The 56089-nt window shown below is 67.4% G+C and carries 61 protein-coding genes and 1 pseudogene (1 of these 62 cut by a window edge); 39 read left to right on the plus strand and 23 right to left on the minus strand.

The genetic code is table 11. From position 1 onward, the window contains the following. Positions 1-34: 34 nt before the first annotated feature. Together A5650_RS27195 and A5650_RS21440 are read left to right on the plus strand one after the other, a co-directional pair. A complete protein-coding gene (locus A5650_RS27195) occupies positions 35-394 on the plus strand; it encodes a hypothetical protein (protein ID WP_082950889.1) in 360 nt (119 codons plus the stop codon). A gap of 90 nt (positions 395-484) precedes the next feature. Continuing rightward, on the plus strand, positions 485-895 hold the full coding sequence (locus A5650_RS21440) for a hypothetical protein (RefSeq protein ID WP_082950880.1): 411 nt from the start codon (positions 485-487) through the stop codon (positions 893-895). Between the two features lie 3 nt (positions 896-898). Here the strand turns inward: A5650_RS21440 and coaA are convergent, their stop codons facing one another. Then, positions 899-1852 (minus strand): type I pantothenate kinase, encoded by a 954-nt coding sequence (gene coaA, locus A5650_RS21445; protein ID WP_067089131.1) that lies wholly within the window; start codon positions 1850-1852, stop codon positions 899-901. Positions 1853-1882: 30 nt separating this feature from the next. Between coaA and A5650_RS21450 the strand changes: the two genes are divergently transcribed. From A5650_RS21450 to phoH2, 4 genes are all read left to right on the plus strand, one after another. Continuing rightward, complete coding sequence (locus A5650_RS21450; protein WP_067296709.1) at positions 1883-3094, plus strand: DUF885 domain-containing protein; 1212 nt, start codon at positions 1883-1885, stop codon at positions 3092-3094. 23 nt (positions 3095-3117) lie between these two features. Next, positions 3118-4596: a glycine hydroxymethyltransferase gene (locus tag A5650_RS21455; protein WP_067296417.1), complete on the plus strand. Its 1479-nt coding sequence runs from the start codon at positions 3118-3120 to the stop codon at positions 4594-4596. A gap of 60 nt (positions 4597-4656) precedes the next feature. Next, positions 4657-5484: an acyl-ACP desaturase gene (locus A5650_RS21460; protein ID WP_067296420.1), complete on the plus strand. Its 828-nt coding sequence runs from the start codon at positions 4657-4659 to the stop codon at positions 5482-5484. Between the two features lie 219 nt (positions 5485-5703). Beyond that, positions 5704-7017 (plus strand): RNA 5'-3' helicase PhoH2, encoded by a 1314-nt coding sequence (phoH2, locus tag A5650_RS21465; protein WP_067296423.1) that lies wholly within the window; start codon positions 5704-5706, stop codon positions 7015-7017. Here phoH2 and A5650_RS26545 read toward each other — a convergent pair. The 6 genes from A5650_RS26545 to glpX all read right to left on the minus strand — a co-directional run bounded on the left by A5650_RS26545 (position 6955) and on the right by glpX (position 15395). Beyond that, positions 6955-7233, minus strand: a complete 279-nt coding sequence (locus tag A5650_RS26545) for a hypothetical protein (RefSeq protein ID WP_353615194.1) — start codon at positions 7231-7233, stop codon at positions 6955-6957. The genes phoH2 and A5650_RS26545 overlap by 63 nt on opposite strands. 83 nt (positions 7234-7316) lie before the next feature. Next, positions 7317-10109, minus strand: coding sequence for a helix-turn-helix transcriptional regulator (locus A5650_RS21470; RefSeq protein ID WP_067296434.1), 2793 nt, complete (start codon positions 10107-10109; stop codon positions 7317-7319). Positions 10110-10149: 40 nt separating this feature from the next. Further along, a complete protein-coding gene (locus A5650_RS21475) occupies positions 10150-12327 on the minus strand; it encodes a helix-turn-helix transcriptional regulator (RefSeq protein ID WP_231992708.1) in 2178 nt (725 codons plus the stop codon). Next, entirely contained in the window at positions 12324-12884 is a 561-nt protein-coding gene (locus A5650_RS27425) for an ATP-binding protein (RefSeq protein WP_231992710.1), read from the minus strand. Before A5650_RS27425 ends, A5650_RS21475 begins: the two co-directional genes overlap by 4 nt. Positions 12885-12918: 34 nt before the next feature. After that, positions 12919-14343, minus strand: coding sequence for a class II fumarate hydratase (locus tag A5650_RS21480; protein WP_067296435.1), 1425 nt, complete (start codon positions 14341-14343; stop codon positions 12919-12921). A 23-nt stretch (positions 14344-14366) separates the two neighbouring features. Further along, on the minus strand, positions 14367-15395 hold the full coding sequence (gene glpX, locus A5650_RS21485) for a class II fructose-bisphosphatase (protein ID WP_067089111.1): 1029 nt from the start codon (positions 15393-15395) through the stop codon (positions 14367-14369). 54 nt (positions 15396-15449) lie between these two features. Here glpX and A5650_RS21490 point away from each other — a divergent pair, with 54 nt between their 5' ends. Beyond that, complete coding sequence (locus A5650_RS21490; RefSeq protein ID WP_067296436.1) at positions 15450-16121, plus strand: DUF4245 domain-containing protein; 672 nt, start codon at positions 15450-15452, stop codon at positions 16119-16121. A gap of 14 nt (positions 16122-16135) precedes the next feature. After that, a complete protein-coding gene (locus A5650_RS21495; RefSeq protein WP_067296438.1) occupies positions 16136-16945 on the plus strand; it encodes a dienelactone hydrolase family protein in 810 nt (269 codons plus the stop codon). Here the strand turns inward: A5650_RS21495 and A5650_RS21500 are convergent. The 3 genes from A5650_RS21500 to A5650_RS21510 are packed head-to-tail and all read right to left on the minus strand — an operon-like array spanning position 16926 to position 19725. Then, complete coding sequence (locus tag A5650_RS21500; protein WP_067296442.1) at positions 16926-18113, minus strand: AI-2E family transporter; 1188 nt, start codon at positions 18111-18113, stop codon at positions 16926-16928. The genes A5650_RS21495 and A5650_RS21500 overlap by 20 nt on opposite strands. Positions 18114-18124: 11 nt before the next feature. Continuing rightward, a complete protein-coding gene (locus A5650_RS21505; RefSeq protein WP_067296446.1) occupies positions 18125-18952 on the minus strand; it encodes an SDR family oxidoreductase in 828 nt (275 codons plus the stop codon). Further along, on the minus strand, positions 18949-19725 hold the full coding sequence (locus A5650_RS21510; protein WP_067296450.1) for an SDR family NAD(P)-dependent oxidoreductase: 777 nt from the start codon (positions 19723-19725) through the stop codon (positions 18949-18951). The genes A5650_RS21505 and A5650_RS21510 overlap by 4 nt, the downstream gene beginning before the upstream one ends. Before the next feature lie 76 nt (positions 19726-19801). Here A5650_RS21510 and A5650_RS21515 point away from each other — a divergent pair, with 76 nt between their 5' ends. Next, positions 19802-20251 carry an SRPBCC family protein gene (locus A5650_RS21515; protein WP_197501949.1) on the plus strand — a complete coding sequence of 150 codons (450 nt, stop codon included), beginning with the start codon at positions 19802-19804 and terminating at the stop codon, positions 20249-20251. Between the two features lie 148 nt (positions 20252-20399). Continuing rightward, a complete protein-coding gene (locus tag A5650_RS21520) occupies positions 20400-20924 on the plus strand; it encodes a 2'-5' RNA ligase family protein (protein WP_067296454.1) in 525 nt (174 codons plus the stop codon). Here A5650_RS21520 and A5650_RS21525 read toward each other — a convergent pair. Beyond that, positions 20921-21637 carry an alpha/beta fold hydrolase gene (locus A5650_RS21525; RefSeq protein ID WP_067296713.1) on the minus strand — a complete coding sequence of 239 codons (717 nt, stop codon included), beginning with the start codon at positions 21635-21637 and terminating at the stop codon, positions 20921-20923. The genes A5650_RS21520 and A5650_RS21525 overlap by 4 nt on opposite strands. A gap of 94 nt (positions 21638-21731) precedes the next feature. On the opposite strand from A5650_RS21525, the gene A5650_RS21530 reads away from it, so the two are divergent. Then, positions 21732-22010: a DUF1876 domain-containing protein gene (locus A5650_RS21530; protein ID WP_067296456.1), complete on the plus strand. Its 279-nt coding sequence runs from the start codon at positions 21732-21734 to the stop codon at positions 22008-22010. Positions 22011-22019: 9 nt separating this feature from the next. Here A5650_RS21530 and A5650_RS21535 read toward each other — a convergent pair whose 3' ends face one another. From A5650_RS21535 to A5650_RS21550, 4 genes are all read right to left on the minus strand, one after another. Then, complete coding sequence (locus A5650_RS21535) at positions 22020-23132, minus strand: 3-beta-hydroxysteroid dehydrogenase (protein ID WP_067296462.1); 1113 nt, start codon at positions 23130-23132, stop codon at positions 22020-22022. Positions 23133-23195: 63 nt separating this feature from the next. Further along, positions 23196-23408, minus strand: coding sequence for an exodeoxyribonuclease VII small subunit (locus A5650_RS21540; protein ID WP_067296464.1), 213 nt, complete (start codon positions 23406-23408; stop codon positions 23196-23198). A 1-nt stretch (position 23409) separates the two neighbouring features. Then, positions 23410-24642 carry an exodeoxyribonuclease VII large subunit gene (gene xseA, locus A5650_RS21545; protein ID WP_067296466.1) on the minus strand — a complete coding sequence of 411 codons (1233 nt, stop codon included), beginning with the start codon at positions 24640-24642 and terminating at the stop codon, positions 23410-23412. A 22-nt stretch (positions 24643-24664) separates the two neighbouring features. Further along, the gene (locus tag A5650_RS21550) at positions 24665-25231 is read right to left on the minus strand and encodes a lipid droplet-associated protein (protein WP_067296469.1); all 567 of its coding nucleotides are present in this window, start codon (positions 25229-25231) and stop codon (positions 24665-24667) included. 73 nt (positions 25232-25304) lie between these two features. Between A5650_RS21550 and A5650_RS21555 the strand changes: the two genes are divergently transcribed. Together A5650_RS21555 and A5650_RS21560 are read left to right on the plus strand one after the other, a co-directional pair. Continuing rightward, on the plus strand, positions 25305-26306 hold the full coding sequence (locus A5650_RS21555) for a 4-hydroxy-3-methylbut-2-enyl diphosphate reductase (protein WP_067296472.1): 1002 nt from the start codon (positions 25305-25307) through the stop codon (positions 26304-26306). A gap of 11 nt (positions 26307-26317) precedes the next feature. Then, on the plus strand, positions 26318-28111 hold the full coding sequence (locus tag A5650_RS21560) for a penicillin-binding transpeptidase domain-containing protein (protein ID WP_231992714.1): 1794 nt from the start codon (positions 26318-26320) through the stop codon (positions 28109-28111). On the opposite strand, the gene A5650_RS21565 is transcribed toward A5650_RS21560, so the two are convergent. Continuing rightward, positions 28108-29223, minus strand: coding sequence for a DUF6542 domain-containing protein (locus A5650_RS21565; protein WP_067296475.1), 1116 nt, complete (start codon positions 29221-29223; stop codon positions 28108-28110). The genes A5650_RS21560 and A5650_RS21565 overlap by 4 nt on opposite strands. 84 nt (positions 29224-29307) lie before the next feature. On the opposite strand from A5650_RS21565, the gene ychF reads away from it, so the two are divergent. Continuing rightward, positions 29308-30381, plus strand: a complete 1074-nt coding sequence (gene ychF, locus A5650_RS21570) for a redox-regulated ATPase YchF (protein ID WP_067296479.1) — start codon at positions 29308-29310, stop codon at positions 30379-30381. 10 nt (positions 30382-30391) lie between these two features. Here ychF and arr read toward each other — a convergent pair whose 3' ends face one another. Further along, positions 30392-30802 (minus strand): NAD(+)--rifampin ADP-ribosyltransferase, encoded by a 411-nt coding sequence (gene arr, locus A5650_RS21575; RefSeq protein WP_067296482.1) that lies wholly within the window; start codon positions 30800-30802, stop codon positions 30392-30394. Positions 30803-30830: 28 nt separating this feature from the next. On the opposite strand from arr, the pseudogene A5650_RS26960 reads away from it, so the two are divergent. The 5 genes and pseudogenes from A5650_RS26960 to A5650_RS21595 form a co-directional block, all read left to right on the plus strand. After that, positions 30831-31037 (plus strand): annotated as a pseudogene (locus A5650_RS26960) (VOC family protein); the annotation flags it as partial. Between the two features lie 65 nt (positions 31038-31102). Continuing rightward, positions 31103-31465: a hypothetical protein gene (locus A5650_RS26550; protein WP_082950882.1), complete on the plus strand. Its 363-nt coding sequence runs from the start codon at positions 31103-31105 to the stop codon at positions 31463-31465. Positions 31466-31816: 351 nt separating this feature from the next. Further along, the gene (locus A5650_RS21585; RefSeq protein ID WP_231992718.1) at positions 31817-31996 is read left to right on the plus strand and encodes a hypothetical protein; all 180 of its coding nucleotides are present in this window, start codon (positions 31817-31819) and stop codon (positions 31994-31996) included. 183 nt (positions 31997-32179) lie between these two features. Beyond that, complete coding sequence (locus A5650_RS21590) at positions 32180-32926, plus strand: class I SAM-dependent methyltransferase (protein ID WP_067296492.1); 747 nt, start codon at positions 32180-32182, stop codon at positions 32924-32926. Between the two features lie 232 nt (positions 32927-33158). Further along, entirely contained in the window at positions 33159-33524 is a 366-nt protein-coding gene (locus A5650_RS21595) for a DUF1801 domain-containing protein (protein WP_067296495.1), read from the plus strand. 97 nt (positions 33525-33621) lie between these two features. Here the strand turns inward: A5650_RS21595 and A5650_RS26965 are convergent, their stop codons facing one another. Continuing rightward, positions 33622-33861, minus strand: coding sequence for a hypothetical protein (locus A5650_RS26965; protein WP_156744255.1), 240 nt, complete (start codon positions 33859-33861; stop codon positions 33622-33624). Positions 33862-34014: 153 nt separating this feature from the next. Here A5650_RS26965 and A5650_RS21600 point away from each other — a divergent pair, with 153 nt between their 5' ends. The 3 genes from A5650_RS21600 (at position 34015) to A5650_RS21610 (ending at position 36040) form a co-directional block, all read left to right on the plus strand. Next, positions 34015-34500 carry an SRPBCC domain-containing protein gene (locus tag A5650_RS21600; protein ID WP_067296499.1) on the plus strand — a complete coding sequence of 162 codons (486 nt, stop codon included), beginning with the start codon at positions 34015-34017 and terminating at the stop codon, positions 34498-34500. A gap of 151 nt (positions 34501-34651) precedes the next feature. Next, positions 34652-34924: a WGxxGxxG family protein gene (locus A5650_RS21605; RefSeq protein ID WP_067296502.1), complete on the plus strand. Its 273-nt coding sequence runs from the start codon at positions 34652-34654 to the stop codon at positions 34922-34924. Between the two features lie 411 nt (positions 34925-35335). After that, positions 35336-36040 carry an LmeA family phospholipid-binding protein gene (locus A5650_RS21610; RefSeq protein WP_082950890.1) on the plus strand — a complete coding sequence of 235 codons (705 nt, stop codon included), beginning with the start codon at positions 35336-35338 and terminating at the stop codon, positions 36038-36040. Here the strand turns inward: A5650_RS21610 and A5650_RS21615 are convergent. Both A5650_RS21615 and A5650_RS21620 read right to left on the minus strand, forming a co-directional pair. Continuing rightward, positions 36037-36282, minus strand: coding sequence for a hypothetical protein (locus A5650_RS21615; RefSeq protein ID WP_067296508.1), 246 nt, complete (start codon positions 36280-36282; stop codon positions 36037-36039). The genes A5650_RS21610 and A5650_RS21615 overlap by 4 nt on opposite strands. 66 nt (positions 36283-36348) lie before the next feature. Then, positions 36349-37026, minus strand: a complete 678-nt coding sequence (locus tag A5650_RS21620) for a guanylate cyclase (RefSeq protein ID WP_067296719.1) — start codon at positions 37024-37026, stop codon at positions 36349-36351. Positions 37027-37068: 42 nt separating this feature from the next. On the opposite strand from A5650_RS21620, the gene A5650_RS26970 reads away from it, so the two are divergent. Then, positions 37069-37245, plus strand: a complete 177-nt coding sequence (locus tag A5650_RS26970; protein ID WP_156614019.1) for a hypothetical protein — start codon at positions 37069-37071, stop codon at positions 37243-37245. On the opposite strand, the gene A5650_RS21625 is transcribed toward A5650_RS26970, so the two are convergent. Continuing rightward, positions 37227-38012, minus strand: coding sequence for an adenylate/guanylate cyclase domain-containing protein (locus A5650_RS21625; RefSeq protein WP_067296511.1), 786 nt, complete (start codon positions 38010-38012; stop codon positions 37227-37229). The genes A5650_RS26970 and A5650_RS21625 overlap by 19 nt on opposite strands. 25 nt (positions 38013-38037) lie before the next feature. Here A5650_RS21625 and A5650_RS21630 point away from each other — a divergent pair, with 25 nt between their 5' ends. After that, a complete protein-coding gene (locus A5650_RS21630; protein ID WP_067296515.1) occupies positions 38038-39006 on the plus strand; it encodes a hypothetical protein in 969 nt (322 codons plus the stop codon). A gap of 98 nt (positions 39007-39104) precedes the next feature. Here the strand turns inward: A5650_RS21630 and A5650_RS21635 are convergent, their stop codons facing one another. Continuing rightward, on the minus strand, positions 39105-39962 hold the full coding sequence (locus A5650_RS21635; RefSeq protein WP_067296724.1) for an alpha/beta fold hydrolase: 858 nt from the start codon (positions 39960-39962) through the stop codon (positions 39105-39107). A gap of 93 nt (positions 39963-40055) precedes the next feature. On the opposite strand from A5650_RS21635, the gene A5650_RS21640 reads away from it, so the two are divergent. The 13 genes from A5650_RS21640 (at position 40056) to A5650_RS21700 (ending at position 53536) form a co-directional block, all read left to right on the plus strand. After that, entirely contained in the window at positions 40056-40670 is a 615-nt protein-coding gene (locus A5650_RS21640; protein ID WP_231992720.1) for a TetR/AcrR family transcriptional regulator, read from the plus strand. A gap of 238 nt (positions 40671-40908) precedes the next feature. Next, positions 40909-41676: an MlaE family ABC transporter permease gene (locus A5650_RS21645; protein WP_067089035.1), complete on the plus strand. Its 768-nt coding sequence runs from the start codon at positions 40909-40911 to the stop codon at positions 41674-41676. Beyond that, positions 41673-42527 (plus strand): ABC transporter permease, encoded by an 855-nt coding sequence (locus A5650_RS21650; protein WP_067296520.1) that lies wholly within the window; start codon positions 41673-41675, stop codon positions 42525-42527. Before A5650_RS21645 ends, A5650_RS21650 begins: the two co-directional genes overlap by 4 nt. 2 nt (positions 42528-42529) lie before the next feature. After that, a complete protein-coding gene (locus A5650_RS21655) occupies positions 42530-43987 on the plus strand; it encodes an MCE family protein (RefSeq protein ID WP_067296523.1) in 1458 nt (485 codons plus the stop codon). Positions 43988-44015: 28 nt separating this feature from the next. Then, complete coding sequence (locus A5650_RS21660) at positions 44016-45056, plus strand: virulence factor Mce family protein (protein ID WP_067296527.1); 1041 nt, start codon at positions 44016-44018, stop codon at positions 45054-45056. Then, positions 45053-46402, plus strand: coding sequence for an MCE family protein (locus A5650_RS21665; protein WP_067296733.1), 1350 nt, complete (start codon positions 45053-45055; stop codon positions 46400-46402). Before A5650_RS21660 ends, A5650_RS21665 begins: the two co-directional genes overlap by 4 nt. Further along, entirely contained in the window at positions 46399-47727 is a 1329-nt protein-coding gene (locus A5650_RS21670) for an MCE family protein (protein WP_067296530.1), read from the plus strand. Before A5650_RS21665 ends, A5650_RS21670 begins: the two co-directional genes overlap by 4 nt. Beyond that, positions 47724-48878 (plus strand): virulence factor Mce family protein, encoded by a 1155-nt coding sequence (locus tag A5650_RS21675; protein WP_067296534.1) that lies wholly within the window; start codon positions 47724-47726, stop codon positions 48876-48878. The genes A5650_RS21670 and A5650_RS21675 overlap by 4 nt, the downstream gene beginning before the upstream one ends. A gap of 1 nt (position 48879) precedes the next feature. Continuing rightward, complete coding sequence (locus A5650_RS21680; RefSeq protein ID WP_067296538.1) at positions 48880-50382, plus strand: MCE family protein; 1503 nt, start codon at positions 48880-48882, stop codon at positions 50380-50382. A 133-nt stretch (positions 50383-50515) separates the two neighbouring features. Next, positions 50516-51187 carry an Rv1363c family protein gene (locus A5650_RS21685; RefSeq protein ID WP_067296541.1) on the plus strand — a complete coding sequence of 224 codons (672 nt, stop codon included), beginning with the start codon at positions 50516-50518 and terminating at the stop codon, positions 51185-51187. Continuing rightward, a complete protein-coding gene (locus tag A5650_RS21690; RefSeq protein ID WP_231992724.1) occupies positions 51184-51960 on the plus strand; it encodes an Rv1363c family protein in 777 nt (258 codons plus the stop codon). The genes A5650_RS21685 and A5650_RS21690 overlap by 4 nt, the downstream gene beginning before the upstream one ends. 6 nt (positions 51961-51966) lie before the next feature. Beyond that, on the plus strand, positions 51967-52260 hold the full coding sequence (locus A5650_RS21695; RefSeq protein ID WP_067296544.1) for an alpha/beta fold hydrolase: 294 nt from the start codon (positions 51967-51969) through the stop codon (positions 52258-52260). Positions 52261-52270: 10 nt separating this feature from the next. Beyond that, positions 52271-53536, plus strand: a complete 1266-nt coding sequence (locus tag A5650_RS21700) for a DUF1298 domain-containing protein (protein ID WP_067296547.1) — start codon at positions 52271-52273, stop codon at positions 53534-53536. Positions 53537-53545: 9 nt separating this feature from the next. Here the strand turns inward: A5650_RS21700 and A5650_RS21705 are convergent, their stop codons facing one another. Continuing rightward, entirely contained in the window at positions 53546-55066 is a 1521-nt protein-coding gene (locus A5650_RS21705) for an HNH endonuclease signature motif containing protein (protein WP_067296549.1), read from the minus strand. Positions 55067-55294: 228 nt separating this feature from the next. On the opposite strand from A5650_RS21705, the gene A5650_RS21710 reads away from it, so the two are divergent. Together A5650_RS21710 and A5650_RS21715 are read left to right on the plus strand one after the other, a co-directional pair. Further along, on the plus strand, positions 55295-55816 hold the full coding sequence (locus A5650_RS21710) for a DoxX family protein (protein ID WP_067296562.1): 522 nt from the start codon (positions 55295-55297) through the stop codon (positions 55814-55816). Positions 55817-55946: 130 nt separating this feature from the next. Continuing rightward, positions 55947-56089: the beginning of a DUF3556 domain-containing protein gene (locus A5650_RS21715; RefSeq protein ID WP_067296565.1), read on the plus strand. 1600 nt of this gene lie beyond the right edge of the window; only the first 143 of its 1743 coding nucleotides appear in the window; the start codon lies at positions 55947-55949; its stop codon lies off the right edge, out of view.

A 56089-nucleotide genomic window follows, 5' to 3' on the forward strand; every position in this document is an offset into this window, starting at 1 on the left:
CGCCGACGACGGCGATCTCGGGGCCGACTCCCTACTGCGTTTCGCGTTGCGCGCCGACGCGACCCTGTGCGGCGGCCTCGGGCTGATCATCGTGATGGCCGCCGACCCGCTCTCCCGAGTGAGCGGTCTGTCGGCCACCAGCGAGTGGATCGCCGGCGCCGCGCTCGTCGGCTACGGTCTCGCGCTCTTCTTGGCCGCCGGGGTGCCCGATGTCCGGCGCGTCGGCGTCGGCGTGCTCGCGGGCAACATCGCGTTCGCGGTCGTCGTGAGCGCGGTACTGGTGGCCGGCCTGCTGCCGCTGACCGAATTCGGCGTCGTTTGCATCGCCGCGTTCACCGTCGCGACCGTCGCGTTCGCATGGGCCCAGTACCTCGGGATCCGTCGCCTGACGTGATCCCCATATGACTGGTCCGGAGCCGCCGTCGTCAGAGGTTGCGGCGTCGGCTCCGGAACGGTCCCTTCTCCCCACCAGAAAGGAAATACGATGACCGCTATCTCCACGCCAAGACTGCGCGAGTCCAACGACTCGTTCCTGCGTTTCGCATTGCGGGCTGACGCGATCGCCAGCGGGCTCATGGGCCTGGCCGGTGTCGTGTTGGCGGGGTGGCTGGCCGAGATCTCAGGAACGTCGATCGCATTCGAGTACGCGGTGGGCGCGGTCTTCATCGCGTTCGCGATCGGTGTGTTCGCATTCGCCGCCATGCCGTCGGTGAAAGCCACCGGCATCGTGATCGCGATCGGAAACGTGGCGTACACCGTCGCCACCGTCGTGTTCGTCCTGGCCGACGTCTTCCCGCTGACGACCACCGGAGTCGTGCTGACCCTGGCGACCGGCGTCTACACGTTGGTGATGGCCGAACTGCAATACCAGGGCATCCGCCGCATCAACCGGTGACGGCTACAGCTTGCGCAGGCGCAACCGGTTGATCGAGTGGTCGGCGTCCTTGCGCAGGACCAGCGTCGCCCGCGGCCGCGTCGGCAGGATGTTCTCGATCAGGTTGGGGCGGTTGATCGAATGCCAGATGTCGCGGGCGGCGAACACGGCCTGCTCATCGGTGAGCGTGGCGTAGTGGTGAAAGTGCGAGGCCGGGTCGGCGAACGCCGTCGTGCGCAAGCCGAGGAACCGATCGATGTACCACTGCTCGATGTCGTCGATGCGGGCGTCGACGTAGACCGAGAAGTCGAACAGGTCGGACACCATCAACGTCGGTCCGGTCTGCAGCACGTTGAGGCCCTCGAGGATCAGGATGTCCGGATGCCGCACGATCTGCTTCTCGCCGGGCACGATGTCGTAGAGCAGATGCGAGTAGACCGGCGCACATGCGTATTCCGCACCTGACTTGACCGTCGTGACGAACCGCATCAACGCGCGGCGGTCGTAGCTCTCGGGAAAACCCTTGCGACCCATCAAATTCCGACGCACCAGCTCGGCGTTGGGGTAAAGGAACCCGTCGGTGGTCACCAGGTCGACGCGCGGGTGATGTTCCCAGCGCGCCAGAAGTGCCTGCAGCACACGGGCGGTCGTGGATTTGCCGACCGCGACGCTGCCCGCGACGCCGATCACGAACGGCACCGGCCGGTCGGGGTTCTGCGCCGACTCGCCATTACCGTCACCGCCCAGGAACTCGGCGGTGGTCGCGAACAACCGCTGGCGCGCGGCGACCTGCAGATGGATCAGCCGGGCCAGCGGCAGGTACACCTCTTCGACTTCGAGCAGATCGATCTTCTCGCCGATGCCGCGCAGCTTTTTCAGCTCGTCCTCGGTCAGTTTGAGCGGGGTCGACATGCGGAGATTCCGCCACTGACTCCGGTCGAACTCCACGTATGGGCTGGGTTCGCTCAGCCGCGCCATGCGCCCAGTGTTGCATTTACGGTTGTGAACATGGACGCCAGCACCTCAGATTTGTTGGTTCGCGAGTATCTGCTGCTCGGTCTGCGCTTCGACCGGGTGGAGGAGGGTTACGTCGACTCGTTCACCGGCGATCCGGCGCTGCGCCGCGCCGTCGCCGCCGAACCGCCGCCCGATCCCGCGGAACTGGCCCGACAGTCCGAACGGCTGCTCGGCGAGGTGACCTCGGTCGACGGGCTGGAGCAGCCGCGCAAGGACTACATCGGCGCGCACCTGCGAGCACTGGCGTGCGCGGGCCGCAAGTTCGCCGGTGACCAGGTCCGCTTCGTCGACGAGGTCGAGGCGTACTTCGACGTGCACATCGGCAAGGGTGAGCAGGAGCGCTATCGCCAGGCCCACCGCCAGCTCGACGAGGTGCTGGACGGGTCCGGTCCGCTTGCCGACCGGATGCAGGCCTACCGCGCGGCCGAGGAGATCCCGCCGGCGCGCCTGGAGGAATGCATTCACGCGTTCTCCAGCGCGCTTCGCGACCGCGTGCGCGCCGAGTACCCGCTGCCCGACGCGGAGACCATCACGTACGAGGTGGTCACCGACAAGCCGTGGTCGGGGTTCAACTACTACCACGGGGACTACAAGTCGACCGTCGCCGTCAACGCCGACCTCAAACAGCAGATGTCGAACCTGCCGCGGTTGGTCGCTCATGAGTCGTACCCGGGCCACCACACCGAGCACTGCCGCAAGGAGGTCGGCCTGGTCGAGGGCAGGGGACAGGCCGAGCAGACAATCTTCCTGGTCAACACCCCGCAATGCCTGATGGCCGAGGGCCTTGCCGACTTGGCGCTGTACGCGGCGGTCGGCCCCGACTGGGGTGCCTGGGCGAGCGAGATCTACGCCGACCTGGGACTGCGGTTCGACGGTGAACGTGCCCAGGCGGTTGCGGAGGCGACGGCCACGCTGGCCGAGGTGCGCCAGGACGCGGCGCTGATGCTGCACGACGAGCACCGCGGCGTCGACGACGTCGTCGCGTTCCTCAAGCGGTGGCTGCTGGTGAACGACCAGCGCGCCCGCCAGATGCTGCGCTTCCTTTCGTCGCCGCTGTGGCGCGCCTACACCAGCACCTACGTCGAGGGATACCGCCTGCTGCGGGGCTGGCTGGACGCCAGGCCCGCCGACGTCGGCCTGACCCAGCGGTTCGGCACCCTGCTCGACGAACCGTTGATCCCGTCGGCCCTGCGGGCGGCCTGAGGCGCCCGACTAGGCTGAACCCCATGACTGCAGACCCCGTGACCTCCAACGGTGCCGCTCCCGGCGCGGAGTACGCCGAGACCGCGAGCGCCGCCTACCGGGCCGCGTTGCAGGTGATCGAGTCGGTCGAACCGCGCATCGCGGCGGCGACGCGCAAAGAGCTTGCCGATCAACGGGATTCGCTCAAGTTGATCGCCAGCGAGAACTACGCCTCGCCCGCGGTGCTGCTGACAATGGGCACGTGGTTCTCCGACAAGTACGCCGAGGGCACGATCGGACACCGGTTCTACGCGGGCTGCCAGAACGTCGACACTGTCGAGAGCATCGCCGCCGAGCATGCCCGCGAGCTGTTCGGGGTGCCGTACGCCTACGTGCAACCGCACTCCGGCATCGACGCCAATCTGGTCGCCTTCTGGGCGATCCTGGCCACCCGCATAGAAGGTCCTGGACTCGCGGCCCTCAATGCCAAGCACGTCAACGACTTGTCCGAGGCGGACTGGGAGAAGCTGCGTAACCAGCTCGGCAACCAGCGGCTGCTGGGGATGTCGCTGGACGCGGGCGGTCACCTCACTCACGGCTTCCGGCCCAACATCTCCGGCAAGATGTTCCACCAGCGCAGCTACGGCACCGACCCGAACACCGGGTTCCTCGACTACAAAGCCGTGGCCGAGGCCGCCCGCGAGTTCAAGCCGCTGATCATCGTGGCGGGCTACTCGGCCTACCCGCGGCGGGTCAACTTCGCCACGATGCGCGAAATCGCCGACGAGGTCGGCGCGACGCTGATGGTCGACATGGCGCACTTCGCGGGGCTGGTCGCGGGCAAGGTGTTCACCGGCGACGAGGACCCGGTGCCACATGCCCACGTCACCACCACGACGACCCACAAGTCGCTGCGCGGGCCGCGCGGCGGGATGGTGCTCGCCCAGCCCGAGTACTCCGACGCTGTCGACAAGGGCTGCCCCATGGTGCTGGGGGGACCGCTGTCGCACGTCATGGCCGCCAAGGCCGTCGCGCTCGCCGAGGCCCGCCAGCCCGCCTTCCAGGCGTACGCCCAGCGCGTCGCCGACAACGCCCAGGCCCTGGCCGACGGGTTCCTCAAGCGCGACGCCGGGCTGGTCACCGGCGGCACCGACAACCACATCGTGCTGCTCGACGTGACCTCGTTCGGCCTGACCGGCCGTCAGGCCGAGTCGGCGCTGCTCGACGCAGGCATCGTCACCAACCGCAACTCGGTGCCCGCGGACCCGAACGGCGCCTGGTACACCAGCGGGATTCGGCTGGGCACCCCCGCGCTGACCACCCGGGGATTCGGCGCGGACGACTTCGACCGTGTGGCCGAGCTCATCGTCGACGTGCTGTCCAACACTCAACCTTCTGCTGCTGCCGCAGGGGGAGTGTCGAAGGCGAAGTACACGCTGGCCGACGGCACCGCCGAGCGTGTGCACGCCGCCTCGGCCGAGCTGCTGGACGCGAACCCCCTGTATCCGGGGCTGACGCTCTAGCTCACGCGGCACGCTGGCGGGAATTTTACGATTCCCACAGAATTGGGTTACTGTAACTGCATGGCACAGAAACCTGTACCGAATGCGCTGATCCTCGAACTCGAGCCGGTCGTGCAGCAGGAGCTGCGTCGTCACGTCGACTCCGAGGACGTCTGGTACGCGCACGACTACGTCCCCTTCGACCAGGGCGAGAACTTCGCCTTCCTGGGCGGTAAAGACTGGGATCCGTCGCAGGTGACCCTGCCCAACGACGTCACCGATGCGCTCGAGATCCTGCTCATCACCAAGGACAACCTCGCCAGCTTCCACCGCGAGTTCGTCTTCAGCTTCATCCTCGAGGAGAAGTGGGGCCGTTGGATCGGCCGGTGGACCGCCGAGGAGCACCTGCACGCGATCGCGCTGCGCAACTACCTCGTCGTCACCCGTGAGATCGACCCGGCCGCGAACGAGGACGTTCGCGTCGAACACGTGATGAAGGGCTACCGCGCCGACACGTACAGCCAAATCGAGCGGCTGGTGTTCATGGCGTTCTTCGAACGCTCCCACGCCGTGTTCTGCCGCAACCTCGAGGCGAAGATCACCGAGCCGGTTCTCAGAGGCCTTATCGGGCGCATCGCCAAGGACGAGGAGCGGCACGAGGAGTTCTTCGCCAACCTCGTCTCGCACCTGCTGTCGACGAGCCGCGACGAGACCGTCGAGGCCATCGCACGGCGCGCGGGCGAACTCTTCGTCGTCGGCGGCGACATCGACGTCTACGCGGACAAGGTGCGGCATGTCGACGAGGCCGGGATCTTCGGCTCGGAGCAGGTGCGCCAGGTAACCGCCGACCGGATCGCCGCGTGGGGTCTGGCCGACGAGCCGAAACTGCGCGAGTTCACCTCCGCGTAACCGGGCGCTCATCGCCGCAGGCGAGCAGCCGCGACACTACGGCGCGCCTGCACGGCGCATGTGCCGCAACGGGAGTAGCGTCATTTGCGATGGCTAGCGACGTGCTTTGCTGTCCGGGCGGTACCCGATCGTTGCGATCACGAGAGGGCCGGCCCCGGCCCTGGTGCCGCAGTGTCCGCCGACGGTTCGCGGGGGACCCGCGGATAGCAGGAGCGCTACGTGATCGATTCGCCTCTCCGGACCTACGTGCTCGACACCTCCGTGCTGTTGTCAGATCCCTGGGCCTGCACGCGCTTTGCCGAGCACGAGGTCGTGGTTCCGCTGGTGGTGATCAGCGAACTCGAAGCCAAGCGGCACCATCCTGAGCTCGGCTGGTTCGCGCGTCAGGCCCTGCGGCTGTTCGACGATCTACGGCTCGAACACGGTCGGCTCGATCAGCCGATTCTCGTTGGGACACAAGGCGGCTCGCTGCACGTCGAGCTGAACCACAGCGACCCGTCGGTGCTTCCCGCCGGCTTCCGCAACGACAGCAACGACGCGCGGATCCTCACCGTCGCGGCCAATCTCGCCGCCGAGGGCAAGCATGTCACGCTGGTCAGCAAGGACATTCCGTTGCGCGTCAAGGCCGGTGCCGTCGGGTTGTCGGCCGACGAGTATCACGCCCAGGACGTCATCACGTCGGGGTGGACGGGCATGACCGAGGTGGAGGTCGTGGCTGACGACATCGACGCGTTGTTCGCCGAGGGTGAGATCGATCTCGAGGCCGCTCGAAACCTGCCCTGCCACACCGGAATTAGGCTGCTCGGCGGCACGTCGCACGCGCTGGGCCGGGTGACGCCGGAGAAGCGGGTGCAGTTGGTGCGCGGCGACCGGGAGGCGTTCGGGTTGCGCGGGCGTTCCGCCGAACAACGCGTGGCGCTGGACCTGCTGCTCGACGAGTCCGTCGGCATCGTCTCGCTCGGCGGCAAGGCGGGCACCGGCAAGTCGGCGCTGGCGCTGTGCGCGGGGTTGGAGGCGGTGCTGGAGCGTCGAACCCAACGCAAGGTCGTGGTGTTCCGTCCGCTGTATGCGGTCGGCGGGCAGGATCTCGGCTATCTGCCCGGCAGCGAGAGCGACAAGATGGGGCCCTGGGCGCAGGCGGTCTTCGACACCCTGGAAGGACTGGCCAGCCCGGCGGTGCTCGAGGAGGTGCTCTCGCGCGGAATGCTCGAGGTGTTGCCGCTGACCCACATCCGGGGCCGTTCGCTGCACGACTCGTTCGTGATCGTCGACGAGGCCCAGTCGCTGGAACGCAACGTGCTGCTCACCGTGCTGTCGCGGCTGGGCGCCGGCTCACGCGTCGTGCTCACCCACGATGTCGCCCAGCGCGACAACCTGCGCGTCGGCAGACATGACGGCGTGGCGGCAGTGATCGAGAAGCTCAAGGGCCACCCGTTGTTCGCCCACATCACGCTGCTGCGCAGCGAGCGCTCACCGATCGCCGCGTTGGTCACCGAGATGCTCGAGGAGATCAGCCCCGGCGCGTTGCCCTGACGGCTGGCGACGACGGTTGCTGCGGACCAGGTACCACCCCGCGGCAGCAGCACCGCCGAGCGCCACCATCCGATCGGCGCGGTCGCGTGGCAGGTCGAGCAGCGAAATTAGGCCCAGCACCGCGAATCCGGTGCCCAAGGCGGGCTGGCTGGTGGCCGTCGTCACCAGGGCGGTGCCGTGGTCGGTCAGGGTCGCGGAAGCTTGGTCGAGACGCACCGGTTCTCCAGTCGATGGCGGGTGGCAGGACAGCGATTTCGACGCTAGGTCCTGCGACCGGACGGAGGGAATAGGGTGTTTCCCTACGGCTGGTCCCCTGCAGGCGGCCCGCTCGGGCGCCCGATGTGCCGACCCAGCTCGGCTCGGGATTTGATACCCAGCTTGCGGTAGATGCGCGCGAGGTTGGCCTCGACGGTCTTGGGGCTGATGTACAGCTCCGCCGCGACGTCGCGGTTCTTCATCCCGGATGCGACGAGCTCCGCAACCCGCTGCTCGGAGGGCGTCAGCTCGCCGGTGCGTTGCGGCCCGACGTTCGCGCGCGAGAGCTCGGCACGAGCCCGCGCCGCCCACAAGGGGATGTTGAGGCGTTCGAAGAGCTGCAACGCCTCCTGAAGGTGGGCCGACGCCGATTCCTTCTTGCGCTGGCGGCGTTCGATCTGGCCGAGGATCAACAGCGTTCGCCCGCGCTCGAAGGGCATCGGCAGCCCCCGATGTGACGCGATCGCCCGCTGCGCCGCCTCGCGGGCGCCGTCGAGGTCGCCGAGCGCTTCGAGCAGCATCGCGCGTGACCGCGCGCCCACCGCGAGCATCCATTCCCGGTTCAGCCGGCGACCGTTTTTCTCCAGCGCCGCGGTCAGCCGCTCGGCGTCGGCGCGGCGGTCCAGGTGTATCAGTGCCTCGATCGCATCCGGCAGATAGCCGGCATTGGGCAGTTCGGTGGGTGTTCGGTCGGGGTCGAACTCCGAGAGCATGGGCTGGAGCGCGGCCGCCGCGGCCTCGTAGTTGCCGAGCGACACCTCGAGGAACGCCAGGGTGGCCCGGACTCGCTCGGCCATGCGGAATGTGCCGGTGGCCCTTGCGCATTCGAGCGCATCCTCGATCGCCTGGCGGGCGGCGGCCTCCTGCCCGGCGAACGCCGTCAACTGTGCCCGCAGGCTCTGGGTCAAGAACATCGCGGTGTTGCCGCCCAGTTGGCGGGCCTTGTCGAGGGCATCCTCGGCGACCAGGTTGGCCGTGACGAAGTCACCGCGCGCGATCGCGTTCGTCACGACGTGCTGGGAGACGAACACGTGCTCGCCCTCCTCGCCCTTCTCCAGGCACCGCGCGCGTATCTTCTCGACGACCCCGCGCGCTTCGTCGAGCCTGCCGGTCCACTCCAGCAGCAGAGCGTGCTGCATGGTGGGCCGGAACACCAACGGTGCGTACGTCTCGGAATCCTCCAATCGCAGCGCTCGCTGCAACGCCTCCTCGTCGTAGCCCTGCCCGGCGGCGAACCGCAGGATGACCAGCATCCCGAGCGACATGCTGAGCAGGTGCGGGTGGTCCAGGCGCTCGGCGCGCGCGACGGCCTCCGCCGCGGTCTCCAGCCCCTGCTGCAGTTGATTTGCGTGAAACAGTGTGTAGGCCAACGTGATCAGGATCTGCACGCGCAGTGCCTGGTTGTCGTGTACCTCATCGAGCGCCTCACGCAACAGCCGCGCACTTTCGATGAAGCCGGCCCCGTACAGTCGAACGACCGCCAGCCTGCTCAGCGCCTCCGCACGCAGCGCGCCCGTCGGCAGACTTTCGATGGCCTCCTCCAGCACCGCCGCCGCCCGCTCCTGATCGCCGGCGTCGAAATGGTGCAGCGCCGAACGCAACCGCCGTTCCGCGGTATCGCCGCCCAGGCCGATCGCCAGGTCCACCAGTTCGGCGGCGGCGGCGGGCGCGCCACGCACCCGCGCCGATTCCGCGGCCGTGTCGAGCGCGGCAAGGGTGAGATCGTCGCCCTTGGTGGTGGCCAGCGCCAGATGCCGTGCCCGCAGCTCGGGTTCGTCGACGATCTCGGCGAGCCGGCGGTGCATCGCGCGGCGGCGGCCGGGCGACGCCTGAGAATAGACGCCGCTGGCCAACAGCGGATGGGAGAACCGGATCCGGTTGCCGTCGATCGCGATGATGCCCTTGCTCTCGGCGATCTCGAGCAGTTCGACCAACCGGTCCTCGTCGCCGGTCGTCGCATTCGACACCAGCTCGACCGTCGGGACGGCGAGGCACGATGCGGCCAACAGCGCGTCGTGGACGTCCGTGTCGAGGCTGCCCAACCGGGTTCGCACGACGTCGGTCAGGGTGCGAGGCAGCGACGCGTCCATTCCCGGTGCCCGCTCATCGAGTGAACGCGCCAATTCGATGGCATAGAACGGGTTTCCGCCCGAAACCTGATGGATCCGGCCGATGGTCGGACGCGAGAAGGGCCGCCGCAGCCGTGCTGAGACGGCGCGATGCAGATCCTGCACGTTCAACGGGCTCAATCGGATTCGGCGCACAGCGTCGGGCCGGGACAACTCGAGCCAGTCGTCGCCGGCGCCGTCGCCGACCTCGGCGCGCAGGCTGGCCAGCAGCCCGATGCGACCGGTGAGCCGTCGTACCGCGAACGCGATGACGTGCCTGCTCGAGGGGTCGAGCCACTGCAGGTCGTCGATCGCCAGCAGCACGGGACGGTCCTCGCTGAGTCGTTCCACCACCGCGAGGAACGCGGCGGCCACCGCGCGCTGGTCGGTCACCGCATCGTTGTCGGCCCGCAGGAGCACCTGGTCCACCGCGAGGAGTTGCGGCGTCGGCAGGTCGGCCCACGTGCGCGGGTCGGCTTCCTCGAGAAGATCGGCCAGCGCGGTATAGGCGAGCACCGACTCGGCCGCCGCCGGTCGAGTCGAGAGCACGTGAAAGCCACGCTGCTGAGCCTGCTCTACGACGGCCAGCCACAGTGTCGTCTTGCCGATACCGGCTTCCCCGTCGATCACTAACGCCGAGGGGCCGAGCGCCATGGAGTCCAGGAAGGCCGCGATGGCGCGCTGATGTGTCGACTGGCCGATCACAGTGTGTCCCGTGTCCCCTGGCACCTACTCACAATTGCAGCTGAGCCTTAACCGGTCGACCCGTCTATACCCCTTGGCGGCCCCGCTGACCCATCGTGCGGGTCAGCTCGGCTCGGGAGTGGATGCCGAGCTTGCGGTACACCCGCGCGAGGGTGGCCTCGACGGTCTTTGCGCTGAGAAACAATTCACCCGCCACGTCACGGTTTGTCAGGCGGGCGGCCGCGAGTTCGGCGATGCGCAGTTCGGCCGCGGTCAGGGCGGCCGGCGCCGATGCGGCGGACCGGAGCCCATCGCGTGCGGACCTGGCGCGTTCCGCCCACACCGGCGTGCCCAGGCCGTCGAACGTGGCCAGCGCTTCGTTCAGGGTCGCCGCGGCGTCCGGCTCGCGAAGCCGGGCCTGCAACTGCCCGAGCAGCAGTTGGGTCCGCGCGCGTTCGAACGGCATCGCCAGCCGGGCGTGGTCGTCCAATGCCCGGCGCGCGCAGGCCACAGCCTCGTGGAGATCGCCCGCGGCGGCGTGCAGCATCGCCCGGCAGCGGCCGCCGACCGACAGCATCCACGCTCGATTGAGGCGACGGCCGTTGCGTTCCAATGCAGCCACCAGCGGTTCGGCCGCGGTCGTGCGGCCCAGCTCCACCAGCGCCTCGACCGCGTCCGGTACGAACGCAGCGGCCTGGATCTCGGTGCACTCCGGCGAGAGGCGCGACACGAGCGGTTCGAGGAAGTCCATCGCCGCTCCGTAGTTTCCGAGCGAGACCTCCAAGAACCCCAGCGCCGTCAGCGTCCAATCCTCGTGCCATGCGGTGCCGCTGCGCCGGCAGGCATCGATCGCGTCCGCCGCGGACAGCCTGGCCCGATTCTCGGCGCCGTCGTATGCGGCCAGCCAGGCCTGCAATACCAGGTTCAGCATCGCCGGGAACTCGCCGCCCAGTTGCCTTGCCAGATCGGTGATTTCGCGGGCCAGCCGTTTGGCCTCGGCAAGGTCGGCCCGCCAGATCCGGGTCAAGGCGACGTAGAATTCGATAAAGACCACCTCGCCCTCGGCACCCCTGTCGGTGCAGCGGCGCGAGATCTCCTTCATGCGCTCGTACGCGGTGTCGAGGTCCCCGATGCAGGCCAGCATCAGCGCGTGTTCGACGCTGGGCCGCAACATGATCGGGGTGAAGGTCTCGGTGTCTTCGAGTTCGAGCGCGCGGCGGATGTTCTCCTCGTCCAACCCGCCACCGAGAAAGAACCCCATCGTCGCCCGCACCCCGAGAGCCAGGCTGAGCAGACCGGGAATGCCGAGCTCTTCGGCGCACCCCACGGACTCCTCGGCGCGGCGTCGACCGGCGACCGGGTCGCCGGTCATGAACAACCCGTACGCCAGCGTGGTGAGCATGATCGTCTTCGGCGGGCCGTCCGGATCGTCCTCGTCGAGCGCGGTCGCCAGCAGCTCCACCGCTTCGGTGTAGCCGTCGTCGATGAATCGCACCACCGCCAGCATGTGCCGCGCCTCCGCGCGCAGCGGTCCAGGCGCAAGCCCGGCGACGACGCCCTCCAGCAGGGCGCGGGCCCTGGGCGGATCTCCGCCGTCAAAGCAGTACGCCGCCAATCGCATCCGCCGTTCGGGGGTGTCGCCGCCGAGCGAGATGGCGAGGTCGATGAGCTCTGCCGCGGCGGCCGGGGCGCCGCGCGCATGGGCGGTCGCGGCCGCTCGCTCGAGCGAGGCGACCGTCTCCCGATGGCCGGCGGAGCCGTCGGTGGTCGCGGCGAGGGCGAGATGGCGCGCCTGCAACTCGGGCTCGTCGACGACTACGGCAAGCTTGTTGTGCATACGCCTGCGCTCGTCGGCGGAGACTCCGGTGTACACGCCGGTTGCCAACAGGGGGTGCGAAAAGCGGATCCGGCTGCCGTCGATGAGGACGACGCCGTACTGCTCGGCGGCCTCGAGCAGTTCGACCGCGTGCTCATGTTCGGCATCGATCGCGGCGGCCACCAGGTCGACGGTCGGTTCGGCGGCGGAGGCGGCAGCCAGCAGCGCGCGCATGGTCTCGGCGGTCAGCCCGCTCAGCCGCGCCTCGACCACCGCGGCCAAGGTATTCGGTAGCGGACCGTCGGCCTTGTCATCTGCCACCTTGGCCAGTTCGATTGCGTAAAAGGGGATTCCGCCCGAGATCTGGCAGATGCGGGTCATCTTCGCCCGCGACAGCGGGCGTTCGAGATGCTGGGTGACGACGGCCTGAAGCGCGCGGGACGTCAACGGTTGCAGGGAGATTCGTTGGGTGGCATCGGGCCGCCGCAGTTGTAACCAGGCGTCGTCGGCGGTTTCGCCGTCGGTGCCAGAGTGCCGAGCACGCCGACCGGCCCGGTGAGCCGACGGGCCGTGTACGACAACACATGCGAGCTGGACGGATCGACCCACTGCACGTCGTCGATGGCCAGCACCAGCGGCTGTCGAGCGGCCAGCTTCTCGACGATCGACAGGAACGCCGCCGCGACAGCGCGTTGGTCGGTGGCTGCGCCGTCGGCGCGGTCGGCCCGCCGGATCCGTTCGACGGCGCCGCGCTGGGCGGCCGGCAGATCACCGAACTCGGCGGTATCGACGTCGGCGAGCAGCGCGGTCAACGTGGCGTAGGCGAGCACCGACTGGGCGCCGGCGTTGCGGGCCGACAGCACGCGGAAACCGCGCCGGCCGGCGCGTTCGAGCGCCGCCTGCCACAGCGTGGTCTTGCCGATGCCGGCCTCGCCCTCGATCAGCAGGGCCGAGGGCGATTGCGATGCGGAGTCGAGGAAGTCCGCTACCGCTCTCTCCTCCACCGGGCGTTCAGCCAGGGAGGGAGAGCGAAAATCCTTAGCGCTCGTCGTCTTTCACCTTGGCCATCGCCAACACATCGAGGCGCTTGTCCAGTTCCTCCTCGGACAGCTTGTCGCCGATCAGGCCTCGATCGATGACGGTCTGACGGATGGTCTTCTTCTCCTTGAGCGCCTGCTTGGCCACCGCGGCGGCCTCCTCGTAGCCGATCGCGGAGTTGAGCGGTGTGACGATCGAGGGTGACGACTCGGCCAGCTCGCGAAGCCGGTCCTCGTTGGCCACCAGGCCGTCGATGCACCGCTCGGCGAACAACTTCGAGGAGTTCGTCAGGATCTTGAACGACTCGAGGATGTTGCGGGCCATCATCGGGATGTAGACGTTCAGCTCGAACGCACCGTTGCCGCCGCCCCACGTGATGGCGGCGTCGTTGCCGATCACCTGCGCCGCCACCTGCGTGATCGCCTCGGGGATGACGGGATTCACCTTGCCCGGCATGATCGAGCTGCCCGGCTGCAGATCCGGCAGCTGCAGCTCGCCGAGCCCGGTCAGCGGCCCGGAGCCCATCCACCGGATGTCGTTGGCGATCTTGGTGAGCGACACGGCGATCGTGCGCAGCGCGCCGGACGCCTCGACCAGTCCGTCGCGGGCCGCCTGAGCCTCGAAATGGTTGGCGGCGACCTGCAATTCGGCCAGACCGGTCTGGTCGCGCAGCACGGCGACGACGCGTTCGTCGAAGTCGTCGGGCGCGTTGAGCCCGGTGCCCACCGCGGTGCCGCCGATGGCGAGTTCACCGAGGCGGGGGAGCGTCGCCTTGACCCGTTCGATACCGGCCTCGACCTGACGGGCATAGCCGCTGAACTCCTGGCCGAGCGTCACCGGAACGGCGTCCATCAGGTGTGTGCGCCCGGACTTCACCACGGTGCGCCACTGCCGCGCCTTGGACGTCAGGGATTCGTGCAGCACCTCGAGTGCGGGAATCAGATGGCGCACAGCGGCTTCCGTCGCGGCGATGTGCGTCGCGGTGGGGAAGGTGTCGTTCGACGACTGCGACATGTTGACGTCGTCGTTGGGGTGCACGGTCACGCCGTTGCGCGCCGCGATGCCGGCGATCACCTCGTTGGTGTTCATGTTCGAGCTGGTGCCCGAGCCGGTCTGGAACACGTCGATCGGAAACTGGTCGTCGTGAAGGCCGTCGGCGATCTCACCGGCCGCGGCGATGATCGCATCGGCCTTCTCCGGTGCCAGCAGACCGAGGTCCTTGTTGACCTGTGCGCACGCGCCCTTCAGCAGGCCGAGGGCCCGGATCTGGGTGCGCTCGAGCCCGCGCCCGGAGATCGGGAAGTTCTCGACCGCGCGCTGAGTCTGCGCGCGCCACAGCGCGTTGACCGGCACCCGGACCTCGCCCATGGTGTCGTGCTCGATGCGGTACTCGGTCTCGGTTGCGCTGTCTGACTCGACGCTCATGAATGTCCTTACTTGTCAGTGATTTACGGCAAGGGGTAGACGGCGTTGCTGTCGCCGGTGAAGTCGATCGCGGAGTACTCGCTGAGCTTGGACAGGCGGTGGTACGCCTCGATCATTCGCACGGTGCCCGACTTGGACCGCATGACGATCGACTGCGTGGTGCAACCGCCGCTGTAGAAGTGCACTCCCTTGAGCAGGTCACCGTCGGTGACGCCGGTCGCGCAGAAGAAGACGTTGTCGCCGGAGACCAGATCCTCGGTCGTCAGCACGCGGTCGAGGTCGTAGCCGCGGTCGAGCGCCTTCTGGCGTTCCTCGTCGTCCTTGGGCGCCAACTGGCCCTGGATGGCGCCGCCCATGCAGCGGATCGCGGCCGCGGCGATGATGCCCTCGGGCGTCCCGCCGATCCCGGCCAGCATGTCTGTGCTGGTGTTCGGCCGGCACGCCGAGATCGCGCCCGCGACGTCGCCGTCAGTGATCAACCGGCACCGCGCACCCGCCTCCCGCACGTCGGCGATCAGCTGCTGGTGGCGGGGCCGGTCCAGGATGCAGACCGTCAGATCGGAGACCGACACGTTCTTGGCCTTGGCCACCCGGCGGATGTTCTCCCCGATCGGGGCGGTGATGTCGATCGCGTCGACCGCCTCCGGTCCGACGGCGATCTTGCTCATGTAGAACACCGCGGAGGGGTCGAACATGGTCCCGCGCTCGGAGACCGCGAGCACCGAGATGGCATTGGACAGGCCTTTGCTCATCAGCGTGGTGCCGTCGATCGGGTCGACGGCGAAATCGCACTCCGGTCCGTCGCCGTTGCCGACCTCCTCGCCGTTGTAGAGCATCGGCGCGTTGTCCTTCTCGCCCTCGCCGATCACCACGACGCCGCGCATCGACACCGAATTCACCAGCTCACGCATGGCGTCGACGGCCGCACCGTCGCCGCCCTCCTTGTCGCCGCGACCGACCCAGCGGCCCGCGGCCATGGCGCCTGCCTCGGTCACTCGGACGAGCTCGAGCGCGAGATTTCGGTCTGGGGCTTCACCACGGGTCGGACTCATGGCCCAGATTGTCCCATTAGCGGGTCCGCGTTCGGGAGCTGGGATACTGGCAGCGTGACCACGCAACCGGCTCCTGCGCCACGCCGGCCGAATGAGGCCGGCCGACCGGCCCGGGCCGCGAAGTCGCGGCTGCTGCATGACGGCCGGGACATGTTCTGGTCGATGGCGCCGCTGGTGGTGGCCTGCATCGTGCTGGCGGGAATGCTCGGGATGTGCTCGTTTCAGGCCGGCGGTCCCAGCCAGGGGCCGGTCCCGTCGTACGACGCCCCCGCGGCTCTGCGCGCTGACGCCGCCGCGCTGAAGATCCCGATCCGGATTCCGGCGCTGCCGGACGGTTGGCAGTCGAATTCGGGTAGCCGCGGCGGAATAGAGGCCGGCCGCACCGATCCCGCGACGGGCCAGCCGCTGCGCGCCGTTAGCTCCACCGTCGGGTATCTCGCGCCGAGCGGGCTCTACGTGAGCCTGACCCAGAGCAACGCCGACGAGGAGAAGCTGGTCGGATCGCTGGACTCCGATGTCGTGCCCACCGGGGTGCAGGATGTCGACGGGGTCAAGTGGGTGGTCTATGAGGGCAGCGACAGCGACGGCAAGCCCGCCGAACCGGTGTGGACCGCGCGGGTGACCGGACCGACGGGACCCGCACAGATCGCGCTGACCGGCGCCGCGAACGCCGGCGACTTTCGTACGCTGGCTGCGGCGACGCAGTCCGCGGCGCCCCTGCCCTAGATCACGGGGAGACCATGACCGCCGCCGATGCCGCTCCGGAAGCCGACCTCACCGGTTGGGCCGCCGCGCCCTTCACCGCCGCCGGCTACACCCACGACGTCTACCGCAAGGGTGAAGGGCCCGGCGTCGTGCTCATCCCCGAGATGCCCGGCGCCCATCCCGGGGTGCTGGCCCTCGGCAACCACCTCGTCGACGCGGGGTTCACCGTCGCCATCCCCTCGCTGTTCGGCACCCCGGGCGCACCGCCGATGCGGCCGGGCATGGTGCCGGTGATGGTGCGCGGGTGCGTGGCCAAGGAGTTCGCCGCGTTCGCCACCAAGGCCGACCGTCCCGTCGCGCACTTCCTGCGGGCGCTGGCCCGCGATCTCAACGAGCAGACCCCCGGCAAAGGGGTCGGCGTCATCGGGCAGTGCTTCACCGGTGGCTTCGCGTTGGCCGCGGCAGTCGACGACAGCGTGCTCGCCCCGGTGATGAGCCAACCCTCGCTGCCGTTGCCGCTGACGCCGAAGCAGCGCCGCGACCCCGGACTGTCCGAGGCGGAGCTGCGGGTCATCGAGCGCCGCGCCGCCGACGAGGGCTTGTGCGCGCTGGGGTTGCGCTTCAGCGGTGACCGGCTGGTGCCGTCCGAGCGCTTCCAGACGCTCAAGGAACGGCTCGGGGACGCGTTCGAGGTGATCGAGATCGATTCGGGCAAAGGTAACGAGCACGGATTCGGCCCGACGGCGCATTCGGTGCTGACGCTGGAACTGCGCCAGCGGGAGGGGCATCCGACCGATGCGGCGCTCAAGCGCGTCGTCGCGTTCCTCAAGGAGCGACTGGTTTAGGTTTCGGCTCGGCCTTCGATTTACCCCTGGCCTCCTTGATGCGGCGGCCCAACCACCACAACGGGTTTCGGCGCTTGGGCTTTTCGTCGTCGCTGTCGGGCCGTCGCATCGGCACGCCCTTGTACTCCTCGAGATAGACGCTGATCGTGGTGACGATGACGATCATCAACACCGGGCCGATCACGATGCCCCATGCGCCGAACATGCTGATGCCGGCGAACACGGCGAGCAGCATGAGCGCGGCGTCGAGACGCGCCTCGCGCGGCACCAGGATAGGGCGCAGGAAGTTGTCGATGTTGGTCACCACGATCAGGTGGAACAGGACCACGAAGACGCCGCCGAAGACGTTGCCGAACAGGATCATTCCAATACCGAACGGGATCGTCACGATGCCGCTGCCGAGCGGGATGACCGACAGCGCCGACAACAGCACGGCGAACAGGAAGAAGCCCTGATGGAACCCCGCGAGGTAGATCGACGCGGCACCCGCAACGCCCTGACACACCGCGATGACGAACTGGCCCATCACGGTGCCCTTCACCATCGCGCCCATCTTCGCCATGTAGACGTCTGTGATCTCCTCGCCGAGCGGGTTGAGTTGGCGGATCATCGCCACCACCCGGTCGCGGTTCGTCAGCAGCGACACGAACACGTACACGAACAGGATCGCCGCGGTGATGCCGCCGAACAGGCCGCCCGCCGCGCCCTGCAGCAGGCCGAGCAGCCACTGGCCGGCCTCCTGGGCGACCCGCGCCATCGAACTGCGCAGCGATTCCGGGGTGACCGTCGTGTCGATGTAGGGCACGCGGCGGAGCAGGTCGTTGACGAGATGCAGTGCGCGGTCCCCGAGCGCGGACAGGTCGGTCCGGCTGACCCACTCCGCCACCCGCTCGACCATGGTCGTGATCTGGACGACGGCCAGCGTCACGAACAGGCTCAGCGGCACGATCACCGCCGCGAATGCCGCCAGTAGGGTCAGCGTCACCGACAACCCGCTGCCCATCCGCCTGTTGAGCCGCGCGTACAGCGGTGAGAACAGGTACGCCGCCACCGCGGCCACCACAATGAGGATGAAGTACCCGCGCAGGAAGTAGGCGCCGAACGCAATCGCGATGACGGTCGCGACGGCCAGCGCGCGGCGTTGAGGCAGCGAGAACTCGGTACTCATTGCCGCTATGTCTACAGCGTGCCGGACCTCACTTGCGCTTGTTTGGCGCGTTGGTCGGCGATGAACCGCATCGAGACCCGGTTCATCAGCGCGGGCGCGAGCCGCGCGAACATCCACTGCGCGTGCGCGATGCGGGGTTTGACCAGAATCGGCTTGTTCTTCTCGATCGCGCGCAGCACGTCGCTGGCGAGGCGGTCGGCGTCGTAGGGCTTGCCGCCCTGGGCCTGCAGGAAGTAGTCGCGGCCGACGAAACCTCCGACCGAGCCCTTGTCCAGGATCGGCGTCTCGACCGCGGCGGGGCACACGGCGAGCACCCCGACGCCGCGCGCGGCGGCCTCCGAGCGCAGCGCCATGCTGAGCCCGACGACCGCGTGTTTGGTCATCACGTAGCTGGTGACCTGTCCGGCCGCGGTCAGCCCGGCCATCGACGCGGTGTTGACGATGTGGCCGTGGCCCTGGCGCACCATCAACGGGTACGCGGCCGCCACACCGTGCACCACCCCGCGGATGTTGACATCGATGATCGCGTTCCAATGGTCCAGCGTCAGCAGTTCGGTGTCGCCGCCCCAGACGATTCCGGCGTTGTTGAACATCAGATCGAGCCGCCCGGCACGGTTCACGACGTCGTCGACGGCGGCCTGCACCGCCGAAGCGTCGGTCACGTCGAGGCGAGCCGCCCGGGCCTTGGTACCGAAACCGGCCACCGTGCGCTGGGCGGCGTCGCCGTCGACGTCGGTGCACACGACATCGGCGCCCGCGGCGACGAGTGCCCGGCACAAGGCGGCGCCGATACCCGAGCCACCGCCCGTGACGAGGGCCTGCTTTCCAGTGAAACTCATTGTGACTCAGCCAGTTTCATGACGTGTCCCATAACGTCGGGGTAGCGCTTCATGTGGGCGCCGCCGTTGAGGTCCAGCACCTCGCCGGTCAGCCAGGACGCCTTCGGCGAGCACAGGTACAGCACCGCTTCGGCGATGTCCTCCGGCGTGCCCGCGCGGCCGAGTGCGGTGTTCTCGACGTACTCCTCTACGACGCCGGGAACGGCCGCGGCGGGTGCGGTCAGCGGCGTGTGTACGAAGCCCGGCGCCACGGCGTTCGCGCGGATGCCGCGCGGCCCCCACTCCAGCGCGGCGACCTGGGTGAGCATCGACAGCCCCGCCTTGGCGGCGCAGTAGGCGCTCATCCCGGCGGCCGGTTGGCGGCCGTTGAGCGAGCTGATCGACACCAGGGCACCGCCTTCGCGCAGCGTGCGGCCGGCGTACTTGGCGACGATGAACGCGCCGTTGAGACAAACGTCGACGACCCCGCGGAAGTCCTCGACGGCGAGGTCGGTGATCAATCCGACGGTGCTGAACCCGGCGCAGTTGACGACGACGTCGAGCGGTCCGGTCTGGTCGAACAGGGCCTGCACCGACGCCTCGTCGGTGACTTCGACGTGGGCGGCGGTGTGCGGGTCCCCGAGTTCGGCGGCGCGCTCGCGGACGCCGTCGATGTTGCGATCGGCCAGGGTGACGCGGTCTCCCTCCGCCGCCAGCGCCCGGGCCGTCGCCCATCCGATGCCCGACGCCGCGCCGATCACCACCGATTGCCTGGCGGACGGCCCGTTGTTCATACAGTTGCCCTTTCGACGGAGTAGAACGCGTTTCAACTTAGCGCTTTGACACACTCGACCGGTGAGCGATCTGAGGATGAGCGAGTCGATTCACGTGGCCGCGGATCCCGACGAGCTGTATGCGATGGTTTCCGACGTGACCCGAATGGGCGAATGGAGCCCGATCTGCCGGGCGTGCTGGTGGGACGAGGGCGACGGCCCGCGGGTCGGCGCGTGGTTCACCGGCCGCAACGAAACACCATCGCGCACCTGGGAGACGCGCTCGCAGGTGGTCGCTGCCGATCCCGGGCGCGAGTTCGCCTGGGAGGTCAACGACGGCTGGGTCTACTGGGGTTACACCTTCGAGCCCGCCGACGGCGGCACCACGCTGACCGAGCATTGGGAGCTGCGGCCCAAAGGCATCGCGGGTTTTCGCGAGCGGTATGGCGATCAGGCCGACGCCCAGATCGCCGAACGTCGTGAGGCGGCGCGCACCGGCATCCCCGCGACGCTGGCGGCGATCAAAAAGGCCGCCGAAACGGGTTGACCCTCTGCGCCCTGGTGCGCCGACTTCTGCTGCACGGTCGTCCGCGCCCCGGCTTCACGACCTTCTCGCAGAAATCGGCGTGTGCCATGGCATCCCGATCCCCGCGTGACGGGCCTGGCCCGCGAGCCAGGATGGCAATATCCGTGACGTGGCCCTCGCCCTCTGCCTGCTCTTCGACCGCCGCGCCGAACGGGCCGTACACGGGCTGTGGGATCGGCTCGAGGAGATCGGCGTGCCAAGCCTGCGCTCGCACACCCACGGCAGGCACCTGCCGCACCTGTCGTACGCGGTGCTGCGCCAATGGGACGACGCCGCCGTCGCCGACGCACTCGCCGCACTGGACCCGGGTGACCCCGTCGAGCTGACGTTCGACGGGATCGGTCTGTTTCGGCGGGGGCGGGTGTGGCTGGTCGCGGGAGTCAGCACGGAGCTGGTGGCCCGCCAGCAGCGGATCGCCGAGGCCCTCGTGGCGAGCGGCGCCGACCTGCACAAGCATTACCGGCCGGGAGTCTGGGTACCGCACTGCTCGCTGGCGCCTCGCGCGACGCTCGATCAGCTGCCGACCCTCGCGGGCACCGTGATGGACGTCCTGCCGTTGCGCGCTCGTTTGGACAATGCGGCGCTGATCAACAGCGGTACAGGCGAAGTCACGCCGTTGGTGACACTGCCCTAGCCGTCGACCGCGTCGATGTGGGCACGCACCAACTCCGGATAGCGCTCGCGGTCGGGGCGGAAAATGTCGTGCGGAGAGTCGGCGAATACATGCAGCGAGGCCGACGGAAACAACGCCTGGTAACGCGCCCAGGCGGCGTCGGAGATCAACGGGCTGTTCGGGCTGCGCACCACGAGCAGCGGAGGTTGCCACTGCGCCATCGGTTCCCAGAACGACTGTCTGCGGGCAGCGCGGAAGATCGCCTCCCCGGCGGCGCGGTTCACCCGCTCGTGCACCGGGGTGCCTCGCCACCTGCCGTCCAGCAGGAACGTCGAGACCTCCGGCGGGAGCGTGATCTCCTCGGGCACGTAGTCGCCGATCGAGATCGAGCGGACCCGCCCACGATTCGCCAGAGCCCACGTCAGCGCGTAGGGAGTGCCGCGGGAGAACGTCATCAGGTGGACCGGGCCGTCGGTCACGGCATCGACCACTGCGGCGACGTCACCACCGAGAACCGCTGAGTCGTAACCGCTTTCGGGTGCGCTGCTACGGCCGTGCCCCCGAAGGTCGACCACCACCGTCCGTCGGCCGAACAACGGCAGCACCGCCGGGTAGTCGTCGGCGACGTCGGTGAAGCCGGGAACGAAGACCACCGGCGCTCCGCGGTCGGGCCCGCCGGAATCCAGGTAGTGCAGGCGCGCACAGGCGTTGGTTGTGAATCGTGACTCGACCATCACCACCACCTTGCCTGGTCGCCCCGTGCGGCGCGGTTCAAACGCGTGCGAATCGCCGGTCGGAGGAGCACGCTGTATCCGGAAGGTGATTGGTATGTACGACAAAGTCCAAGACAACGCCTGGCGCATCGACATCGAGTTCAACGAGGACGACACCCACACCCATGCGACCGTGCGGGCCACCCGCGACGACGGCGAGACGGTGACCGCCCAGGGCGACGCCTACCGCAACCCCCGGGACTCCGCGCAGCCGCTGGTCGGCGAGGAGATCGCCGCGGCGAGGGGACTGATCGCGCTCGGTGCCGAACTGCTACAGCGCGCGTCGTCGCAGATCGAGCAGAGCACGCATCAGCCGGTCCACCTGGCTCGCTGACCGTTCGGCTCAGCCCTCGGGCGGTGCGGCCGCCGCAACGCTCATCGCCGGTTCCTTCGACGCGTTCTTCATCTGGTCGAAGAGATCGACGTAGTACGGCAGGCATTCGGCCATCGCCTGTTCGGTGGTGAACAACGGCCGGTAGCCCAGGTCGCGTTCGGCCTTGGCGATCGAGAAGTAGTTGTCGAGGTAAAGGCGTTCCACGCCAAGGGGTTCGATCATCGGCTTGGGAATCCCGACCCGGAAGTGCAGCCACTGCCAGACGGTCATCGCCAGCCATACCAGGCGGCCGGGGACCCGGATCTTCGGGTAGCGCCTGCCGCACGCCTCGACGACGGGCCTGGAGAACTCGAACATGTTGATCGGTTCGCCGTCGTTGATGAAGTACGCCTGCCCCGGCGCGCTGCCGCCCGGGACGAGATGCTGGGCGGCGAGGATGAAGCCGTGAATCAGGTTGTGCACGTAGGAGTTGTCGAGTTTGACGTTCTTGCTTCCGACCAGAACCTTGACGTGCCCGGCCAGCACGCTCTCGAACACCTTGCGGAACATCGTTTGGTCACCCCGGCCCCAGATGCCGCTCGGGCGGATGGAGCAGGTGAGCAGTCCGTCGACCCCGTTGGCGGCCAGCACGAACTTCTCCGCGGCCACCTTGGTCTCGGTGTACAGGTCGTTGAAGCGCTCGGTGTACGGCAGGGTTTCGTCGCCGCCGGAGATGCGCTTGCCGCCCATCACGACGCTGTTGGACGCCGTGTAGACGAACCGTTTCGCACCGGCGGCGCGGGCGGCGTGCACGAGGTTCTCGGTCCCGGTGACATTGATCGCGAAACTTCGTCTGCGGTACTCGTCGGTGACCGACGCACCGCCCATGAGGTCGATGATCGCGGCGGTGTGGAACACGGTGTCGATGCCGGCGACCGCGGCCGCCACTTGTTCGGGGTCGCAGATGTCGCCTTCGACGACCTCGAGTCCGGGGTGCGCCGGCAGCGGCGAGGGGGCCCGGTCGAAGGAGCGGACCTCGTGGCCGCGATTGAGCAGTTCGGTCACCAAGTTGGCGCCGACGAATCCGGACCCGCCCGTGACGAGCACTCGGCCCAGTTCGGTGGTCAGCGTTGAGTCACCCATGCCGAGCAGGGTAACTGAAACGTGTTACAGTTTCGACCCCTGGAGCAATTTGTGGTTGCGATGTCAACTTTCCTCGGCGGGTTTGGCCGCCAGCGCGTCCTCGATGCGCTTTCGGGCTCCAGCTAAATGCTGCTCACAACGTTTAGCCAGTTCTTCGCCGCGCTCCCATAACTTCAGCGACGCATCGAGATCGAGGCCGCCCTGTTCGAGCTGCTGGACCACCGCCACCAGTTCTTCGCGGGCTTCCTCATATCCCAATTCACTAATGGGCTTCATTTTATGCCCCTTCCGGTCCTTCGCTGATCGCCATGATCGCCCCGTCGACCACTCGCACGCGCAACCGCACACCCTTCGTGGCGTCGGCGGTGGTGCGGAGCACCTGGGCGTCGGGCATTGTCTGCACCACCGCGTAGCCGCGGGCCAGCGTCGCCGCCGGACCCAGCGTGCTCAGCCGCGCCGATAGATGTTCGATGCGATCGGTTTCGGTGGCCACCAGCCGGGTGACGTCCCGGCGGGCGGTGATGCGCAGCCGGTCGACCTCGTCGGCGCGGGCGGTGACCGCGGTCATCGGATGCGCGAGCACGGGTCTGCTGCGCAACTGATCCAGGGCGCGCTGTTCGCGGGTGACCCAGTTGCGCAGCGCGTTGCCACCTCGCCGGCACAGGTCGGTGATGTACGCCTGCTCGGCGGCGGCGTCGGGAACGATGCGCTTGGCCGCGTCGGTCGGCGTGGCGGCGCGCAGGTCAGCGACCAGGTCGCACAGCGGATTGTCGGGTTCGTGGCCGATCGCGCTGACCACCGGTGTGGTGCATTTGGCGATCTCGCGGCACAGCGTCTCGTCGTAGAAGGGCAGCAGATCCTCGACGCTGCCGCCGCCGCGGGCGAGGACGATCACGTCGACGTCGGGGTCGGCGTCGAGACCGCGCAGCGCCTCGACGACCTGGGGCACCGCGTTGGGGCCCTGCACGGCGGTGTTGCGCACCGCGAATCGCACCGCGGGCCAGCGATTGGTGGCCACCGAGATCACGTCGTGTTCTGCATGACTGCCGCGGCTGGTGATGAGTCCAATGGTGTGCGGCAAGAACGGGATTGGCCGCTTGAGCCGCGGGTCGAAGAGCCCCTCGGCGTGCAGCAGCTGACGCAGGCGTTCGATGCGCGCCAGCAGCTCGCCGACGCCGACCGCGCGAATCTGGTTGACCCGCAACGAGAACGACCCTCTGCCAACGAAGAAATTCGGCCGTCCCAGCATGACCACGCGGGTGCCCTCGGTGAGCTTCACTGGCGCGTTGAGTACCAGTTCGCGCGGGCAGGTGATCGACAACGACATGTCGACCGACGGATCGCGCAGCGTGATGTAGGCGGTGCCGGAGTTGGGGCGCGTCGACAGCTGGGCGACCTGACCCTCGATCCAGACCGTCCCCAGCCGCTCGATCCAGTCCTTGATCTTCATCGAGACGGAGCGGACCGGAAACGGATTCTCCGGTGACTGGCCCTGCTCGGCGTCGGTCATAGTCCCAGCCCCGCTGGGGTCGTCACTTCGCGGACGCGCGGGTGATCCTGTTGGCGAGCAGCGTCTGGAACGGCGCGCGACCCTTGGTGGACTCCTCGTAGGCCAGCAGCGCCTCGAGGTCGGCCACGCGCAGCGTGTTCAGCCGCGCCCGCAACTGGGCAAGCGTCAGCGACTCGTAGTCGAGCTCGTTGACGATCTCGGGGGCCTCGCCGATCGCCAGCGGCTCGTCCTCGCCGTTGCGCTCGGCGGCCGCCTGCGGGTCAGCGTTGCTGAACAGCGCGAACCTGCCCTCGGTCATCCGCTCGCCGTCGCCGTTGGCTGCGCTGTCGGTGCCGGAGTCCTGGAGGTCCTCGTCGAAGGTGGCCCACTCGGGCTGCTCGTCCTTGGGCGGGAAGATCGACTCGAGCGTCTCGTCACCCTTGTTGACCAGGTCGGCGACGTCCTGCTGGACCTTCATCACCAGGTGCGCGAGCGAACTGACGACGGTCATCGGGTACATCAGGATGGTCTGGGGCAGCTTGCGGGTTTCCTCGATGGCGGTTACCGCCGCGCCAATCAGCAGACGGACCCCATACGGTGCGGTTGCCATGGCCACAGCCTACGGGCGACTTCTCGGCTGGGACGAACGGCCTTGGAACGGCACTGTGCGTACCCTGGGTGGCATGCCGCCGACTATCAACATGGGGATTCCGGGCGCCTCGAGCTCGGTCGCCGGTGGCGTGACCGGTAAACGCGTGCTGCTGGCCGAACCGCGGGGGTACTGCGCTGGGGTGGATCGCGCCGTCGAGACCGTCGAGCGCGCGCTGGAGAAGCACGGCGCCCCGGTCTACGTCCGTCACGAGATCGTGCACAACCGGCACGTCGTCGAGACGCTGGCCAAGGCGGGCGCCGTTTTCGTCGACGAGACCGACGAGGTGCCCGAGGGGGCGATCGTGGTGTTCTCCGCCCACGGCGTCGCCCCGACCGTGCACCAGACCGCCAAGGAGCGCGACCTCAAGGTCATCGATGCGACGTGCCCGCTGGTCACCAAGGTCCACAACGAGGCCAAGCGCTTCGCCAGGGACGACTACGACATCCTGCTGATCGGTCACGAGGGCCACGAGGAGGTCGTCGGCACCGCCGGTGAGGCGCCCGACCACGTGCAGCTCGTCGACGGGCCGGACTCCGTCGACAACGTCACCGTGCGCGACGAGAGCAAGGTGATCTGGCTGTCGCAGACCACGCTCAGCGTCGACGAGACCATGGAGACGGTGCGCCGGTTGCGGGAGAAGTTCCCGACGCTGCAGGACCCGCCGAGCGACGACATCTGTTACGCTACCCAGAACCGCCAGGTCGCGGTCAAGGCGATGGCCCCCGAGTGTGAGCTGGTGATCGTCGTCGGTTCGCGCAACTCGTCGAACTCCGTTCGCCTGGTCGAGGTCGCGCTGGGCGCCGGGTCCGACGCGGCCCACCTGGTCGACTACGCCGACGACATCGACCCCGCATGGCTCGCCGGCGTGAGAACCGTCGGCGTCACCTCCGGCGCCTCGGTGCCCGAGATCCTGGTGCGCGGCGTGTTGGAGCGGCTGGCCGACTACGGCTACGAGACCGTACAGCCGGTGACGACGGCCAACGAGACGCTCGTGTTCGCGTTGCCGAGGGAGATCCGTCCCGCGCGCGCGTAACGTCATCGAGCGTGCACTCGACGCGAAAATCGTTGGTAAATCTCCCAGTATCCGCACGCGCGCTGTTGGTGGCGGCGCTGATCCTGGCCGCCGCGGGTTGCTCGAACGCCGAAGACCGCCTGAACAACACGGTACGGGCGTTCGCTGAGGCGTTGTCGAAGGGCGACGCCACCGCCGCCGCGGCCGTCACGACCGATTCGGCCGCCGCAGCGGATACGCTGACCAAGCTCTTCGAAAGCCTCGGCACCGATGTGCAGGTCAAGGTGGCGTCGGTGCAGCACAACGACGACAAGCCGTCGACCTTCGGCCTCGACACCACCTGGAAGTTCCGCGACGGAACGAGCGAGTGGGCCTATACGACGAACGGCAGCGCAACCGCCTCGGGCGACGACGTCAAGATCGACTGGTCCCCGGCGACCGTCGCTCCCGGTCTGGACGAGGGACCGCTGTCCTACAGCACGCTCACGCCCGAACCGGCCGCGCGGGTTCTGGACCGCACCGGCGCCGAGTTGCTGACCCAGCACGTCGTCACGCTGGTCAATCTTTCGCCCGGCGCGGACGTGAATGCCGTTGCCGCGCTGATCAATCCGATCGCGCCGGGAATGACCGGCGAGTCGCTGCGCGCGGACCTCGACGCGGCGGGCGGTAAACCGGTCACCGCGGTCACGCTGCGCCAGGAAGACCTCGCGCCGATCGAAGCGCAGCTGGCCACGCTGCCGAACGTCACGCTCGCGCCGCAGACGCGGCTGCTGGCGACCGACAAGACGCTCACGTCGCCGACCCTGGCCGGGCTGACCGAACTGTGGCAACAGCGCACCGATCAGGCTGCCGGATGGGCGGTCAGCGCGCAGACGCGTACGGGACCGCGCCGGGTGGGCGGCCAGGACGCCAAGCCCGTCGGCGACATCGCCAGCACCCTCGACATCGCGATGCTGCGGTCCGCCGAAGAAGCGCTGGCGCCGCTGCCCACGCCGGCGGCGCTGGTGGCGATCCAGCCGTCCACCGGAAACCTGCTGGCCGTCGCGCAGAACGCGCCCGCCGACGCGCAGGGGCCGATCGCGCTGACGGGTCTCTATCCGCCCGGTTCGACGTTCAAGACGGTGACCGTGTCGGCCGCGCTGCAGGCCGGCCAGGTCACCCCCGACAGCATCGTCGCCTGTCCCGCGACCGAGAACATCGAGGGCAGGCAGATACCCAACGACGACAACTTCGACCTCGGCGACGTGCCGTTGCACACCGCGTTCGCCCGCTCCTGCAACACCACCATGGGCCGCCTGGCGGTGAACCTGCCGCCGGACGCGCTGACCAAGGCGGCCGCGCAACTCGGCCTCGGCATCGACTACACCGCCCCCGGTATGACAACCGTCACGGGCACTGTGCCGGAAGCCGACACGGCGGCTCTTCGCGTGGAAGAGGGGATCGGCCAGGGCCAGGTCACCGCGTCCCCGTTCGGAATGGCGCTGGTGGCCGCCGCCCTCGCGCGGGGTTCGGCACCGGCACCGGCGATCGTCGAGGGGCAGCCCGGCACGCCCGACCAGACACCCGATCCGGTTCCGCCGGCCGTCGCTGAGCAGGTCCGGTCGATGATGCGCGAAACCGTCACCGGCGGAACCGCCCAGCAGTTGCAGGACATCCCCGGCATGCTTGGCAAGACCGGCACCGCCGAGTACATCGACGACACCCATGCCCACGGCTGGTTCGTCGGCATCGACGGTGATGTGGCGCTCGCGGTGTTCGTCAGCGATGCGGGCAGTTCCGCTCCGGCGGTCGACGCCGCGGGCCGCTTCCTGCGCGCAGGAGGCTAGATGTCGTACTCCCAGGAGTCGGCCTCGTAGCCGCGGGGTGCGCTTCGACGGGTGCGGTACTCCGCGCGGTCGCCGGCCTCCTCGCCGCGGTAACGCACACGCGAAATCGGGTGATGGGTCCCGTTACCGTTCGTGGCGCCGTTGCGGCCGTGCGGCTCGCGAGGCTCGTAGTTGTCGAAGCGGCGACGACGTTCGGGGCGGTCGGCGGCCCGGTCGAAACCCCTGCGTTCGTGGCCCGCGCGGCGTTCGGAGGGGGGAGGACCGGGCTGACGCGGGTTGGGCGTGCGAGGCCGGCGACGGGGCTCGGGCGCGCCGGACGGCTCGGCGTGTCGGCCAGAGCGAGCGCGCCGCGGACGCTCGACGAGCGGGTCGATCGGCTCCACCTCGGGCGGCCGGACATGGCGGGACTGCGACGTCGTGCGCCTCGGCCGGCCGCTGCGATCCGCCGCGGGCCTGCCGGCACGCGATGCCGCCCTGTCGGTCCTGGCGGTCCGGCCCGCGCTCTGGGGACGCCTGCGGCGCGGCGGAGCGGCCACCTCGTCGTCCTCGTCACGGCGGCGCGAGGCGATCAAGGATTTGACCTTGGTCACAATTGCCGTCGCTGCGGCCGCCACCGCCGTGGCGAGCGCAGATCTCGGCGCCTCGGAGTCCTCATCGGCGGAGGGGGACGCGCGACGGGCCGACATTCCGATGTACCAGCGGCACATGCCGATCAGCAGCACGGCCGCCGAGGTGAAGAACATCAGCGGAAAGCGTTCGATGAGGGGATAGCCGCAGTTGATCGCCAGATCCTTGAGCCCGGTGAATTGGCCTCCGGTGAACAGGAAGTAGGAGCCCGGCACGGTCACGAACAGGAGCAAGGGCGGCTGGATGACCGCTGTGAACACCGCCTGCTGCCGGACCGCCAATACGGCAGCGAGGCACCCCAGGACGTAGCAGACGGCGAACACCGTGCTGAGTTCCTTGCTACCCGATCCGGCGTCGAACGCGAACCCGATCGTCGTTGCGGTGACCGCGATCAACACAGCACCCCACCCGGGTACACCGGGAAGGTTGGGATGCGCGGAGCGGTGGTCGGCGACGACGGCCGACCGTGCGCGCTGTGCTGACACAGGTAGACCGTACCGGCTTTCGCTCCCTGTGGCTGTCAGCGCGGTTCGGGCGTGCCCGTCACGGTCTCCTAGACTCTGGACCCTGTGAGCTTGAACCTGGGAATCGTCGGCCTGCCGAACGTCGGAAAATCGACGCTGTTCAACGCGTTGACGCGAAACGACGTCCTCGCGGCCAACTACCCGTTCGCCACGATCGAACCCAACGAGGGCGTCGTGCCGCTGCCTGATCCGAGATTGGCGGAGCTCGCCAAGATGTTCGGCTCGGAAAAGATCATTCATGCGCCGGTCACCTTCGTTGATATCGCCGGGATCGTCAAGGGCGCCTCCGAAGGCGCTGGGCTGGGCAACAAATTTCTCGCGAACATCCGCGAAAGCGACGCGATCTGCCAAGTGGTGCGGGTGTTCAGCGACGATGACGTGGCTCACGTCGACGGCCGCATCGACCCGAAGTCCGACATCGAGGTCATCGAGACGGAGTTGATCCTCGCGGATATGCAGACGCTCGAAAAGGCGCTTCCGCGACTGGAGAAGGAAGCCAGGACGCACAAGGAACGCCGACCGGCGCACGAAGCCGCAGTGGCTGCACAGGAGGTTCTCAACGGCGGGACGACATTGTTCGCCGCGGGCGTCGACGCGTCACCGTTGCGGGAGCTGAACCTGCTGACCACGAAACCGTTCCTGTACGTGTTCAACGCCGATGAGGCGGTGCTGACCGACGAGGCCCGCAAGAACGAGTTGCGCGAACTGGTGGCTCCCGCAGACGCGGTGTTCCTGGACGCGAAGATCGAGGCCGAGCTGCAGGAACTCGACGATGAGTCGGCCGCCGAGCTGCTGGAGTCGATCGGCCAGACCGAGCGCGGGCTGGATGCGTTGGCGCGGGCGGGTTTTCACACGCTGAAGTTGCAGACGTTTCTCACCGCGGGGCCGAAGGAGTCCCGCGCGTGGACGATTCACCAGGGCGACACCGCGCCGAAGGCGGCCGGCGTCATCCACACCGACTTCGAGAAGGGCTTCATCAAGGCCGAGATCGTCTCCTACGACGACCTGATCGAGGCCGGGTCCATGGCCGCGGCGAAGGCCGCGGGCAAGGTGCGGATGGAGGGCAAGGACTACGTCATGGCCGACGGCGACGTCGTCGAGTTCCGCTTCAACGTCTAGGTCGATCGCTTCAATTGATGATTTCCCCGCGTTCGTCGGTGGAGATCTTCGCGAGTCGTTCGCGCCACACCTGAAGTTCTTCGGGGGACAGCCGCGTCCAGTCGTGGACTTCCTCGACCACGCGCAGTGGCTCGCGGCTGCGGTACGAGCGGGTCGGATTGCCGGGGAATTTCTTGTCGGTGACATTCGGATCGTCTTCGAACTCACCGGTCGGTTCGACGACGTACACCCGCGGCATGCCGTCGCCCGCCGCGAGTTCGGCCGCCAGCCCTGCACCGTCGCGCAGCGCCGTGAAGTAGATGTGGTTCATCAGGATCTCGGGCCGGTAGTTGGACGGAAAGCCCGCGGTGAGCAGGTCTCCTGGCTTCAGGTCGGCCTTCGTCCCGTGGAAGAACGGGCCCTTCTCCAGCCGGGCATTCATGTTCTCTAGGCTACGTCTCCCGGTGGAGTCCAATTTCAGGGCGAGTGTTCGGTTTATCGTCGATCATGTGGACGCCGAATATGACCGTCTACGTGAAGTTTTCGAGGACGTCCTCACAGAACTGACCATGATTCCGTGGGGCACCCGGGCGCCGCTGTTCCGCGATCCCGATGGCAACTCCGTCAATTTCTTCACCCCGGTCACCGACGAAGCCCGGGCCAGGTTCGGAGGCTAACTGTTCGACGGTTGCTTCCGGCTTCCGTCTGGTTTCCGCCGTGCCTCGCGGAATAAGGTCGCACCATGGTCGGTGACGAAGGGGCCGATGCTTCCGAATCGGATGATCGCGACGACAGCGCCCATCGCGAGGAGGAACTCGCACGACGCGAGCATGTTGCCGACGAACGGGACCGCATCGCGGACGAGCGAGAACGCATTGCGGACGAGCGAGAACGCATTGCGGACGAGCGCGAGCAGCGGGCGGACGAACGCGAAGGTGCGACAGTGCAGCGCGAGCGTGAGCGACTGCACCGCGTCGCTGAACGCGCTGAGCGCGAGCAAGCCGCGCAAAGGCGGGGCAGCGCCGAGATCGAACGCGAGGTCGCCGAGGTCGCCCGTGAGGTGGAGAAGACGCGACGCCTCGGAGATTCGTCGAGGGACGAGTGAAAGCGACCTCTCAGCCGTCTACCGCGACTACCTGAGCTGTCTGAATGACCGGCGGTGGCCGGACGGTTGGCCGGACTGTTTGATCGGCAGGCAGTGAGTGCTCCGAGTATCCCGAATGGCTGCGGTGCATCTGGGAATCTGCGGGCACACTGCTCAATTCTTGGCGCTCAATCGGCGGCGGTGCGGATGTTGCACCGGGCCTCCTTGACTAGGACAGATTCCGGCCTTCCGGACCGCATATAAGTCTCCGCTCGTCGCGGCGTCAGTTGGGATGATCTGCAGAAGCAGCTCAAGAAGGCAAATGAACTCGCCCGGAAGCACGGCGCCGAAAACGTCACGACGTTGGTAACCATGATCGGTGGCGACGCGACGAACACCCTATGCGTACTTTCCAGCGCCGAGGACTGGTCACGCTACGGCCAAATCCAAGAAGCCATGATGAGTGATCCGGAGATGCACGCCCTCTTGGTTGAGGCTGCCCAGATGGCCAATTGGCAGACTTACGTCAGCCAGACGATCCCAGACCTCTGACGCCTGGCTTGCATCGAGTTGCACGAATCGACGGTCGCGAGCTGAAAGCCGAATGCGCCTCGAATCGCCCCGGAGACGAAGGTAACGGGACGCCGAGTGAGCCACGCTGGCAAAGGTCAACCGCACGTCAACTGCAAACAACCAACGTCGTTGAGCTGAGTGTTGGCGGCGTAGCATTCTGGGGTGGGTTTCAGCGTCCCGCCTCAGGCCTACGCGCGATTCATGGGTAGGTACGCCGAGCCACTTGCAAAGGTCTTCGTCGCATTTGCAGGGGTCCGCGCAGGGGAGAAGGTGCTCGACGTCGGCTGCGGCCCAGGAACGCTGATCCGGCAACTTGTGTCGGTTGGAGTTGAGGTAGCGGCCATCGATCCTTCGATGCCGTTCGTCGACGCCGTCCGTGAACAGTTCCCGGGGATCGACGTACGGCGCGGTTTTGCTGAAGAATTACCTTATGCCGCAGCATCTTTCGATGCGGCTCTAGCACAATTGGTGGTGCACTTCATGACGGACCCGGTGGCCGGCGTCAGACAGATGGCGCGGGTGGTCCGGCGGGGTGGCGTCGTCGCGGCATGTGTGTGGGATGGACCGACCGGTGCACTGGCCCCGTTCTGGGAGGCCGTTCATGTACTTGATCCGGAAGCGGAGGATGAAGCGCTCCTCACCGGCGCGCGCAGGGCACACCTGACCGAAATGTGGGAGGCGGCCGGGTTGCGGGACGTTGCAGAAGAGTCGCTCGTCGTTGACGTAGTGCATCCGACTTTCGACGAGTGGTGGGAACCCTACACATACGGTGTCGGTCCGGCCGGTGACTACGTTCGCAAACTAGATGTGGAAGGTCGCTTGCGTCTCGAATCAACCGCTCGGGACCGTCTGGGTGATGGCCCGTTCACCGTCAGCGCCGCCGCATGGGCCGCCCGCGGGACGGTCTGACGGCAACGGTATCGCTTCAGCAGTCGACTCGTGAGCGGTGAATCGCTGGTCACCGGTATCGGGGCGCGGTCCTCGGCGATCGCCTCTTCTCGCGAAAGGAAACGTGTAGCTGCGATGCTGTGCTTTGCATTTCGCGTCTCTCACTCCCGGGTCCAAGCAGCCGAATGGTGCTGTGAGGCAACGCTACGGCGGAGGCAGGAGTGATCGAACCGCGGGAGTTAGATTTAGCGGCATGTCTGAAGACTGGCGCATGAACCGGGTCGACGAGATTCGGTCGTTGATCAAGGAAGCCGAACCCGACGTGGTCGAGGAGATCAAGTGGCGTAAGCCGTCGAACCCCGATGGCGTGCCTGCGTTCTCGTTGGACGGGCTCATCTGCACGCTGGAGATGTACAAGGGCAAGGTCAAGGTGAACTTCGCCAAGGGTTCGTCCATCGCCGACCCGAACAACCTGTTCAACGCGAGCCTGCATGCGCCGGTGGGGCGGTCGATCGATCTGCAGGAACACGACGAGCTGGATCCCGAGAAGTTCAAGGCGCTGATCAATGCTGCGGTCGAGGTCAACCGGAGCAATAAGGCCTCCAAGCGCCGCAAATGAGGCGTCCCGCGCGTCGGTGCGGCACTCTCGAGTAAGGCGAACACCGTGCCGGGAGTCACCTGGCAGGCCAGGCGGACGCTACCGCGTTGACGGCCGGTCACGGCGCAGGGATGGCAATCCGCACCGAACCGTCGCACATCTGCACGGTCGGACCGGCGACCCGCACCGAACCGTCGCATAGCCGCGTCTGCGGGGAGTGCACCCAGCCATCGCCGGGAACCGCGGGATCTGCGTACTCGATCCTCCACTGCGGATGCGGTGACGGCGTAGCGCCTGCAGATCCTGCGGCCAGTCCCGCCGCGAGCGCGGCGGCACCCGCCAATGTCGCCCCGACCAACGTCTTCTTCAGCTTGTTCGTCGTGATTTCCGCTTGGTTCCTTCCGCGAAGGCGTCGCGCTGTGTCGCGTCACCGATGCGGCAAGTACAAGGTGTGAGACGCGCTACCGATCCCAAGAAACGTGGTCGCCGAAATCGGGTTCAATGTTCTTCGATGGCACGCACAGATACCGCATCGAAGGTGGTCAAGGCTCCGTTGAGCCGTGTCTTCGAAGCCCTCGTCGACCCCGAGGCACTCGCCGAGTGGCTGCCCCCGGCCGGGATGACAGGCCGGTTCGAACACTTCGACGCCCGCCCGGGTGGCTCGTACCGAATGATCCTGACGTACGTCGACCCGCCCGGGCACGGCGGTAAGACCGACGCCGATTCCGATGTCGTCCAGGGGCGCTTCGTCGAGATAGAATCCGACAATCGAGTCGTCCAAACGGTCGAGTTTGATTCGGCCGAAACGACTTTCGGCGGCACGATGACCATGACGTGGACGGTGACGCGAGTCGACGGCGGGACGCGCGTGGAGGTGCGCGCCGACGACGTGCCTCTCGGGATCTCGGCGGCCGACCATGCGGACGGGATGAACTCCTCGCTGGACAACCTGGCGACCTACCTCGCCAAGCGGCAGATCGTGTTTCGCCCCGAGTGAGACGGTCAAGCGATGCACGCACGATGCATTTGCCGGCTTTCTGTGCGCGCAGGATTGAGCGAGTTTCCTTTGGGTAGACCTGTGCCCGAGCTAGGGGGGTGGGCACGGTGCCCAAGGGTCCACTGGCTCCAGACACAAAGGAGCAAAAGAAATGCAGAAGACCGTGGCAGTCGGCGCAATGACGCTCAGCTTGCTGTTCGGCGGCGCCGGCGTGGCGAACGCGACCGATCTGACCGTGCCGGCAACGACCACCACAACGGTCGCTCAGCAAGATGTCCAGCACGAGCAGGAAAGCGACAAGACCGGCCTGTGGGGGCTCGTGGGACTTCTCGGCTTGGCGGGATTGCTCGGGCTGAAGAAGCGCAGGGACGCCGATTACCCGGCAGTCCGTAACGTCGGCACGAATCCGCCTCCGCGCGCGTAGCACCTGATCGATCGACAGCCCCCGTCAGGTGACAGAGCCTGGCGGGGGCCTCTCGCGCACGGATAGGGCAGAATCGCGCACGTGACGCAGCCGCCGCACCACCCGGGTCCGCCTGACTGGCGGGGCCGCGGCGCGCCGCCCCCGCATCCGGGCCAGCGACGACCGCCGCCTCGGCCGCCGGAGCCACCAACTCAACCGGGCCCGGCGCACCACGATCAGCCGACCGAACAGCTTCGCGCACGCACGGGTCCCGCGAGTGCGGGTCCCACACAACGTATTCCGCGGCCGCCGTCTCCGGCCGACGTGCGGCCGACCCAGCAGATCGAGCGGCCGGCTCCGCCACCACCGCCGTCCTTCGGATCCGCTCCGGACGGGGGTGAGAAACCGCGCCGCCACCGTGGCGTCAACAAGATGACGATCGCGCTCCTCGCGGTCATCCTGGTCGCCCTACTGGCCGGTGGCCTGGCCGCCGGTGAGCTCTATGCCCGGCAGCGCGCGGACAGCATCCTGACCGAGGTCGCCGAGTGCGTGACCGAGGACGGCGTCAAGATCTCGTTCGGGGTCAACCCGCCGTTCTTGTGGCAACACATGACCGGGCATTACACCAACATCTCGGTCACCACCGACGGCAAGCGGGTGCAGAGCGCCGACGGCATGACCGCGCAGGTCACCCTTGCCGACGTGCGGCTGCAGGACACGGGCGATTCCAAGGGCACCATTGGATCACTCGACGCGACCCTGAGTTGGAAGTCGGCCGGTATCAAAGACACCGTCGCGGCGAACCTGCCCGGCGTCGGCAACCTGGTCACCGGGGTGCGCACCGATTCTGCGGCGGGGACGGTGATCTTGGAGGCCGGCGACAACAGCGTCACCGCCAAGCCCGTCGTCACCGACGGCGACCTCAATTTGCAGGTCCTCGATGTCACCGGCCCGCTGCCCAAGGATGCGGTGCAGACGGCGCTCAACGACCTGACCAAGAAACTCAACGACAACTACCCGCTCGGGATCCACGCCGACAGCGTCGAGGTCACCGACTCCGGCGTCGTCGGGGAGTTCTCGAGCCGGGATGCCGCCATTCCCAAGGAGGATGCCAACCCCTGCTTCGCGCGCCTCTAGCCGCGATCACGCAGATACCGCGCGACGAGCGCGATGACGGTCAGCAGCACGGCCACCGCCACCAGGCCCGCCAGCACGGTCCACGCGACGAGACCGGCGTCCACGGGGCGTCCCATGATCTCGGCGCGGCGCCAGTAGACCGCGCCGATCAGCACGGCCTTGACGACGACCAGTATCGAGGCGATGCGTAGAGCGGTGGACAGCGGCACCTCATCGAGCGTACGCAGGGGTGCGGCCGCCACGCACTACACAGCGGGACGGTGGTGATGGCTCCGCCGACCGCTTTCGGTGCCGCTCGAAGGGGCTGATCAGCGCAGGGTCACGGCGATCTCGGGGCTCAGTTGATAGCCGGGCGTGAGCGGCAGGGTGTCTCCGCTCCAGAACGAGCCGGGGTCGAACCAGTTGTAGTGCTTCTCCGACGTCAGCAGCCCCATCTCCTCGTAGGTGATGGCGACGGTCTCCGCGCAGTACGCGGTCTGCATCCCCACCTGGAGCTGCTCCTGCTTCCTGCGCGCCGTCGCGTCCCGAACTCTCCTGTGCACGAACGGAATCCCGCGCGTGAAGTCGGTGACGGCAAGGCGCCCGCGAAACCAGCGGCCGGTCAGCCGCGCGGTGCTCGGAAACGGTGTGCCGTCCATACGGGCAACCACCTTCAACGCCCGGTCCTCCTGCTCGCGGTTGGCATACGGCGTGAGCTGACGCAGCCAGCAGCGCTGGTGGTAGTTGTTGATCCACCGCTCGACCACCTGGCGGGCGTCGTTGAGTTGCACGCCACGCTGGTTGCGGCCGGTCCACATGTCGGTCAGCTTGTCGCCGAGTTCGGCGTGCCAGATCAGCGGCGGCAGATCCTCGATCGCGATCGTCATCCCGACGTGGTTGACCGGGCTGTTGGTCAACGACTGGATCGCCCGGTCGGGCCCGGAGCGTCCGCGAAACAGCCACAGGTCGCCGGTGCGCGTCGCCTCCAAGGCTTGTTCCAACGACACGGTGGTTGGTTTCACAACCGCAGCTTAGGCAGACTGACCGCTATGCGCGGTATCTGGAAGTGGGTCGGGCTGGCGAGCGTCGCGGGTGTGGTGGCGGGCGGCGTGCTGGTCGCGCGCGATCAACGACGCCGCAACTCCTACACGCCCGAGGACATCAGGGCGCGGCTGCACCAGCGGGTCGCCGAGGCCAACGCCGGCGGTCAGGACTCGACGGCGTAAAGCCGGTGTGACCCGCTGAATCCCTTGAGCTGGGCGTCGCGGCCGTCGTCGAACGCGATGTCGTCGACGTCGGCCAGCGCGTCGCGCACCACCTCGCTCACCAGCACCTCCCCGCCGTTGGCTTCGTTCGCCACCCGCGCGGCCATAGCGACGTTGCGTCCGAACAGGTCTTCGCCGCGCCGCACCGACTTACCCATGTGGATTCCCATGCGAACACGAATACCGTTGGGCGGCCTGCGAAGTGACCGCTGCACATCCATGCTGCACCGCACCGCCTCATCGGGTTGGGCGAACGCGACCATGAATCCGTCGCCCTGGCTCTTCACCACGTATCCCGAATGCTTCTTGACGTGGCGGCGCACCATCTTGTCGTGCCGACCCAGCAACCGAACGAAGGCGCGGTCGCCGATGCGTTCGTTGAGCGCGGTCGAGTCCTCGATGTCGGAGAACAGGATCACCATCTTGCCGCTCGGTGAGAGCCGGGCCAGGTCCGGTCGCTCCACCTCGGCCCAATCAGCGAGATCCTCGATTGAGGTTCTCACCGCCGCACCGAGGCCGTCCCTACGCAAGATGTTCGCGGTCTGCCACACCTGCTTCACCGCTTCGCGACCGCCGCTGAGCAGCATGTTCTTCGTATCGAGGCGACGGCGCGCCTCATCGAGTTCCTCGCGCTGACGGGTATACCGAATCCACAGCACGCCCAGCGCGACGGCTTCGGCCGCCACGGCTATCGCCAGAATGTAGGCCGCGATCTGGGCTCCGGTCACCCCTCAAGTATTGGATGCTGATTCTGTGACGCCCGCGGAGCCCCCGTATTACGAGAGTCGCTACATCCGCGCCAACCACCCCGAGTCTCCCCAGGCGCTGTGGTTGCGGGAAACTCTGTTGCTTCCCACGGCAGGTGAGCCGGTCGCCGATGTGTGGGTGATGATCTTCGATCCAGACGGGGCGGGCAACCGCGCGCTCAAGGAGCCGTACCCGATCGACTCGGCCGACTACGACTATGACACCGGGACTGACGCCTGGACCGCGCGGATCGGTGCGACCGTCCTCGACGACCGGTCGGCCGAGGGTGTGGTCACCGGCGGGCATCGCTCGGCGCGCTGGGACCTGCGGATCAGCCCGGGCGACGAGCCGGAGGTCCGGCTGCTCAGTGACCGTGCCTACGCGGCACGGTTTCCGACCGCCAAGACCACGGTGCGCCATCCCCTCGCCCGGTACGACGGGCTGCTCGAACTCGACGACGTCCGCCTCGTGCTCGACGGGTGGACCGGCAGCGTCAACCACAACTGGGGCACCCGGCACACACCGTCCTACGCGTACGGCCAGGTCTGCGGGTTCGACAACGCGCCCGACACGACGCTCGAAATCGTCACCGCCCGTGCCGCACTCGGGCCGGTGCTGCTGCCGGGTGTGACGCTGTTCGTGTTCCGGCACGCCGGCCAGGAGTTCGCGGTGCGGTCGATCCGCGGCAGCCTGCAGACCCACGGCCACTACCGCCCGTTCACGTGGACGTTCGGCGGGCGGATCGGCGAGCAGATGATCGAGGGCGAGATCGTGACCGAACCGTCCGACGTGATCGGGCTGACGTACACCGACACCGACGGCGCCGCGAAGTACTGCTACAACTCCGCGATCGCCACCTGCCGAATTCAGGTGGCGGGCAAGGCGTTCGAACGCGCCGAACTGGTCGCCCACCGCCGCGCGATGTTCGAGATCCTCACCAACGACCGCCAGGCTGCGGTGCCGCTGCTGGCCTGATCTGATGCTGCCGTGGCCGAAGCTGAATTTCTGCACGAGGTTTTACGATTGCTTTGACACAAAGGTTCAGTCTCGGCGCACGGTGCGACGTTCTGCGGTCACCGGCAGACGAATTGCACCACGACTTCGGAGAACGCGTCGTTGTCGTCACCGGCGGCGGTGTGGCCGGCCTCGGAGAGCTCGACGAACTCCGCGCGAGGCACTTTCTCCAGGAAGTCCTTCACGCCCGCAGTGCTGACCACATCGGAGAGTTTCCCACGGATGAGCAGTATCGGGATGGTCAAGCTCATCACCGCGTGCTCGAGCTTCTCCTCGCGGACGAATCGGTCGTCGATCGGCGCGGTGAGAAACGCCGGATCCCAGTGCCAGAACCATCGTCCGTCGCGGAATCGCAGGTTCTTCTTCAGGCCTTCGGGGTTCCGCGACCGCTTCCGGTACGGCAGATACGCGGCCACCGCGTCAGCCGCTTCGTCGAGCGACTCGAAACCGTCTATCCCGCTGGACATGAACTCGCGGATGCGCGCGCTGCCGTCCTTCTCGTATCGCGGCACGACGTCGACGAGCACGAGCTTGGTCACCTTCTCCGGCCCCGCAGCGGCCGCGGCCAGCATGCCCGTCATCCCGCCCATGCTCGCGCCGATCAAAGCGACGGGGCGGCCGATCTGTTCGACGACCGCGAGCGTATCCGCACTCAACGCGTCAACGGTGTAGTTGGCGTTCGGCGCTCGGTCGCTGTCTCCGTGCCCCCGGCAATCCAGTGCGACCACGTGCAGACCGAGGCCGGCGAGGATGTGGCCGGTCTTCTTCCACGAATAGCGGTTCTGACCACCGCCGTGCAGGAGCAGTACGGAGGGACGCTCGGTGTGCGCGCCGCGGTTCCACTCGTCGGCCACCAAGGTGATGTCCTCAGACCCGCGGAACTTCACGGTCTGCGGTTCGCTGTCAGTCGCGGTCACGGCCGTCCTCTCGCCCCGGTGGCTCACGTTACCCACCGGGAATTTCGGCCGATCCCGGTGCCCTTGATGAGAGCGTCAATATACTTTGCCCTCGTGCAGCCGGAGTTCGCCGACCAGGACCGTGAGCGCATCATCGAGGCTGCCTACGCCTGTCTCTCACAACCGCACGCGGGTCCCGTCCCCGTCGCGGCAATTTTGCAGCGTGCGGGGGTGTCGACGCGTGCCTTCTATCGTCACTTCGAATCCAAGGACGAGCTGTTCCTCGCCATGCTCCGCGAGGAGACCAACGCTTTGGCTCGGCGTCTCGACCTGATCGCCGAGGACAAGTCGGGCGTCCCCGCCGAACAGCTCGAAGCGTGGATCGAGGGGATGTTCGGGCTGATCCACGACGACCAGATGCGGATGCATTTCACCGTGATCGACTCCGACGAGGTGCGCGCCGCGCGAAGCTACCGAGCGACGCGCGAGAAGGCTCACGCCGACCGGGAGCGCTCGCTGGCGGAGATCCTGCGGCGCGGCCGAAGCGACGGTTCGTTCCCGCTGACCGATCCGGAGCAGGACGCCGTCGCGATCAACGCGATCATCAGCCGCGTATTGATCATTCAGACGTACGACGACCACGACGGCCTGCGACGGGCCAAGGCCCGGGTCCTCGACTTTGCGCTGCGCGCTCTGGGGGCCCGTCAATACGTCTCCGAAAGGCGATGATCTCCGGACGCGGCGGCGGATGGGGCGGGCCTGCGTGGCCGGATATCTTCGGCGATGTAGTGGGGAAACTCACCTCAGCCGCTTTGGCGGTTGCTCAACCGTAAATTCCCGATATACGGTTCCCCGGCGTCCGCCCGTGTGTACCCTTGCGCCACAGCCATCACGGGCGCGGGTTGTTGGTGTCGAGGAAGGTTGGACGACCTATGGCAGGTCACCCCACACGGGCAAGGCCCGACTGATGGTCGCCTCCACCGCAATTGCCAAGCCCGTGCGCGCCTTCGGCGGCTTCTATTCGATGGCGCTCGACACTTTGGTGTCTATCTTCAAGCCGCCCTTCGCATGGCGGGAATTGATCAGTCAGTCGTGGTTTGTCGCACGGGTGTCGATCGTGCCGACGCTGTTGCTGACGATCCCCTACACGGTGTTGCTGACGTTCATCGAGACGATCCTTCTCGGAGAGATCGGTGCCGCAGACTTCTCCGGTACGGGTGCCGCCCTGGGCACGGTACGCCAGATCGGGCCTATCGTGACGGTTCTGGTGGTAGCCGGTGCGGGCGCCACCGCAATGTGTGCCGATCTGGGTGCCCGCACGATCCGTGAGGAACTCGATGCGTTGCGAGTGATGGGCGTCGATCCCATTCAGGCGCTTGTGGTTCCGCGGGTGCTCGCTGCCACCATCGTCTCGCTGGCGTTGTCCGCCACGGTGATTCTGGTCGGCTTGGCCGGCGCATATTTCTTCGTGGTCTACATCCAGAACGTCTCGCCTGGTGCGTTCGCCGCCGGCCTCACCCTGATCATCGGCGCCACCGACGTGATCATCGCGCTGGTGAAGGCGGCGTTGTTCGGACTCTCCGCCGGCCTGATCGCCTGCTACAAAGGGATTTCCGTGCGCGGTGGACCGGCCGGGGTCGGTAACGCGGTGAACGAAACCGTGGTGTTCACATTCATGGCGCTGTTCGCGATCAACATCGTCGCAACAGCCGTGGCGATCAGAATCACGCAATGACCGTCTCTCGGCCGCATTCCCAGTTCCCCTGGCTCAAGAGCCGGTTGCGCAGCGTGGCGGATCCGTGGAACCGCATCGGAATGCAGACCAAGTTCTACGGACGCACGCTGCGCAACATGCATTACGTACTGCTCCACTACCGGGTGGAACTGGTCCGGATCATCGCCGAGATGGGACTCGGAGCCGGCGCACTCATCATCATCGGCGGTACGGTCGCCATCGTCGGCTTCCTGACTGTGACCACTGGCGCATTGGTGGCCGTTCAGGGCTACAGCGACTTCTCCGAACTCGGCGTCGAGGCCCTGACGGGTTTCGTGTCGGCCTACTTCAACGTGCGCTTGATCGCACCCGCCACCACCGCGATCGCGTTGTCCGCCACCATCGGTGCCGGAGCCACCGCGCAACTCGGCGCCATGCGCATCAATGAGGAGATCGATGCCCTCGAGGTGATGGGCATCCGCAGCATCGCGTTCCTCGCCTCGACCCGCGTCATCGCGGGCTTCCTCGTCGTGATCCCTCTGTACTGCGTCGGCGTTCTGATGGCGTTCTGGGCGGCGCGGTTCGGAACCACGGTGATCTACGGCCAGTCGACCGGCGTGTACGACCACTACTTCCGGACGTTCCTCAATCCCACCGACCTGATGTGGTCGTTTGGTCAATGCATTGCGTTGTCGGTGGTGATCATGCTCGTGCACACCTATTACGGCTTCACCGCGCGCGGCGGACCCGCCGGTGTGGGAGAGGCCGTCGGGCGTGCGGTGCGTACGTCGTTGATCGTCGCCGCGTTCGTCCTCGTCATGCTCTCGCTCGCGGTGTACGGCCAGTCCGGCAACTTCAACCTGGCCGGGTGACGATGGACGATCGAGAAGGCCTGCACCCCGCTTGGTGGACACTGATCCTCGCGATACTGATCGTGGTGGCGCTCTGGCTGACCTACGCGCTGTTCGTCGGCTCGTTCAGGAAGACCGAGACCGTCACGTTGACCTCCGAACGTTCGGGTCTGGTGATGGAGACCAACGCGAAGGTCAAGTTGCGTGGAGTACAGGTGGGCCGGGTCGCCGCGATCGAGGGCGGCTCCGAACCGGTGGCGCTGAAGCTCGAGATCGACAGGGACAAACTCGAATTCATCCCCGCCAACGTCGAGGCGCAGATCCGGGCGACGACGGTCTTCGGCGCCAAGTTCGTCGACTTGATCTATCCCAGCAACCCCAGCAGGCAGCGGCTCGAACCCGGTCAGGTGATCGTGTCGCGCAACGTCACCGTCGAGGCCAACACCGTGTTCCAGAACGTGGTCGACGTGCTCGAGCAGGTCGACCCCGCCAAGCTCAACAGCACCCTGTACGCGCTGGCCGAGGGTGTGCGCGGTCAGGGCGAGCGCATCGGCCAGGCCACCACGGATGCGAATCAGGTTCTGCTGGAACTCAATCCGCGCAACGAAACGATCACTCAGGACTTGCGGGCGCTGCGGGACTTCAACAACACCTACAGCGCTGCCGCCCAGGACCTCGTGACCACTCTCGACGCGGCCAGCACCACCAGCGCCACGGTGACCGCGCGCGCCAGCCAACTGGATGCGTTGCTGCTGGCCACCATCGGGTTCTCGAACAGCGGTATCAGCCTGCTCGCGCCAAACCAGCAGAATCTCATCAAAGCGATCAACGTGCTCGAGCCGACGACGAACCTGCTGTTCAAGTACAGCCCGGAGTACACCTGCCTGCTGACTGGCGCAAAGACGTTGTTGGATACCGGCGGGTACGACGCGCCGGGTGGCAACGGCCGGACGCTGGTGCTGGACGTGGGTCTGACGTTGGGTGACGATTCGTACAAGTACCCCAACCATCTGCCGGTGATCGGGGCCAAGGGCGGGCCGGGAGGCAAGCCCAGCTGCGGCTCGCTGCCCGACGTCGCGAAGAACTGGCCGGTGCGAAACTTGGTCACCAACACCGGATTCGGCACCGGACTCGACTGGCGCCCCAACCCCGGAATCGGGTTCCCGGGCTATGCCAACTACCTCCCGGTCACCCGGGCCGTGCCCGAACCGCCGAGCGTGCGCAACCTGTTCGGCGGACCCGCGCCTGGTCCGATCCCGTATCCGGGCGCCCCCGCTTACGGTGCAGACCTGTACGCCGACGACGGCACCCCGCTGTGGCCGGGCCTGCCGGCGGCGCCGCCGCCGATGGCGCCGCGCGATCCGGGCGCCACCCCGGGGTCGGAGCCGTTCATCGTCCATTCGCCGGCGCAGATGCAGCCCACGCCGCTGCCGCCGACACCATTGCCCACCCCGGCCCGGCCGGGCCCCCCGTTCGGATGATCCACGACGCGATGAGAGGTAAGACGCCATGTCGAGCGTGAACGCCAGGGTTCGACGGGACGCACTGCGTCTCGCCGCGTTCCTGGGGGTGTGCGTGCTCGGCGTGTTCGGGCTGTTCGCGGTCTTCGGGCAGATGCGCTTCGGGGAGGTCACCAACAGCTACGTGGCCGAGTTCACCAACGTCACGGGGCTGGAGAACGGCGATTTCGTCCGCATCGCCGGTGTCGAGGTCGGCAGGGTCAAAAAGGTTGAGATACAACCGGATACGACGGCACGTGTGGAGTTCACCGCCGAAGAGTCGGTGGTGCTGACCGAGGGCAGCAGGGCGGTCATCCGCTATGACGACCTGATCGGAGGCCGGTACCTCGCGCTCGAGGAGGGGGCAGGCGGAGTCAAGAAGCTCGCGCCGGGCGGCACGATCCCGCTGGCACGCACGTCGCCGGCGCTCGACCTCGACGCCCTGATCGGTGGGTTCCGCCCGCTGTTCCGGGCGCTCGACCCCGATCAGGTCAATGCGTTGTCCGGCCAGCTGATTCAGGCGTTACAGGGCCAGGGCGGAACGATCAACTCGTTCCTGTCTCAGACGGCGGCGCTGACGACAACGTTGGCCGACCGTGACCGGCTGATCGGTGAGGTCCTCGTCAACCTCAACGTCGTCCTGGGATCCCTCGGCGACCAGAGCGACCAGTTCGCCAAGGCCGTCGACGCGCTGTCGGAACTCGTCGCGACCCTGCAGGGGCGCAAACAGGACATCAGCAACGGGCTGGCGTACACGAACGCCGCGGCCGCGACCATCACCGACCTTCTCGCCGAGGCCCGCCCGCCGTTCTCCAAGACGATCCACGAGACGGACCGCGCCGCGGGGATCGTGGTGGCCGACCACGAGTACTTCGACAACCTGCTCAACACGTTGCCCGATGCATACCAGGCGCTTGCGCGACAAGGCATCTACGGTGACTTCTTCACGTTCTATCTGTGCGACATCGTGCTCAAGCTCAACGGTAAGGGCGGTCAGCCGGTGTATGTGAAGGTCGCCGGGCAGTCCACCGGGAGGTGCGCGCCGCGATGAGGCCTTTCTCCGAACGCAACCAACTGGTCATCGGCGCCGTCGGTCTGGCGTTGACGATCGCGATCGTTCTGGGGTCGCTGAACTACCAGCGGCTGCCCTTCCTGAAGGGCAACGAGTACTCGGCCTATTTCTCCGAGGTCGGCGGGCTGGAACCCGGTGAGGCCGTGCAGGTTTCCGGTTTCGAGGTAGGCCAGGTCCAGTCGATCGAGCTGGATGGGTCGCGTGCGCTGGTCAAATTCACCGTCGCCAAGCACATCCGCCTCGGTGATCGCACCGAGGCGGCGATCAAGACCCAGGGCCTGCTGGGCACGAAGATCCTCGAAGTCACGTCGCGCGGTGAAGGGCGACAGGAGGGCACGATTCCCCTCGACCGCACGACGGCGCCGTACGAACTGCCGGACGCGTTGGGCGAGTTGGCGATGGCGATCAGCGGCCTGAACACCAACCAGTTGTCCGACTCGCTGCGCGTGCTGGCCGACACCTTCTCCGAGACGCCGCCGGAGCTGCGCGTCGCGATCGAAGGCGTGGCGCGGTTCTCCGACACGCTGAACCAGCGCGATGAGCAACTGCGCGGCTTGTTGGGCAACGCCAACAAGGCCACCACGGTGCTGGCCGAACGCAGCAACCAGATCGTCAGCCTGGTCAACAACACCAACGCACTGCTGGCCGAGCTGAGGAGCCAGAGCGCCGCGCTGGACGAGGTCTCGGGCAACATCTCGGCGCTCAGCAGGCAGTTGGGCGGTTTCATCGCCGAGAACCGTGAGACCATGAAACCGGCCCTCGAGAAGCTCAACGGCGTTCTGACGATCATCGACAACCGCAAGGAACGTTTGCAGAAGTCGCTCGAGCTCCTCACCGACTATTCGATGTCGCTGGGCGAGTCGGTGTCCGGCGGACCGTTCTTCAAAACCTATGTGGCCAACCTGCTTCCGGGTCAGTTCCTGCAGCCGTTCATCGACGCCGCGTTCTCCGATCTGGGCCTCGACCCGAACGTGAAATTGCCCTCAGAGCTCACCGACCCGCAGGTCGGACAGCCCGGCACGCCCGCACTGCCCGTGCCGTTCCCGCGCACGGGCCAGGGTGGCGAACCGCGGCTTACGGTTCCCGACGCGATCACCGGCAACCCCGAGGACCGTGCGTGTGGGTTCCCGGGCCTGCCGTTGCCCGGTCCGGGTTGCTACCCGTACCGCGAACCGATTCCGGCGCCGCCGCCGGGCGGACCACCGCCGGGACCGCCCGCGATCGCACCGCCAGGGTTGCAGTCGACGCCTGATCCGACGCCGTCCCCGGTTGCGGTGCCCGCACCCGGCGCCGTCGACCACCTCGCACCGGAGGGCGGACAATGACGCGCTCCGCCCGTAACCTGTTGGCCGTCGCATTGGTCGTGATCCTGGCCGGCGGCGCAATCGTGTTGTTCCGCAACACCGAACGGGTCAACCGCACACACGTCGTCGCCTACTTCGAGAACGCCAACGGCATCTATCCGGGTGACGCGGTCCGCATCATCGGCGTGCGGGTCGGCGAGATCGAGTCGATCGAACCGCAGCCCGAACGCGTCAAGATCTCGTTCTGGTACGACAGCAATTACAAGGTCCCCGCCGACGCGAAGGCCGCGATCCTGTCGCCCTCCGTCGTGACGGCGCGCAGCGTCCAGCTCACGCCCGCCTACACCGGAGGGCCGGTGCTGAAGAACGACGCGGTCATTCCCCAGAGTCGCACCGCCGTTCCCGTCGAATGGGACCAGGTGCGTCAGCAATTGGAGAAGCTCGCCAAGACACTGCAGCCGACGGAGCCCGGCGGAGTGAGCCCGCTGGGATCGCTCATCAACACCACCGCCGACAATCTGCGCGGAGAAGGCGCCAACATCCGCGACACCGTCATCAAACTGTCGCAGGCGGTGACGGCGTTGGGCGACAAGAGCACCGACGTCTTCTCCACCGTCAAGAATCTGGCGCTGCTGGTGTCGGCGCTGCAGGACAGCACCGACGTGATGCGTCAGCTCAACCAGAACCTGGCGACCGTGACGGGACTGCTGGCCAACAATCCCGACGAAGTCGCCAACGCCGTCCGTGATCTCAACAACGTCGTCGGCGAGGTGCAGACATTCGTGGCGGAGAACCGTGAGACGTTGGGCACCACATCGGACAAGTTGGCCGGTGTGACCCAGGCGTTGACCGACAGCCTCGCCGACGTCAAACAGTTCCTGCACGTCGCGCCCAACACGCTGCAGAACTATGTGAACATCTGGCAGCCCGCACAGGGCGCTGTCAGCAGCGTGCCGATGCTCAACAACTTCGCCAACCCGTTGTCCTTCCTGTGCGGAGCGATTCAGGCGGCGTCGCGGCTGGGCGCCGAACAGTCGGCGAAGTTGTGCGTGCAGTACATGGCGCCGATCCTGAAGAACCGCGAGTACAACTTCCTGCCGATCATGCAGAACGTGTTCTCGGGCGCGTCTACGAGGCCGAACGAGCTGACCTACAGCGAGGACTGGTTGCGTCCCGATTACATTCCGCCGCAACCTGTTCCGGCGCAAGCTCCGCCGCCACCGTCGGCGATGGCGCAACCCGCGCCGCCGCCTGCCGGTCCGCCGCTCGCCGCGGAGGCGCCGGTGACGACCAATCCGGCCGACGGTCTGCACGGGCTGATGGTGCCGCCTGGGGTGGGGCCATGATGGGGCGCAGGTTGATTCGCGTAGCTGTCGCCGTGGCGGCGTCGGCCGCGGTGTTGTCCGGCTGTTCGGACTGGCGCGGGCTGAACTCCGTTCCGCTGCCGGGCGTCGAAGGTACCGGGCCCGGTGCGTTCACCATCCAGGCGCAGATGCCCGACGTCGACAACATCGAACCGAACTCCCGCGTGCGCGTCGCGGATGTGAACGTCGGCCACGTCACCAAGATTCAGCGCCAGGACTGGCATGCCCTGGTGACGATGGAGCTCAACGGCAACGTCGATCTGCCGGCCAATTCGACGGCCAAGCTCGGCGTGACCAGCTTGCTTGGTTCGCTGCACATCGAACTGGCGCCGCCCACAGACGTTGCGCCGCAAGGCAAGCTGAAGGAAGGCTCGCTGATCCCGCTGTCGTCGTCGAGCGCGTATCCCAGCACCGAGCAGGCGCTGGCCTCGGTCGCACTGCTGCTCAACGGCGGTGGGATCGGCAACATCCACGACATCACCGAAGCGCTGAGCATCGCCTTCACCGGCCGCGAGAACGACCTGCGCAGCCTGATCGAGCAGCTCGACATCGCGATCGGCCACCTCGACGATCAGAAGCAGGACATCATCGAGGCCACCGAGGGGTTGAACAACCTGATCGGGCAGTTCGCGGAGCAGAAGCCGGTGGTGGACAAGGCTTTACGAACCATTCCCGATGCGTTGGCCGTACTTCGGGATCAGCGCGAGAACCTCGCCGAGGCGCTGACCCAGCTCGGCAGGTTCAGTGCGCTCGCCGCCGACTCGGTCAACCAGACCAAGGAAGCGCTGGTGCAGGAGCTCAAGGACCTGGGTGTGGTGTTGCAGGAACTGGCCAATGCGGGCCCTGCGCTCACCCGCGCGCTGAGCTTCCTGCCCACCTTCCCGTTCCCGAAGGAAACGCTGCTGAACTGGATGCGCGGCGATTACGCGAACCTGACGTTGATACTCGACCTGACGTTGAGCCGCATCGACTCAGGGTTCTTCACGGGGACGCGGTTCGAGTGCAACTTGACGTGGCTGGAGCTGCAGTGGGGACGCACCATCGGGCAGTTCCCCAGCCCGTGCAATCACAACGTGCCGCCACCGGGCGGTAACCCGCTGGTTGCGCCGTATCGCTGGGATCAGGGGCCGTGACATGAGAATGACTCGCCGGATCCTCATCCAGATCGCGATCTTCGCGGTGATCGCTACCGTCGCGCTCGCGATCATGGTCTTCGGCTACATGCGGCTGCCGGACCTGCTCGGAGTCGGGCAGTATCGCGTCACCCTCGAACTGCCGGAAACGGGCGGGCTCTACCCGCGGGCCAACGTCACCTACCGCGGCGTGCAGGCCGGCGAGGTGAAAAGCGTCGAACTCACCGACACCGGCGTACAGGCGGTGCTGTCGCTCAACTCCGACATCCGGATTCCCGCCGACCTGGAGGCCGAGGTGCACAGCGTGTCGGCCGTCGGTGAGCAGTTCGTCCAGTTGCTTCCGCGCAGCGGGGACGGCCCGGAGCTGAGGAACGGCGACGTGATCCCCGCCAGCCGCGCCCGGGTTCCGACTGACGTCAACACGGTGCTCAACGACACGGCCCGCGGCCTGCAGGCCATTCCGCAGGAGAACCTGAAGACCGTCGTCGACGAGGCCTACGTCGCGGTGGGCGGCCTCGGACCCGAACTGCGGCGCCTGGTCAGCGGCAGCTCGACGCTCGCCATCGACGCCCGCAAGAACCTCGATCCGCTGCTCACGCTGATCGACGAGTCGAAGCCGGTGCTGGACACCCAGATCGACACCTCGGACTCGATTCAGGCGTGGGCGGCGAACCTGGCCGACATCACCAGTCAGCTGCAGAGCCAGGATCCGGCGGTGGCGGGCATCCTCGAGAAGGCGCCCGGCGCAGCCGAAGAGGCGCGTGCGCTGTTCGACCGGCTGCAACCCACGCTGCCGATCGTGCTGGCCAACCTGGCCAGCGTCGGCGAGGTGGCCGTGAAGTATCAGCCGAGCCTCGAACAGCTGCTGGTTCTGCTGCCGCAAGGCACCGCGGTCACGCAGGCAGTCGGCGTGCACAAGCGCAACACCAAGCAGGACTACATGGGCGATGCGCTGATCTTCAACCTGAACGCGATCCTGCCCGCGCTGCCCGCGCCTCTGCCGTTGCCGCCGCAGAACCTGCCGCCGCCATGCACGACGGGGTTCCTGCCGCCCCAGCAGCAGCGCGTGCCGGTTTTCGAGGACTATCCCGACCGGCCGCGCGGCGACCTCTACTGCCGGACGCCGCAGGACGCCCCGTTCAACGTCCGTGGCGCGCGCAACCTGCCGTGCGTCACGGTGCCCGGCAAGCGGGCGCCGACGTGGCAGATGTGCGAGAGCGACGAGCAGTACGTGCCGCTCAACGACGGCTACAACTGGAAGGGCGACCCGAACGCGACGCTGTCGGGCCAGCCCATCCCGCATGTGCCGCCGGACGTGCCCCTCGTCGAGCTGACACCTCCGCCGCCGGGTACGCCGCCGCTGCCCGTCACGGCCGCCGAGTACGACCCCGAGTCCGGCTCCTACGTCGGACCGGATGGCAAGGTGTACACGCAGTCGAACCTGGCGAACGGCGCGTCGGGGGAGAGGCCCTGGCAGTCGATGCTCATCCCGCCGGGAAGCTGACACCTATCTCTGTCGATCCGGACGTGGTGCCCCCTCCACGGCCAGGTTCCGACGCTATGGTGTCCTGCGCGTAGGTTGTAGCCGACCTGTGTACCCGATCACGACTTGGCCCGCGGGCCGCAGAGGAACGTAGATGGCAGACGAGACCACTCCCGGCGAGGACGTGAGCGGGTCGACCCCCGACGTCGATACCGCCGCCGAAGGTCCCGAGTCGACGACGCCGGCTGCCGAAACGGCCGAAGACATCGGTGACTCCGAGGATTTCGACGCCGCGCAGAGCGCAGAAGAGGACGCCCAGCCCGCCGCGCCCAAGCAGCCGATGTCGCACGTCAGGCTGGCGACCATCGTCGGCCTGGTGGTCGTGGTCGCCCTGGCAGCGCTGACCGGCTGGCTCGGATACCGGGCGTACGAGTCGCGAAAGGCCGAAGACCTCCAGAACCTGTTCCTGCAGGTCGGGCGGCAGGGCGCGCTGAACCTCACGACGATCAGCCATGAGCACGCCGAGGAGGACGTGCAGCGCGTCCTGGATTCGTCGACTGGCACGTTCTACGACGACTTCCAGGCCCGTTCGCAGCCGTTCGTCCAGGTCGTCAAGCAGGCGCAGTCCAAGTCCGAAGGCAAGATCGCCGAGGCGGGGATCGAGTCGTCCAACGACAACGAGGCCCGGGTGCTGGTGGCCGTCACCGTCAACACGACCAATGCCGGGGCGCCCGAGCAACAGCCGCGGTCCTGGCGGATGAGGATCACGGTGCAGAAGACCGGCGAGGACGAGGCCAAGATCTCGAATGTGGAGTTCGTACCGTGAGCAAGAGACACCGACTTCCGAGGCGTAACCCCGACAACGGCGCCGCCACCGACGAGTCCGCCGAGAAGGGCACGGAGTCGACATCCGAGGCGGTCGAGTTGACGGAGTCGACGGCCGAGACGACTGAGGCTCCCGCTGAGGCTCCGGCCCCGACGGAGAAGACCGAAGCCGCCGAGACCACCGCTGCGGAGCAGAGCACCGCGGAGACCGCGGAGGAGAGCACCGCCGCGGAGGAGACCACCGCTGCAGAGGAGACCACCGAGTCCGCGGAGGCCGCCCCCAAGCGGCGCATCAACTGGGCCCGCGTCGTTGCGTTCGGCCTGCTGCCCGCGCTCGCGCTGCTATTGGCGGCCGGGGCGGGCTATCTGAAGTGGGTCGACAACTCCGTGCGCGATTCGGACGCGGCGCGCGCCGAATCGGTGCAGGTCGCCAAGGACAGTACGGTGGCGATGCTGTCGTACAAGCCGGATACCGTCGAACAACAACTCAACGACGCGCGCTCGCTGCTGACCGGTGAGTTCGAGGAGTCCTACACCGGGCTCATCAACGACATCGTCATTCCCGGGGCGAAGCAGAAGCAGATCTCCGCGGTGGCGTCGGTGCCGGCGGCGGCGTCGGTGTCGGCCGATCCCAACGAGGCGGTCGTGCTGGTGTTCGTCAACCAGACCGTGGTCGTCGGCCAGGATGCTCCGACGGACACCGCTTCCTCTGTGCGCGTGACGCTAGAGAAGATCGACGGCCGCTGGCTCATCTCAAAATTCGACCCCGTGTAGAGGTCCGTGGCGGCCGAACCCGAGATCATCGTCGAAGCGCCGGGCGTGCGGTTGCGCGCGCTGAGTCGGGGCGCTGAACTGCATCAACATTGGTTGTCCGCGCCGCAGCTGCCGACGTTGTACCTGCATGGCGCCGACGACGGTTGCGCCTCAGCCGATTACGCGAATTGGGTACAGCGGGTACCGCCGGAGGACAGCGGGGTCGCCAAGGGCGAACGGGCCGGACATTTCCTGCAGCTCGAACGGCCTGAGGCGGGGGCCGGACACATCATCGACTTCATCGGCGCGGCAAGCGCTTAGCCTGGGGGACATGAGCCGGCGACTGGCGACGGTGGACGCGCAGACGTACTGGATGTCGGCGAAAATCCCGAGTGATCAGTTCCTGCTCTATGGCTTCGCGGGTCCCGTCGGCGATCTCGACGCGGCTGTGGCGCGAATCGTTGACCGGGCGCGCGGATGTAACGAGTTGCGAATGAGGGTGCGGGACGGCAATGTGCTGACGTATCCGCAGTGGGTATCGGCGGATGTCGCGCCGAATCAGTTCGCGATGCACGCCGAAGGCAGCAGCTGGTCGGAATGCCTGGCGACGGTCGCGGGGTTGAGTGCGGACCAACTCGATCCGCGGGCCATGGCATGGCGGCTGCACATCTTTCCGAGTGTCGAGAGAATCCCCGGCACGGCCGTCGGCACGGTCGCGGTGCTGCAGGTGGCGCATGCGCTGGGGGACGGATTGCGGTCATCGGCGTTGGCGGCGTGGTTGTTCGGGCGGCAGGCGGCGGTAGCTCACATCGCGGCACCGGAGCCGTTCCGAGGGCTTCGAATGCCGTGGCGCGGGCTGGCGGCTGCGCGGGCGCATCGGCGGCTCATTCGGGATACCGAGGCTGGACTGGTTCCGCCCCAGGCGGATTCGCGTCCCGTCCTGCGGAGCAATACGCGGCCGGAGGGGCTGCGCAGCATCCGGACGGTGGTCCGGCTGCGATCGGAGATTCGGGGGCCGACGGTGACGGTCGGTGTGCTGGCTGCGGTGTCGACGGCATTGGCCGCGCACCTGCGGGAGTTGGGTGACGACCCGTCGCTGTTGGGCGCAGAGGTGCCGATGGCGAAGGCGGGGGAGCGCCGCGCGCACAACCACTTCGGCAATGTGAGCGTCGGTCTGTATCCGGATATGCCGTTTGGTGCGCGTATCGAACGGATCGCCGATGAGCTGAAGCAACGCCGGATGCGTGCCGCCCACCCCGCGATGATCGCGGCCAGCCGCGCCTCGGCTGCTGTGCCCGCCGCGCTATTACGTTGGGGCGTCGGGAAGTTCGACACGACGCTGCGCTCGCCGACGGTCACCGGGAACACCGTCGTCTCGAGCGTGAACCGCGGACCCGCGGACCTGCGCTTCGATGATTCGCGTGTGGTGATCACAGCCGGATTCCCCACGTTGTCTCCGATGATGGGGCTCACGCACGGCGTCCACGGCATCGGCGACGCCATCGCCGTAAGCATCCATGCGGCCGAATCGTCGATCGGCGAAATCGACTCGTACGTCGAGAAGTTGGAGGTCGCGTTGACAGCCGACAACCCCTAGGGGGGCGCCTTAGAAGGGTGGGGGCCGATTGCGTTCGTCGGCGTAGTGCTGGTTTCGGTAGCGTTCGGCTTCGATTGCCGCAATGCGGTTCTGTTCGCGGGTTCGTGTGCGGCGCGGCATTTTCAGGGTGCGCGCCTGCTCGAGGTCGGTGGCGGTGGTGTCGATGGTGGTGTCGATGGTGGCCGGTGCGGTGGGTTGGCACAGGTCGGGAAACATGAGGCGGCTGGCGGGGTGGGTGGTGTAGGTCTGGCCGTGGCGGGAGGTCCACTCGATGGTGCCGTCGCGATGTTGTACCTCGCGCCAGCCGGCGAAGGTTTTGAGCAGGTGGTGGTGGCGGCACAGACATTTGAGGTTGGCGGCTTGGGTGGGCCCGGCGGGGTAGGCGAGGGTGTGGTCGATATCGCAGGCGGTGGCCGGAACGTCGCAGCCGGGGAAGCGACACGTCAGATCGCGGCAGCGCACGAACCACGCCAAGTTCTCCGACGGGCGGTAGCGCGGTTCGGGCCCGGCATCACCGGGGTGGATCACCGGCTGGAGTGTGGCGGTGCGGGCCACGGTGGCGGCCAGCAGCGGCGCGGGCACCAGACCCTTGCCCATCAGATAGCCCGGATCGGTGACCGCCGGGCCGGCTTGGCTCGCCGAGGCGTCCGGGGCGTCGGTGTCGGCGGGTTCATCTTGCGGGTTGTAGGGGGCGTTGCCGTGCAGGGTGGCGGGGGTGTCATCAGACAAGGTCTCGTGGCGGGCGATGACGTGGATGACCACCGCGCTCGGGGTCGCGGCGGCGGCGTGGCAGTCGGGACGCCCGCAGGCGCATTGCAGTCGCTGGGCGCCGTGGCCCAGGGCGCCCAGGGCATCAGCGCGGCGTTGGTCGGCGGTGCGCGGGTCGTGCTCGCACACCGCGGCGGCCATCGCATCCAGGCGCGCGTCGAGGGCGGCGGCGTCGGCGGCGAACAACCAGCCCTCGATCTTGGCGGTGCCCGAGCCGTCGGGCGGGTCATGGATCACCACGTCGCGGCCCAGCGCGGCGTTTTCGGTGCGCCGCACCGCGGCGGGGTCGTAGCGGTCCACGCAGGTGTCGATGGCGGTGTCGAGTTTGGTCGCCGACAGGGTGCCCCACCCGGGCAGCTCGCCGGCCAACTCGGCGTCGATTTTGGCCAGCGCGGCCGCATCGCGCACCAGTCGGGTGCGATGGGTCACCGTGGCCACCATGCGGTAGGAGATCGCGCCGGAGGCGAACACCGTGGCCACCGCGGGCAGGCGCTGGCGCAGATCATCGGCGATCGAGAGTTGGTGCGAGGCCACCCCCAGGGAGACGCCTTGGGCGGCGGCGACCTCGGCGGCCGCGATCGCCCAGTTGTCGATGCACCACTGTTCGCGATCGACCGCCCCGGCCTGGCGGATCAACCCCTCCAGCACGTCGGCACAAGCGGCCAGCCGGCGCGCGCAGGCGGCGTTTTCCACCCGCGCCCACGCCCCGATCGCCCCCGCACCCCGCGACCGACCGGCCACCCCCACCAACTCATCGAACATGTGATCGAACCTATTCGTGTAAGGGCTTCCCCACCAGGATGAAACAGAACTTGGGGATAACAGTCCCGATTTGAGTCGAGATATCGGAAGACCGCTCGTCTTATTCGGGCTAGGAGCAGCCCTGGTCGCGTTGAGGGCTGCGCAGCGTCGTGCCCGACGACGGCTGGCCCCCCTCGCACCTAGAGGGGGACTGGGCAGCGGCTTAACACATGGCCTAGATTTTGTTGCATGACTGCCTACGACGTCGGAGTGCTGATCCTGCGAGTGGTCCTGGGCCTGACCATGGCCGCCCACGGCTACAACAAGTTCTTCGGACCCGGGGGCCTCAAGGGCACCGCCGGGTGGTTCGACAGCATGGGGATGCGGCCGGGCAAGTTCCACGCCCGTGTCGCCGCGACGACCGAGATGGCGGCCGGCATCGGCCTCGCCGTGGGCCTGCTGACCCCGATCCCGGCGGCGGGCTTCGTCGCTCTCATGCTCGTAGCGGCGTGGACCGTCCATCGGCCCAATGGCTTCTTCATCGTCAAGGAGGGCTGGGAGTACAACCTCGTGCTCGCGGCCGCCGCAGTCGGCATCGCCACGATCGGCGCTGGCAAGATCAGCCTCGATCATCTGCTGTTCAGCTCGACGGGCTTCTACGACCTGCTGCACGGCTGGTGGGGTCTGGTCATCTCGCTCGGTCTCGGCCTCCTCGGCGGCATCGGCCAGCTGGCGATCTTCTACCGCCCGCCGGCCAAGACCGACGCCTGACGCCGAGCCCGTCGCGAACTGCACAACAGGGTTGTCAGAGGTGTCGCGACCACGACCCTCTTGTAGCTTTCGCGAGACGCGTTGAGGATCTGGAACTACATAGCTAGAACACGTTCTAGTCTGTGTTCCCATGGGGTTCTTGAAGCAGGACGCGCCCGTCGTCGATTTCGAGGAATGGAGTAAGGGCACCCGCGCCCAGAAAATCGTGCCGATGGCCCGGCACTGGGCCGAGGTGGGATTCGGGACGCCCGTCGTCCTCCACCTCTTCTACGT

The organism is Mycobacterium sp. 1164985.4 (assembly GCF_001668575.1).
GTDB lineage: Bacteria > Actinomycetota > Actinomycetes > Mycobacteriales > Mycobacteriaceae > Mycobacterium.

Bases quoted from the DNA above. Each gene is read 5' to 3' on its own strand.
- A5650_RS21440 (WP_082950880.1), top strand. From the start codon at position 485: ATGACCGCTATCTCCACGCCAAGACTGCGCGAGTCCAACGACTCGTTC.
- coaA (WP_067089131.1), bottom strand. From the start codon at position 1,852: ATGGCGCGGCTGAGCGAACCCAGCCCATACGTGGAGTTCGACCGGAGT.
- A5650_RS21450 (WP_067296709.1), top strand. From the start codon at position 1,883: ATGGACGCCAGCACCTCAGATTTGTTGGTTCGCGAGTATCTGCTGCTC.
- A5650_RS21455 (WP_067296417.1), top strand. From the start codon at position 3,118: ATGACTGCAGACCCCGTGACCTCCAACGGTGCCGCTCCCGGCGCGGAG.
- A5650_RS21460 (WP_067296420.1), top strand. From the start codon at position 4,657: ATGGCACAGAAACCTGTACCGAATGCGCTGATCCTCGAACTCGAGCCG.
- A5650_RS21480 (WP_067296435.1), bottom strand. From the start codon at position 14,343: ATGAGCGTCGAGTCAGACAGCGCAACCGAGACCGAGTACCGCATCGAG.
- glpX (WP_067089111.1), bottom strand. From the start codon at position 15,395: ATGAGTCCGACCCGTGGTGAAGCCCCAGACCGAAATCTCGCGCTCGAG.
- A5650_RS21495 (WP_067296438.1), top strand. From the start codon at position 16,136: ATGACCGCCGCCGATGCCGCTCCGGAAGCCGACCTCACCGGTTGGGCC.
- A5650_RS21500 (WP_067296442.1), bottom strand. From the start codon at position 18,113: ATGAGTACCGAGTTCTCGCTGCCTCAACGCCGCGCGCTGGCCGTCGCG.
- A5650_RS21505 (WP_067296446.1), bottom strand. From the start codon at position 18,952: ATGAGTTTCACTGGAAAGCAGGCCCTCGTCACGGGCGGTGGCTCGGGT.
- A5650_RS21510 (WP_067296450.1), bottom strand. From the start codon at position 19,725: ATGAACAACGGGCCGTCCGCCAGGCAATCGGTGGTGATCGGCGCGGCG.
- A5650_RS21515 (WP_197501949.1), top strand. From the start codon at position 19,802: ATGAGCGAGTCGATTCACGTGGCCGCGGATCCCGACGAGCTGTATGCG.
- A5650_RS21525 (WP_067296713.1), bottom strand. From the start codon at position 21,637: ATGGTCGAGTCACGATTCACAACCAACGCCTGTGCGCGCCTGCACTAC.
- A5650_RS21530 (WP_067296456.1), top strand. From the start codon at position 21,732: ATGTACGACAAAGTCCAAGACAACGCCTGGCGCATCGACATCGAGTTC.
- A5650_RS21535 (WP_067296462.1), bottom strand. From the start codon at position 23,132: ATGGGTGACTCAACGCTGACCACCGAACTGGGCCGAGTGCTCGTCACG.
- A5650_RS21540 (WP_067296464.1), bottom strand. From the start codon at position 23,408: ATGAAGCCCATTAGTGAATTGGGATATGAGGAAGCCCGCGAAGAACTG.
- xseA (WP_067296466.1), bottom strand. From the start codon at position 24,642: ATGACCGACGCCGAGCAGGGCCAGTCACCGGAGAATCCGTTTCCGGTC.
- A5650_RS21550 (WP_067296469.1), bottom strand. From the start codon at position 25,231: ATGGCAACCGCACCGTATGGGGTCCGTCTGCTGATTGGCGCGGCGGTA.
- A5650_RS21555 (WP_067296472.1), top strand. From the start codon at position 25,305: ATGCCGCCGACTATCAACATGGGGATTCCGGGCGCCTCGAGCTCGGTC.
- arr (WP_067296482.1), bottom strand. From the start codon at position 30,802: ATGAATGCCCGGCTGGAGAAGGGCCCGTTCTTCCACGGGACGAAGGCC.
- A5650_RS26550 (WP_082950882.1), top strand. From the start codon at position 31,103: ATGGTCGGTGACGAAGGGGCCGATGCTTCCGAATCGGATGATCGCGAC.
- A5650_RS21585 (WP_231992718.1), top strand. From the start codon at position 31,817: ATGATCGGTGGCGACGCGACGAACACCCTATGCGTACTTTCCAGCGCC.
- A5650_RS21595 (WP_067296495.1), top strand. From the start codon at position 33,159: ATGTCTGAAGACTGGCGCATGAACCGGGTCGACGAGATTCGGTCGTTG.
- A5650_RS21600 (WP_067296499.1), top strand. From the start codon at position 34,015: ATGGCACGCACAGATACCGCATCGAAGGTGGTCAAGGCTCCGTTGAGC.
- A5650_RS21605 (WP_067296502.1), top strand. From the start codon at position 34,652: ATGCAGAAGACCGTGGCAGTCGGCGCAATGACGCTCAGCTTGCTGTTC.
- A5650_RS21610 (WP_082950890.1), top strand. From the start codon at position 35,336: ATGACGATCGCGCTCCTCGCGGTCATCCTGGTCGCCCTACTGGCCGGT.
- A5650_RS26970 (WP_156614019.1), top strand. From the start codon at position 37,069: ATGCGCGGTATCTGGAAGTGGGTCGGGCTGGCGAGCGTCGCGGGTGTG.
- A5650_RS21645 (WP_067089035.1), top strand. From the start codon at position 40,909: ATGGTCGCCTCCACCGCAATTGCCAAGCCCGTGCGCGCCTTCGGCGGC.
- A5650_RS21650 (WP_067296520.1), top strand. From the start codon at position 41,673: ATGACCGTCTCTCGGCCGCATTCCCAGTTCCCCTGGCTCAAGAGCCGG.
- A5650_RS21655 (WP_067296523.1), top strand. From the start codon at position 42,530: ATGGACGATCGAGAAGGCCTGCACCCCGCTTGGTGGACACTGATCCTC.
- A5650_RS21660 (WP_067296527.1), top strand. From the start codon at position 44,016: ATGTCGAGCGTGAACGCCAGGGTTCGACGGGACGCACTGCGTCTCGCC.
- A5650_RS21665 (WP_067296733.1), top strand. From the start codon at position 45,053: ATGAGGCCTTTCTCCGAACGCAACCAACTGGTCATCGGCGCCGTCGGT.
- A5650_RS21670 (WP_067296530.1), top strand. From the start codon at position 46,399: ATGACGCGCTCCGCCCGTAACCTGTTGGCCGTCGCATTGGTCGTGATC.
- A5650_RS21675 (WP_067296534.1), top strand. From the start codon at position 47,724: ATGATGGGGCGCAGGTTGATTCGCGTAGCTGTCGCCGTGGCGGCGTCG.
- A5650_RS21680 (WP_067296538.1), top strand. From the start codon at position 48,880: ATGAGAATGACTCGCCGGATCCTCATCCAGATCGCGATCTTCGCGGTG.
- A5650_RS21685 (WP_067296541.1), top strand. From the start codon at position 50,516: ATGGCAGACGAGACCACTCCCGGCGAGGACGTGAGCGGGTCGACCCCC.
- A5650_RS21700 (WP_067296547.1), top strand. From the start codon at position 52,271: ATGAGCCGGCGACTGGCGACGGTGGACGCGCAGACGTACTGGATGTCG.
- A5650_RS21705 (WP_067296549.1), bottom strand. From the start codon at position 55,066: ATGTTCGATGAGTTGGTGGGGGTGGCCGGTCGGTCGCGGGGTGCGGGG.
- A5650_RS21710 (WP_067296562.1), top strand. From the start codon at position 55,295: ATGACTGCCTACGACGTCGGAGTGCTGATCCTGCGAGTGGTCCTGGGC.